The following is a 57,123-nucleotide window of genomic DNA, read 5'->3' on the forward strand; positions in this document are numbered from 1 at the left end:
GTCCCCCCGACCGCGAGCATCGCAGGGTACCCCGCAGGGGCGCTACGCAGGGGCCTGCTTTCTTTTGCTGTTGGCATGGCTTGCCATGCCAACCCATTAACTGTTTCTTTGCACAAGCAAAGAAAAGTGAGTCGCCAATAGGCGAAAAAAAGCTCGCACCAACTGCACAGCCAGCAGAGCGCGAACGCGCGAACCACCAACACCGCACACCAGCAAACCAAGGCGAAGACCAAGCACTCCACCACAGCCTTACCCCTCCCAAGGGAGAGAAAAGCACCTTGGCTTGCGCCCTGGCCGCCATCCTCACCCTGCTCTCCCCCACTCTCAGCCTCGCCGCAACCAGCCCCCACCCCGAGCCCCGCAACTACGCCACCACCCCCGCCTCCCCCGGCAGCCAAAGCCCCGCCGAAGCCGAGGCCAAATCCGCCGGTTGCCGCAGCTGCCATAGCGACACCGACCGGCTGTCCATGCACGCCAACCCGGCGGTGGTGCTGGGTTGCACCGACTGCCACGGTGGCGACGCCAGCGTCCGGCTGCCCGACGGCAGCAGCCGTGCGGAACTGGCCTATGCCGACGCGCTGAATGCCGCGCACGTGCTGCCGCTGTGGCCGGCATCCTGGACCAGCAGCGGCAACCCGCCCTCCAGCTACACCCTACTGAATCGCGAATCGCCGGAGTTCATCCGCTTCATCAATCCCGGCGACTACCGGGTTGCCGACCTCGCCTGCGGCGCCTGCCACCAGCCGCTGATCGAGGCCAGCCGCCGCAGTCTGATGGCGACGGCGGCGATGTTCTGGGAGGGAGCGGCGTACAACAACGGCATCCTGCCGTTCAAGCGCTCGGTCACCGGCGAGAGCTATGCGCCAGCAACCGCGCCGCGTGCCTTCCCCGACGAGACGCCGCTGCCGCTGAAATCCGAGTTGCTGGAACGCGCCTTCAAGGCCGCCGGCGGACCGGCGCCCGATCCGTCGCTGAGCCACCTGCCCGCCGCCATCCACAACCCGGTGCCGGTCGACGAGAACATGCGCCGCAAAGGTGTGATCGAAACGCTCTATCCGCTGCCAGCCTGGGAGGTGACGCCGCCCGCCGACGTGTTCCGGGTGTTCGAGCGCGGCGGCCGCAATATCAATTCGATCTTTCCGGAAACCGGCCTGCCCAATGCCCTGGGTCTGATCCAGCGCCTGGAAGAGCCGGGCCGGCCCGACCTCAAGCAGTCCAATCGCGGCCCCGGCACCGGCAACCGCATCGCCGTGCCACTGCTCAATCTGCACAAGACCCGCCTCAACGATCCGCTGCTGTGGTTTCTGGGCACCAACGACCAGCCGGGCGACTACCGCAGCTCCGGCTGCACCGCCTGCCATGTGGTCTACGCCAACGACCGCGACCCGCGTCATTCCGGCCCCTACGCGAAATTCGGACACTCCGGCACCACGCAGAGCAAGGATCCGACGATTCCCCGCAACGAGCCCGGGCATCCGCTGCAGCACGCCTTCACCCGCGCCATCCCGACCGCGCAGTGCATGGTTTGCCACATGCACCAGCCGAACATGTTCATGAACTCCATGCTCGGCTACACCATGTGGGACTACGAGGCCGACGCGCCGCGCATGTGGCCGGAGCAGCAGCGCTACCCCAGCGACGCCGAGATCCGCGCCATCAACCAGCGCAACCCGGAGGAAGCCGCCACCCGCGGCCTATGGAGCGACCCGGACTTCCTCAAGGGCGTCTGGGACAAGAACCCGGAGATGAAGGACACCCAGTTTGCCGACTACCACGGCCACGGCTGGAACTTCCGCGCCGTCTACAAGCGCGACAAGAAGGGCAATCTTCTCGACGCCAAGGGCGATCAGGTGGCCGACGACGATCCGCAGAAGTTCAAGAAGGCGGTGCACCTGTCGAGCATCCATGTCGACAAGGGCATGCAGTGCGTGGACTGCCACTTTTCGCAGGACATGCACGGCAACGGTCACATCCAGGGCGAGGTGGCGCAGGCCATCGAGATCGAGTGCCAAGACTGCCATGGCACCGCCGACCGCTATCCGCCGCTGCGCACTTCCGGCCCGGCGGCACCGCCGGGTGGCACCGACCTGTCGCTGGCGCGGGTACAGGACGGGCGGCGGCGATTCCAATGGGTGCAGGAGTCGTGCGTTGCGAGCACGGCTCGCAAGGACTCCGAACGCCCGGCCAAGGATGGCCGGGCCGGGGCTCATCGCGGAGAAACGGGGGGCGCCAAGGACGGCTGCGAGAACGGCGAGCGCAAGCGCCTGATCCAGCGCAGCAGCGTCACGCCTGGACTGGAATGGGAAATCCATCTGGTGAAGGACACGGTCACACCCGGCCATCCGCGCTACAACGCCAAGGCGGCACGCGCCAAGCTGATGGCGCGGGACACCCAGAATTTCCGCTGGGGCGGCGAGGTCAAGGACGGCGAGCGCGCGCACCAGGACGATCAGCTGATGTGCATCAGCTGCCACAGTTCCTGGACCACCTCCTGCTTCGGCTGCCACCTGCCTATCCAGGCCAATTGGAAGAGCGAGCGCCAGCACTTCGAGGGCGGCGAGTCGCGCAATTACGCCACCTACAACCCGCAGGTGGCGCGCGATGATTTCTTCATGCTCGGCAAGCACGGCGAGGTAAAGGGCAATCGCATCGCGCCGATACGCTCCTCTTCGGCGCTAGTGCTGTCGTCCACCAACAGCAACCGCGAGCGCATCTACATCCAGCAGCCGCCAGTGTCGGCCGGCGGCTATTCCAGCCAGGCCTTCGCGCCGCACTACCCGCACACCGAGCGCACCACCGAAACCAAGACCTGCAGCGACTGCCATCTCGCGCAAACCAAGGACAACAACGCCTGGATGGCCTCGCTGCTGGGCCTGGGCACCAACTTCGTCAACTTCGTCGGCTTCAACGCCTGGGCCGGCGGCAGCGCCGGCATCGCTGCTGTGCAGGTCACCGAATGGGACGAACCGCAGGCGGTGATCGGCAGCTATCTGCACCGCTACGCCTACCCGGACTGGTACCGCGCCCACCAGCAGCGCGGCGGCAAGCTCGTCAACGCTCAGCGCAATGGCAGCGGCGAGCCGGTGCGCTGCCTGCAACTGCGCGGCGAGTACCTCTATGCCGCCGAGGGCCGCAAGGGCCTGCGCGTCTACGACGCGGCGAGCATCGCCAACAAGGGCTTTTCGCAGAAGCTGATCTCGGCGCCGTTCTCGCCGCTGGGCCAGGACATCCGCGTCGAAAGCGCCGACGCCCGCTGCCTGGCGCTGCCCACCAACCAGCCGATCGCGCCCTGGCGCAACGCCACCGCGCAAGCCCGCGAGGACAATCTCGAACAGCCCATGCACCCGATCTACCACTACGCGCTGGTGGTGGACGCGGTCGAGGGCCTGATCCTCATCGACGTCGATACCCTGCAGGACGGCGAGCCACGCAACAACTTCCTCAAGCGGGCGCTGACCTGGAACGCCAACGGCGTACTCAAGGGCGCGCGACACCTGGCCATCGCCGGCTCGCGCGTCTACGTGATCGCCGACGCCGGCCTGGTCACGCTCGATCTCGATCAGCCCTTGCAGCCGAAGCTGGAGAGCGTGCTGCCGCTGGAAGACGGCCGCAGCGTCGCCGTGCAGTTCCGCTACGCCTTCGTCACCAGCGCGCGCGGACTGGAAGTGTTCGAGCTCAGCCGGCCGGCGCAGCCGGTGCCGGTGGCGCTGCTGCCGCTCGCCGACGCCCGCCGTGTCTACCTCGCCCGCACCTATGCCTACATCGCCGCCGGCGCCGAGGGCCTGGTGATCGCCGACGTGCAGAACCCCGAGCAGCCGCGCATCGAACAACACAGCACCGCCGAAGGCCGCCTGCGTGGCGCCAACGACGTGGTGGTCGGCAGCACCAATGCCAGCCTGTTCGCCTATGTCGCCGACATCAGTGGCCTGCAAGTGCTGCAACTCACCGCGCCGGATACGCAGCCGAAGTTCTATGGCTTTTCGCCGGAACCAAAGCCGCAGTGGATCGCCGGCTGGCCCAGCGAGCGGCCGCTACTGGCGCTGAGCAAGGGCCTGGATCGCGACCGCGCCGTCGATGAAACCGGGAACCAGATCGCAGTTTTCGGCCGCATCGGCTCGCGACCCTTCAACCGCGCCGAGATGGAGCGCCTATTCTTGGACGACCAGGGAAAACCCTGGTTCGTCAGCGACGAAGCAGGGCACTAGAACGCGGCGGCGGCGCCGCAAAACGGGGGACAGCATGCGCAGTCAACGAGGTTTAAGAAGGAGCCTGGCGAGCGTGGCACTGGCGCTGATGCCAGCCCTGGGCTGGAGCGCGGATCACGCCGACGCACCCAGCTCCACGCTCGATCCCTCGGCGGACATCACCGATGTCTTCGTGTTCCGTGAGGGCGGCCGCCTGGTCGGCGCGATCTGCTTCGGCGGCGCGCCGGTACCGCGCGCGCGGGTGGATGGCCCCACCGGCCGCTACGACCCGAATGTGCTCTTCACCTACGAGATCGACCTCAACGGCGACGCCCAGCCCGAGCACGAAATCCTGATCCGCTACGGCCGCAACGCCAAGGGCGAGGCCGGCGTGCAGTTCGAGAACCTGCCGGGCGCCGGGGCGAAGTTCGTCTCCGGCCCGGTGGAGAAAGTCATCAGCGCGCCCAGCGGCCTGCGGGTCTACAGCGGCCTGCGCGACGACCCCTTCTTCTTCGACTTCGTCGGCTTTACCGCCACGCTCGCCAGCTTCAATTCCAGCGACAAACCCAAGGGCACGCTGAAGTTCGACAACGCCCGCGACTCCTTCGCCTTCCGCAACCTCACCGCCATCGTCTTCGAGATGGACCCGACCCTGGTGGTCCCGGAGCCGGGCAAGCTGATCCGGGTCTGGGCCACTGCCAACCGGCTGGTCGGGAGCGCGCCATGAGCGCCCGCCCGAAACTCGCGCCAGGCCTGCTCGCCATCCTCTGTCTGGCTGCCTGCGGCGGTGGTGGTGGCGATGGCGGTAGCGCCGGCAGCTCTGGCGGGGCTAGCAGCGGTGGCGGCAGCAGCGGCGACTTCAGCTTCTCGACCCAACCGCGCTCCGCCTACGCCCGCGTCGACCGCATGGGCCAGCCGGTGGTCGCCACGGTGCTGCTGCACACCGAGGACAAGGACCACTTCAATGGCACCGATCCGTCCGAGGACGGCGACTTCTCCTCGCTGATGCTGGAACGTCTGGAGGAGCTGCACACCGGCCTCGACGACGCGCTGATCGCCAAGGGCATCACCCCTTGCGCGCTGGATGTCTGTGCGCGCCAGGTGGTCAACAAGATCATCCCCGACACCTTGCAGCTCGATCTCTCGCAGCCGGACGGCTTCCCCAACGGCCGCCGCTTCGAGGACATCACCGTCGACCGCATCCTGTCGATGGCGCTGGCCGATACCACCACGCCCGGGGATTGCTACGGCCATCCCTGCGATGTCCACGCCTTCGAGAACCTGCCCAACAACCCGACTCGCAACGAGTCGCCGTTCCTGGCGCAGTTCCCGTATCTGGCGGCACCGCACCCGCCGCCGTGAGCGCTGTCCGGGCCACGGCCCTACTGGCTCTGCTGCTGACCCTGGCCGGCTGTCAGCCATCGGCGCCACCCGCGCCGGCCGCCGCTGCGCCAACGGCGTGGAGCTATGCCGACGAACACGCCAGCAACGAAGCGGCCGTGCGCGAAGCCGAGGCCGCGCTCGGCAGGGGCTCCGTGGTCTGGCCGCAGTGGGAGACCCTGGCGCGCGCGCAGCTGGCGCTGGCTCAGCTCAGCGGCGACTACCGCCTCTACACCGCCGCCGAGCAGTCACTGCAAAGGGCCTTCGATCTGGCGGGTGCCGGCAGCGGGCCGTTCCTGGCCCGCGCGCGCTACAACTACACCGTGCACCGTCTGCCGCTGGTGGCCGCCGATCTCGACGCCGCCGAGCGCGAGAGCAACCCCGACCGCGCCGCCATCCTCGGCCTGCGCGCCGACCTTGCCTTCCAGCGTGGCGACTATCCGGCAGCGCTGGAGGGCTATCGCGCCGCGCTGGAGCGTCGCGAAGACCTCCAGGGTCTGGTGCGGCTGGCGCTCTGGCAGGGGCACATGGGCCATCGCAGCGAGGCGCTGGCCCTGCTCGACCGCGCCGAGCGCATCTATCACGGCGACTCGCCGTTGCCGCGCGCCTGGCTGGCACTGCAACGCGGCCTGCTGGCGCTGGATCGCGGCGAATGGGATCTGGCGCTGGCGCACTACCAGCACGCGCTGCGCCTACTGCCCGGCTGGTGGCTGGCACGCGAGCACATCGCCGAAATCCATGTCTTTCAGGGCAAGATCGACCTGGCGCTGGAGGAGTACGCCACGGTGATCCGCGACAGCGGCCAGCCGGAATTCATGGACGCCAGCGCCCATCTGCTGCGCGAGCGCGGCGACGAGGCCGGCGCCGCGTCCTGGATCGCCCGCGCCCGGGCGCTCTACGAACAAAGGCTGGCGCAGCTGCCGGAAGCCAGCTATGGCCATGGCCTGGATCACTACCTGCTGTTCGGGACACCGGCCGAGGCCCTGACCCTGGCGCGCCGCAACCACGCTCTGCGACCGAACGGCGAAGCGCAGATCAAGCTGATCAACGCCCTGTTGCTCGCTGGCGAGCCGCGCGAGGCGCTGACCCTGGCGCGCCGGGCGCTGGCCAGCGGCTGGCGTAGCGCCGAACTGCACGCGGCGGCGGCCCGCACCTGCGCCGCCAACGGCCTGCTGGATGAGGCCCGGCAGCAGTCGCAGGACGCTCGGGCGCTGAATCCACATGTGGCACGCCAGTACGGGCTGCCGGCGGATACGCGCTGAACCTCAGCGCGGCCGCTGGCGCCGCTGCAGGGCCAGCAGCAGCGGCATCAGCGCCGCCGCGCCGCAGCAGGCCAGCAGCAGGGCCGGCGACAGCGCCTCGAAGCGGAACAAGCGCTGCGCCGGCGGCAGGTAGAGCACCACCGCCAGCGCCAGCAGCGCGCCCAGGCTAACGCTCAGCAGCGGCCAGTTGGGCCGGCGCAGCCGCTGCCGGAAGCCCAGACCGGAGGCCGCCCGGTTGCCGCGCAACAGCGCCAGGTTGCCAAGAACCAGCACGGTGAAGGCGGCACTGCGCACCAGCTCGGTGGAAGCGTCCAGCGCGCGCAGCGCCAGTACGGTGGCGAGGCAGAGCAGCAGCGCCACCAGGCCCTGGGTCAGGCTGGCGAACAGCATGCCGGTATCGAACAGCCGCTCCTCGCGCCGGCGCGGCGGCCGGCGCATCGCCGCCGGGTCGCCGCGCTCGGCCTCGAAAGCCAGCGAGCAGGCCGGGTCGATGATCAGCTCCAGAAACGCGATGTGGGCCGGCAGCAACAGCAGGGGCCAGCCCAGCAGCGCCGGCAGCAGCGACAGGCCGGCGATGGGAATGTGCACGGCGATGATGTAGGCCATCGCCCGGCGCAGGTTGTCGAAGATGCGCCGGCCCAGGCGCACGGCGTGGACGATGGAGCTGAAGTCGTCGTCGGCGATCACCAGGTGCGCCGCTTCGCGGGCGACATCGGTGCCGCGCTCGCCCATGGCAATGCCGATGTCGGCGGCGCGCAGTGCCGGCGCGTCGTTGACGCCGTCGCCGGTCATCGCCACCACCTCGCCACGGCGCTGCAAGGCCTGCACGATGCGCAGCTTGTGCGCCGGGCGGGCGCGGGCGATGACGCTGCCGCGATCCAGCCGCCGCTCCAGCCCGGCCTCGTCCAGGGCCTCGATCTCGGCGCCGGTGAGCACCGCCTCCGGCTCGGCGAGCCCGGCCTCGCGGGCGATGTGGCTGGCGGTCTCGGGATAGTCACCGGTAATCATCAGCACCCGGATGCCGGCCGCCCGGCAGGCCGCCACCGACTCCGGCACGCCGGCGCGCAGCGGGTCGCTGAGCCCGAGCAGACCCAGGTACTCGAAGGCGAAGTCGTGCTGGCTGGGTGGCAGCGGGGTCTCCGCCCGCGAGATGTCCTGCTCGGCATGGGTGAGCCGGGCGCGCGCCACCGCCAGCACCCGCAGGCCGGAGGCGGCGAGCGAGCGCGCCTGCGCGTACACCGCCTCGGCCTGCGCGGCGTCGAGGTGGCAGAGCTCAACGATGGCCTCCGGCGCGCCCTTGGCCGCCACCGAGCGAGCACCGCCACGCCGCGCCTCCCAGACCTGCGACATCGCCGGCAGCGCCGGCGCCAGCGGGTACTCGCGCGCCAACCGCCAGTCGGCATGCAGGTGCTCGGCCTCCACCAGATTGCCCAGGCCCAGCGCATTGATGGCGCGCTCCATCGGGTCGAAGGGATCGCGGCGGGTGGCGAGGATGGCGAACTCCACCAGCGCGTGCGCGGACTCCGGCAGCGGCTCGCGGCCCACGGCCAGCGCTGAGCCGCCAGCGGGCACCAGGGCGCGCACGGTCATCCGGTTTTCGGTGAGCGTGCCGGTCTTGTCCACGCACAGCACGGTGGCCGCACCCAGCGCCTCGATGGCGGCGGTGCGGCGGGTCAGCACCTGGCGCCGCGACATCCGCCAGGCACCCAGCGCCAGGAACACCGTCAGCACCACCGGGAATTCCTCCGGCAGCAGCGCCATCGCCAGCGCCAGACCTGCCAGCAGACCCTCCAGCCAACTGCCGCGCGCCAGGCCCAGCACCAGGGTGATGAGCAGGCTCAAGGCCAGCGCCAGCAGCGCCACCCGCCGCACCATGCGGCCGGTTTCCTGTTGCAGGCGGGTGGGCTGCTCGGTGATGGCGCCGAGCGCCTGGCCGATGCCGCCCATGGCGGTGCCGGCACCGGTGGCGACCACCCGCGCGACGCCGGTGCCACTGGCCACCAGGCTGCCGCTGAACACCGAGGCGCTGTCCTCGCCGCCCGGCGCCACCAGGCTGGCGCCGGGGTCGGCGCGCTTGACCACCGCCAGCGCCTCACCGGTGAGCAGGGACTCGTCGATACGCAGATTGCGGGCGTCCAGCAGCAGGCCGTCGGCCGCCACCCGGTCGCCCTCGGCGAGCACCAGCAGATCGCCGGGCACCACCTCGCGGCCGGGGATGCGCTGGCGCCGGCCGTCGCGGATCACCAGGGCGCGCGGACTGCTGAGTTCGCGCAAGGCCTCCAGCGCCCGCTGGGTGCGCCGCTTCTGGACGATGGTGATGCCGACGATGAAGGCCAGCGCCACCAGCAGCAGCGCCGCCTCCGAGGGCTCGCCCAGCAGCAGGTACACCGTGCCGCAGGCGGCGAGCAGCAGGAACATCGGCTCGCGCAGCACCTCGTAGACGATCCAGGCCAGGCTGCGCGGGCGGTCGCGCGCCAGCTCGTTGGGGCCCAGACGGGCCAGGCGCTCGGCGGCTTCGCCACTGCTGAGACCGCCGGATTGATCTGCGTCCACGCGCGAGGTCCGTGTTGGGGAGCCAGTGCCAGGCAGCATAGGCCGGGCGGTCGCTCTGGCCCTTGACCAGGGTCAACGCCCGTGCCGGGCGAGCCGGCAAGGTCGTACATACTGGCGAGGTCCGTTTCCGGAGCCTGCGAGATGAGCCCGCTTCGCGCCCGCGCCGCGCCAGCCAGACAGCCATGAACCTGAGCCTGCCCGAGGGCAGCCAGTGGCTGCTGGCGCTGGATCTGCTGCTGGTGCTGCCCACCGTCGGCCACATCCTGCTGCACAAGCGCGACCCGCGCTCGGCCTGGGGCTGGATCGCGGTCTGCGCGCTGTTCCCGCTGTTCGGCCCGCTGCTCTACTGGCTGTTCGGGGTCAACCGCATCCGCCAGCGGGCGCGGCAACTGCTGGGCGCCGAGGCGGCCGGCCATGCCCAGCACCAGGCGCAGACCCAGCTGTTCGGCGATCTGCCGGCCGCCGCCAGCCAGGAACTGCGCGAGCTGGTGCGGCTGGGCGGCGCGCTCACCGGCCGGGCGCTCACCGGCGGCAACCGCATCACGCCCTTGCGCGACGGCGACGAGGCCTATCCGGCGATGCTGCGCAGCATCGCCGAAGCCAGGCAGACGCTGCACCTGGCCAGCTACATCTACCTCGGGGATGCCTGCGGCGAGGAGTTCGCCCGCGCGCTGGCCGCCGCCCAGGCGCGCGGCGTGCGCCTGCGGGTGCTGCTCGATGGCGCCGCCGATGCCTTCTACCGGCCGCGCGCCAGCCGCCTGCTGGCGCGGCACGGCGTCACGGCGGCGCGCTTCCTGCCGCCGCGCTGGTTTCCGCCGCTGCTGCACCTGAACCTGCGCAACCACCGCAAGCTGCTGATCGCCGATGGCGAGATCGCCTACACCGGCGGCATGAACATCGCCGGCTACCACCGTGGCGTGGGCGGGCAGCCCGCCAAGGTGACCGATCTGCACTTCCGGGTCGAAGGCCCGCTGGTCGCGCAACTGGAGGAGGTGTTCCTCGCCGACTGGCAGTTCGCGACCGGCGAGACGGTGCCGGCGGCGCCGGCACCGGCACCGGTGGTCGAAGGCCAGGCGCTGGCGCGCACCGTCACCGACGGCCCCAACGAGGAACTCGACCGCCTGCTGATGCTGCTGCTCGGCGCGCTCGCCAATGCCCATCAGCGGGTGTGGATCATGACCCCTTACTTCCTGCCCACCGGGACGCTGATCGGCGCCTTGCAGTCGGCGGCGCTGCGTGGCGTCGATGTCTGCGTGCTGCTGCCGGAGAACAGCGACCAGCCGTGGATGAACTGGGCCACCCGCAACGTGCTCTGGCAACTGCTCGACCGCCAGGTGCGGGTGCTGGAGCGGCCCGGCCCGTTCGCGCACAGCAAGCTGCTGCTGGTGGACGACTACTACCTGCAATTCGGCTCGGCCAATCTCGACCAGCGCAGCCTGCGTCTCAACTTCGAGCTGGTGGTGGAAAGCTACGACCGCAGGCTGGCAGCCTGGGCGGCGGCGCACTTCGAGGAAGTGCAGGCGGTGTCGCGGCCGGTCAGCCGCGCCGCTCTCGACGCCCGCCCGCTGCCGCAGCGCCTGCGCGACGCGCTGTGCTGGCTGATGTCGCCGTATCTGTAGCTCTCTCGGGCTTGCGGGTCGCCGGGGCGACGGTCAATGTAGGCCCGGGCGTCCGCCCACCAACCCACGCCAGCGTCGCGGCCCCGGCCCGCGCGTCCGGCCCCAGGGAGAGGTCGATGTCCGCCCCCGAGCCACCGCTGCAACAGTTCGAGTTCGTACTCCGCCTTGCGGTGGCCCTGCTGCTGGCGGTGGGCTGCTGGCTGGTGCTGCGGCCGTTCTTCTCGGCGATCCTGTTCGCGGCGGTGATCGCAGTCTCCACCCGGCCGCAATACCACTGGCTGCGTCGGCGTCTGGGCGGGCGCGAACGCAGCAGTGCCCTGCTCGCCTGCGCCATCGTCAGCGCGCTGGTGATGCTGCCGGCGGCGCTGATTGCCGCCTCCATCGGCGACGCCCTCGCCTGGCTGCTCGGGCTCTACGACGACTGGAGCCGTGGCGGGCTGCCGGCGCTGCCGGACTGGCTGCTTGCAACGCCGCTGCTGGGGCCCTGGCTGCTCGACTACTGGCAGCAGCTGGCGCGCGGGGAACTGCTGGCCAGCGGCACCGCCGACTACCTCGCCGAAACCCTGCGCGGCCTGGCCCTGAACTCCGGCCGCGCCGCCGGCAACGGCCTGTTGCAGCTCGCTCTGGCGCTGCTGGTGCTGTACTACTTCTACGTCGAGGGCGACCGTCTGGCCGAGCGTCTGCACCGGCTCGCCGGCCGCATCGGCGGCGCGCTCGGGCCAGAGCTGCTGGGGACCGCCCGCAACACCGTGGTCAGCGTCATGGTCGCCATCGCCGGTACCGCGATGGCGCAGGCGATGGTGGCGGTGCTCGGCTTCAGCATCGCCGGCGTGCCGGCGCCGCTGCTGCTGGGTGCGGCCACCTTCCTGCTGTCGATGGTGCCGATCGGCCCGCCGCTGATCTGGGGCGGCGCGGCGCTCTGGCTGTTCCGCCAGGGCGACACCGGCTGGGCGGTGTTCATGGTGCTCTACGGCCTGCTCTGCATCAGCACCGTCGATAACGTCGTGAAGCCCTTCCTGATCAGCCGCGGCTCGCACCTGCCCTTCGTGCTCACCCTGCTGGGCGTGCTTGGCGGACTGGCCGCGTTCGGGCTGATCGGCCTGTTCCTGGGGCCGGCGATCCTGGCGCTGGCGATCAACCTGAGTTCGCATTGGCTGGCGCTGATCCGTCCTGCGGGAGCCGACCACGATGCCCCGCACACCTAGCCTGTCGACCCTGGCCGCCGCCATCGCCGAGGAGTTGCTGACGGCGATGCAGGCGACGCGCGCCAGCGGCGCCGACATCGACAGCCTGCATCGCCTGCGGGTCGCGGCACGGCGCCTGCGGGCCTTGCTCTCGCTCAGCTGCGAGCGCCTGCCGGAGACTGGGTGGCGCCCCCTGCACGCTGCCTTGCGCGCGCTGCTGCGCGCCACCGGGCCGACCCGTGACTGGCAGGTGCTGCGGACCGAAACCCTGCCGGCCCTGCTGCCTGCCGTCGAGGCCGAAGCCGGGGTCCGCTCCCGTCTGCTCGACGCGGCCGGGCGGCAGGAGAGCATCGCGCGCCGCCGGGTCGGCGTGGCCTTGCAAGGCCAACCGCTGCTGGCACTGCTGCTGGCGCTGGAAGGCTATCTGCTCGCCTGCGCGACCCTCGAAGCCGATGACGAGGCGTTTGGCCAGACCGCCACCCGCGTACTGGAGCGGCAGCACCGGCGGCTGCGACATCGCGCCCGGCATCTGCAGCGCGACGATCCCGAAGCCCTGCACCAGTTGCGGCTGCGGCTGAAGGCGCAGCGCTACCGGGTGGAGCTGCTGGCGCCCGGCTATCCGGGCAAGGCGGTGCGGCGCTACCTGGCGCGGCTCAAACGCCTGCAGGACCAGCTCGGGCAGTTGCAGGATCTGCAGGTGGCGCAACAGCACCTGCGCGGGCTCCGGCTGCCAAACGCACCGACGCGGGCGCTGCGCCGGCAACTGTGCCAACGCTGCGCCGAGACCGCAGCAACGCGGCTGGCGAACATCAAGGGCCTGCGCCTGCGCGACGACGGCTTCCGGCGGTTCTGGGACTAGCGGCGGCCCGGCGCCCGACACGGCGTGACTTGGCCTCGCCCTTGACCTCGCTCTTGACCGCCGCCGGCTTGCGCGATGGCCGCCCCAGCAGGGCCTGCAATTCCTCCTGGAACAGCGCCAGCCAGCGCGCCGGGTCGGCCAGCAGGGCTCGGTCGGCGGAGATGCCGACGCTGACCCGCCGCCGGTAGCTGAACAAGCTGACGCCGATGCCGACGCCGCCGGCCTGCGGCGGCCAGAACACCAGCTCGCGCAGGCACACGCCGGCGATGCGCAGCGGCCGCTCCGGCCCGCGCAGGTTCGACACCACCGCCACCGACTTGCCGGCGACGCCCGCGACCAGCCGCTTTTCCAGCGGCACCGGCAGATGGCCGGCGGCCGCCAGCGCCAGCAGCACGCTGCGCGCGGTCGGCGAATGCTTCAGCTCGGCCATGCGCTCGGCGACCAGCTTCAGGCGCTTGCGCCGGTCGCCCTGCCCGAGCGGCAGATCGACCAGCACCAGGCCGAAGCAGTTGCCGAGATCGTCGGTCGTCGGCGGCCGCAGGTTCACCGGCACCGACACCCGCAGGTTCTGGCGCGCCGACACCGGCACGCCCTGCTCGTCCAGATAGCGCGCGAAGGCGGCAGTCACCGCCGCCAGGAACAGGTCGTTGACCTTCACGCCCTCGACGCGCGCGCGGCGGCGCACCGGCGCCAGGGCAATGCCGCTGGTCCAGGCCAGCGCGCGCTGGCCGCTGAGCGGCTGGCGCAAGGCCGGCGGATTGTCCTGCGGCAGCCGCAGCACCTGCCCGGCGCTGGCGAGCAGGCCGCGCAGCTCGCGCAGTTGCGCGGGGATGCGGCCGGGGTGGCGCAGATCCTCGCGACCGAAGTCGATGAATCTTTCGGCGGCGCGGTTGAGCGCATCGAGGCGCGCGATCAGCCCGGCCAGCGGCCCGTGGCGACCCGGCTCCAGACGCACCGCCGGCTCCTTGCCGGCAGCCTGCTGGCCGGCATCGGTGAGCGCCATCAGCATCCGCACCAGCGCGATGCCGTCGGCGATGGCGTGATGCACGCGCACCAGCGCGGTGAGGCCACCGTCGGCACGCGGGTAGAGGAACAGCCGCCACAGCGGCAGCGCGCGGTCCAGTGGCTGGCAGACCTGGCGGGCCACGGCGGCGGCGAGATCGCAGTCCGGCCGCCAGCGCTCGGGCGGTTCGACGTGGGCGTGGTAGTCAGCGAGCAGTTCGCCGTCCTCGACCCAGCGCGGTGGCGTGTGCGCGTCGTCGGCGCGTTGCCGGAAGCGCGGATACCGCTGCAAGCGCGCCAGCAATTCGGCGCGGAGGGCCTCGGCGTCCAGCGGCGGCGCGAAGTCGATCAGGGCATTGACCACCATGGGGTTGCCGGGACTGTCCATCTCCAGCCAGGCGCGGTCCACCGCGCTCATCGACTCGATCCTTTGCTGATCCATGCTGCCCGCTCTCCTCCGGTGCCCGGTACTCGCGCTCAGTAGGGCATGCGCGGCGCGGTCGCCGCTTGATCCAGGTCAATGACCACCCCGGTAGCGACCCGCAGTCTGCCCAGCCAGATAGTGCGGGCACCCGGCCCCGCCGAGCGGAGAGCGACGATGGACAGACTGCGGAACAAGGTGGCGATGGTGACCGGCGGGGCTGTTGGCCTCGGCCGCGCCACTGCGCTGCGCCTGTGCGAGGAAGGCGCCTCGGTGGCGGTGCTCGACGTGCTCGACAAGCCCGGAAGGCAGTTCGTCGCCGAACTGGTGGCGCGCGGCCTGCGCGCCCGCTACTGGCATTGCGACGTCGCCAGCGAGGCCGAGGTGCAGAAGGTCATACACCAGGCGACCAAGCATTTCGGCCGGCTGGACGTGCTGGTCAACAACGCCGGCATCGCCGGCATCAACAAGCCCACCCACGAGATCAGCGAAGCCGAGTGGGACCGGGTGATGGCGATCAACGTCAAGGGCGTGTTCTTCTGCACCAAGCACGCCATCCCGCATCTGCGGAACGCAGGCGGCGGCAGCATCATCAACCTGTCGTCGATCTACGGCCTGGTCAGCGCGCCCGACGTGCCGCCCTACCACGCCTCCAAGGGCGCGGTGCGGATGATGAGCAAGACCGACGCCCTGCTCTACGCGCCCGACCGCATCCGGGTGAACTCCATCCATCCCGGCTTCATCTGGACGCCGATGGTCGAGGGCTTCCTGAAAGACGCCGAAGACGCCGAAACCGCGCGCCAGGCCACCGCCGCCCTGCACCCGCTGGGCCACATGGGCGAGCCCGACGACATCGCCTGGGGCGTGGTGTACCTCGCCAGCGAGGAGGCGAAGTTCGTGACCGGCACCGAGTTGGTGATCGATGGTGGTTATACGGCGCGCTGAACTGCTCGACGGTATCCACATCACATACGGATCGAAAATTGATCGCACAAAACCTCACGGGGCGTAAAGCTCACTACAGCGATGTTTTCGAAGCAATGGACTTGGACACCCCCTGAGAGCAATCTAGCCCAGCTGTAGGGACAGCACACATCGGGCATATGCCAACGCAAAAGTCAGGGGGAGTGACCGATACCGAGCGGATGCTCGCAGACTACTGCGAGCGCTCATTCCTGAAACTCTGGAGCTATCCAAACCCGTACAAAGACGACGGACACGAGTTATGTGATCTCCTCGCCGTGTTTGGAAACCACGTCTTCATTCTGTTTGATCGCCACAAGCGTCTCGCCGCACAGGACGGCAAGGACCCTCAGCTTCTGTGGGAACGCTGGCGACGAGAAGTAGTCGATAAGCAGATCGCGACGGCTCATGGCGCGGAGCGCTACATCCGCAGTGGGCGGGCGATCTTCGTTGACGGAAAGAGAACCTCACCGTTTCCAGTTCAGTTCGACCCAGCAACCATGATCGTTCACAAGATTGTGGTCGCACACGGAGCTGCTGAGGCCTGCCAATCGGCATCGGATCAGAACATTTTCGGGAGCCTCGCGATTACCTATGAGGACGACCCGGAGCCCTCGGACAATGCGTTCCATGTTCGCCTAGACCGACAGAAGCCCGTACACGTCTTCGACAGTCACAACTTACCCATCATTTTCGGCGAACTCGACACAGTCGCTGACTTGTCCAGCTACCTCGACGCCAAGCTGGAAGCGATCAAAAAGTATCAGGCTCTCGTGTACTGCGGCGAAGAAGACCTTCTCGCGCACTACCTTTTGAACTTCGACGCCAAGACGAACAGGCACATCATCGGCACATCGGGCGGCGACTTTGATAGCGTAATGATTGGCGAAGGCGAGTGGCGTGACTTCGCCAGTTCGGAGACGTATCGACGCACAAAGCTGGCAAACAATGCGTCCTATCTTTGGGATGAGCTGATACAGAGAACCTGTCAGAACTCAATCGACGGCACGCTCGAGGGAAACGCCGACCTACTGGGACAGCGCAACGCGATTGTTGAGATGGCCAAAGAGCCACGATACATGCGACGCGCACTCGCTGAGGACATAGTCCGCTCGATGCGAAATTTCCCCGAACATCAAGAAGGGCTGGTGCGAAACCTGAGTTTGATGCCAGCATCCAACAAAGGGCAGGCGTATCTGTTCCTGCAAATAAAAGTTCCCGAAGACATCCGAGCTGAACCCCAGTACAGACAGGGGCGACAGCACATGCTTGAAGTTGCTTGCGCTGGTGCCAAGCTCAAGTTCTATGACCTCAAGCAGGTCGTCGGAATAGCGATAGACGCGCCCAAGTACACGCAGCAGAACTCCGAAGATTTCCTGCTTATGGATTTCGCGACGTGGACCGATGAGACCCGGCAGCAGTACGAACCCCTTGTCGCAGAATTCGGCTTCTTTCGCTCAACTTCGCTGCAAGAATCAAGACGGACTGTCTCTGAGTTCGTTAACGCACCCAAGAAAAGCCCAGTAGGCGCGGGGCGGAAACAGGGTCGGAACGAGCCCTGCGCATGTGGATCCGGCATCAAGTACAAGCGCTGCTGCATGCCATGAATAGGATGGGAAACCCACAATCTGGTTCTAGCCAATATGAGTCGCTGGAAGAAGTCCTGCAGGAATCCGTAAGCCAGGCTGCGACTATCGAGCGTTTGCTGGCGTTTGTTTACCTGAAGCGCTTAAAGAAGCTTGGATTCAAGTCGGATGCAGGCGACTTTTCTCGATTCCAGACCCGCATCAAAGCCACCGTGGCAACTGGACGGGTCGAGATACCCGTGTCGAGCCGTCGATTTCGCGCTGCCGGAATCACCAAGGTAGCGCTCACGAAGCACTTAGAGCGAAAGGTGACAAAGGCGGAGATGGCTGCGTTCGAGCGAATCATCGCAAAGGCGACCGAAGGCACTGTCCATGCCGCAATGCAGTCCATGTCGGAGGCATATACCCGAACGATCAAGTCATCGAGCGTTGAATACCTCAGACAACGGCGGCAGGAGCAGGATCGCTTCAAGCGCGATGTCGAGCGCGAGTGGCGAAAACCGTTGGCGCATTTGCAGTTACAGCTTGATGTTGCGCGAGACCTTGGGAATGCAGTCATCGAAAAACTGGAGACTTCAGGCGACAAGAGCCGGGAGCCCAGCAAATTCGATGCTGTCCTGACCTCATTCGCGAGGGCGTGCCAGATCGTCGACGAAATCATCACCCTACTCGCGAGCGGTTTTGCAGATGGAGCAGAGGCCCGCTGGCGGTCGTTGTACGAAATTCAGGTCGTTTTGACTCTCTTAGCTCAGGGAGATGAACTTCTTTCGGAAAGATTCCTTCATCACCACGACATTGATCTGCTCAACGAAGCAAAGAGCATGTTAGCCGTCGCGGGCAAGAATGCCTCGAAGACGATCACTCGTAGGCACAAGGAGCTGGTTGAAGTCCGAAACGAACTGACTTCAAGGTTTGGCACTGCATTCGATGCGCCATACGGTTGGGCATCAGAACTTCTAGGTCACAGGGCATCTCGCTTCAGTGACCTGGAGATTCGAGCTGGTTCTGCCAGCTTCAATCCACACTACAAAGCTGCCAGCGCCAACATCCATGCGGCAGCTAGAGGCTCGCTTACTAGAATCGGGTCTCCGCCCGGCTTTGATGGAAGGTTAGCGGGAGCAAGCAATTACGGTTTGGCAGGGCCAGCGAACAAAACAGCGGCAGTGTTGGTGCTCGCTTCGATCTCCTTGGCGCAATACAGCGGATCGACGGAGATCATGTCGCAGGCGATGACCATGCAGAGCCTTGCAAGAAAAGTGGCGATACTTGCCGACGCTGTCGCTGACAGACTTGATGGGCGTCCTCGAAGGAAGCGAAAGCTGCGGGTGAGGAAATCCCAGCCAATCCGCTAACCATCTAAACGTCCGACACCTCTTGAATGGCGGTTCTTTATATCTGCTCGATCAGCAACACGGGAGCGGCGCCCAAAGACTCTGCCAGCCGATCAAGCACATTGAGGTTGGCAGCCAGCACGCCATGCTCGATTCCGCTGATCGAGACCTGAGTGAGTTGAGCCGCTTCCGCAAACTGCTCCTGTGACCAGCCATTCTCCTTCTGCAGGCGTCGGACGTTATGTCCTTTGGGTTCGGAGTCATCGGCGCGGAGTTCGTCGTCGAGCGCAGCCAAGCGGAGAGCAAGACGCAATGACTTTTCTTACCGCGGAGCGGTCACAACCACGTCGTACCGCAAACCACACCCGTTGGAAACTATTCCACCGTCACCGACTTGGCGAGATTGCGCGGCTGATCGACATCGGTGCCCTTGAGCACGGCGACGTGATAGGCCAGGAGCTGTAGCGGCACGGTGTAGACGATGGGATCGGTCAGTTCGTCGGCATGCGGCATGCCGATGACGGTGACGCCCGGCTCGCTCTTGAAGCCAGCCTCGCGGTCGGCGAACACATACAGCTCGCCGCCGCGCGCCTTCACTTCCTGCAAGTTGCTCTTCACCTTTTCCAGCAGGTGGCCATCGGGCGCGACCGCGATCACCGGCATGTGCTCATCGACCAACGCCAGCGGACCGTGCTTGAGCTCGCCGGCGGCGTAGGCCTCGGCGTGGATGTAGGAGATTTCCTTGAGCTTGAGCGCGCCTTCCATCGCCACCGGCCACATCGGGCCACGGCCGAGGAACAGCGCGTGCTCCTTGGCGATCAGGCGCTCGGCCAGCCTTTGCAGCACGGCGTCTTCCTTGAGCACCTCGTCCACCTGGCGGGCGGCGGCTTCCAGGCTCTTCACGTAGCGGCGTTCCTGGTCTTCGCTCAGGCCGTTGCGGCGCGCCAGCAGCAGCATCACCAGCGCCAGCGCCATCAACTGGGTGGTGAAGGCCTTGGTGCTGGCGACGCTGCGCTCGGGGCCGGCATGGGTCATCAGTGCGATGTCGCTCTCGCGCACCAGGCTGGACTCCGGCGCGTTGCAGATCACCAGGCTGGCGGCGAGCTGCTTGGTCTTGGCGTGGCGCAGGGCTTCGAGCGTGTCGGCGGTCTCGCCGGACTGGCTGATGCTGATGAACAGGGTGTCCGGCTCGATCACCGGATCGCGGTAGCGGAACTCGCTGGCCAGCTCGATGCGGCAGGGCAGCTTGGCGATCTGCTCGATCCAGTATTGCGCCACCAGGCCGGCGTGCGCGGAAGTGCCGCAGGCCACCAGGCGCACGCGCTTGACTCGCGCCAGCAACTCGGCCGCACGCGGGCCCAGGCAGGCTTCGAGCACGCGGCCACCGTTGATGCGGCCTTCCAGGGTGTTGGCGAGCGCGGTGGGCTGATCGAAGATTTCCTTGATCATGAAGTGCCGGTACTCACCCTTGTCGACGGCGCCGGCACTCAGGTTGGAGAGATGCTCCTTGCGGATCACCGCGCGGCCCTCGCGGTCGAACACCGCGTAGCCGTCGGTAGTGATCTCGCCGAGATCGCCTTCGTCGAGGTAGACGATGCGGCTGGTCACCGAGACCAGGGCGGTGGCGTCGGAGGCGGCAAAGTTTTCGCCGACACCAATGCCGATGCACAGCGGGCTGCCGCGCCGCGCCAGCAGCATGCGCCCCGGCTCCTTGGCCGAGATCACCACCAGCGCGTAGGCGCCGGTGATGCGCTTGACGGTGGCGAGCATGGCCTCGCGCAGATCCTTGCCGCCGTCGATGTAGTGCTGCACCAGGTGCGCGACCACTTCGGTGTCGGTTTCCGACTGAAACTGGTAGCCGAGCGCGACCAGCTCCTCGCGCAGCTCCTCGTGGTTCTCGATGATGCCGTTGTGCACCACCGCGACATCGGTGGAGACATGCGGGTGCGAATTGCGCTCGGCCGGCACGCCGTGGGTGGCCCAGCGGGTGTGGCAGATGCCGGTGGTGCCGGGCCTGGGCGTGGCCACCAGCAGGGCTTCGAGTTCCGCCACCTTGCCCACCGCGCGCGCCAGCTGCAGACGACCGTCGGCGATCACCGCCACGCCGGCGGAATCGTAACCACGGTATTCGAGGCGCTTGAGGCCCTCGATGAGGATGGGAGTGACATTGCGCTGCGCAACCGCGCCGACGATGCCGCACATGGGTAATCCTTAGGGACGCCTGCCTGCAGGCTCAAGGCGCTATTTTATAGGCAGCCAAACCGGGCTCTGCGGGGTCACACATGTCGCTTTGGGTAGGGATCGTCCTTTCCGCCGCCTTGCTGATGGCGGCACTGCTGCTATTCGCCCTGGTGCGCCTCAACCGCCAGCTACTGGCGCTGCGGGCGGAACTCGACGAAGCGCCTTCGATGGCCGTGGAGCCGGCCTCGGGCGCGCGCATCGCCATCGAGATTCTCAACACCTACGAACTGGCGGCGCGGGAGTCACCCTGGGCCGGCGCGGTGGCAAAGCTGGCGCCGAAGATGATCGAGCGCATCGTCTACGCCAAGGCCGCCGAGGAAGTCGCGCGGCAACTGGAAGAACAGGGCGTGCGCGCGCAGGTGACCCACTATGTCGATTGAAGGCCTGCTGTCCCTGCTGGCGATACTGGCCCTGCTACTGGCGGCCACCGCCTACTACGCCTGGCAGTTGCGCAAGACCCTGCGTAGCCTCACCGACGCACTGCACCGCGCCGAGGCCGCCGGCCAGGAGCAGGCGGCGCGCATCGCCGCGCTGGAGCAGTTGCGCGACAGCCAGCAGTTGGCCGAGCACGCGGTGGCCACCGGCACCGCCCTGGTCCGCGAGGTGCACAAGGGCATCGCCGACATCCCCTTCAGCGTGCTGGAGGCGATCCCCGGCGCGCGCCAGCCGGCGAAGGCGGTGCGCGGCTTGCACGACGCGATCAGCGAGGGCATCTACGGCGCCATCGCCGGCCTCACCAAGGCGGTCGGCCGCGAGTTGCGCAAGGGCCTGCAAGCGCCCACCGATGGCAGTCCGGCCGCGTCGCCGCCGGCCCCGTCAAAGAGCGAAACGGCCGCCAGGCCAGCTCCCGAACCGGACTCCCCCGCCACACCGGAGCCGGACCCCGATCCCGAAACCAAACCGCTACCGGACAAGCCTTGGAAGAACTGGGGGTGAGGCCGCCGATAGCGGCGAACTCAGTGTGCGCGCCGCGCAGCAGCGCCCCGCCGCGGCCCCTCGGAATCAACGGCGCAGCCGATCAAGCACTCTGACTTCCGGCCGCCTGTAGAAGCACGCAGTGCGGCCCGTCCGAATCCACTACGCTCCCTGGCGCGGTTTTGCCGGTCTCCTTCCCCTGCTTGCGGGGGAAGGCCGGGATGGGGGCGTTGGTCTTGCACGCTCGCCCTCACCCTACCCCGCCCCTGCAAGCGGGGTGAGGGAACTGGTTCGTGCCGTGAAGACCAAGGCCCCTGCTCGAATCCAAGAAAACTACCGCCAGGCCAACAAACCAAGCCCTCTACTTCCCGCTCTTCACCGGCTTCTTCCACCCGGCAATGCTCTTCTGCTCGCGCGCGCGGCAGATGGTGAGGCTGTCGGCCGGCACGGTCCTGGTGATGGTGGAGCCGGCAGCGACATAGGCGCCGCGTTCGATGGTGACCGGCGCCACCAGCTGGCTGTCGGTGCCGATGAAGGCATCGGCGCCGATCACCGTGGTGTGCTTGTTGGCGCCGTCGTAGTTGCAGGTGATGACGCCTGCGGAGATGTTGACCCGCGCACCGACCATGGCGTCGCCGATGTAGGCGAGATGCCCGGCCTTGGTGCCGGAGCCCAGCTCGCCCTTCTTCACCTCGACGAAATTGCCGATGTGCACCTCGTCGGCAAAGCGCGTCTCCGGTCGCACCCGCGAAAACGGACCGATGCGGCAGTGCTGGCCGGCGTCGAGGCCTTCCAGCACCGAGTGCGCGAGCACCTGGGTGCCGGCACCCAGGCGCACATTCTTGAGCACGCAGTAGGGGCCGATGCGGACACCGTCGGCGAACTCGCAAGCACCTTCGATCACCACGCCAACGTCGATGCTCACATCGCGGCCGGCGCGCAGCGAGCCGCGCAGGTCGAAGCGCGCGGGATCGGCGAAGGCCACGCCCTCGCGCATCAGCGCCTCGGCCTGGCGACGCTGGTAGACGCGCTCCTGACGGGCCAGTTGCAGGCGGTCGTTGACGCCTTCCACCTCCTCGGCATCGGTGACCCGCACCGCCCGCACCGGCAGGCCGGCGGCGACCGCAAAGCCGACCACGTCGGTGAGGTAGTACTCCCCCTTGGCGTTGTCGTTACGCAGCGCCGCCAGCCAGGGCTTGAGCAGCCGCGCCGGCGCCGCCATCAGGCCAGTGTTGACCTCGCGGATGGCGCGCTGCGCCTCGCTGGCGTCGTTCTCCTCGACGATGCCGCTCACCTGCCCCTGCGAATCGCGCAGGATGCGGCCATAGCCCTTGGGCTGGGCCAGTTCGACGGTGGCGATGGCGAGGCCCTCGACCCCGGCGGCGGCCAGCGTCGCCAGCGTCTCGCTGCGGATCAGCGGCACGTCGCCGTAGGCGATCAGCACGGTGGCGGCATCCGGCACCTGCGGGATCGCCTGCGCAACCGCGTGGCCGGTGCCCAACTGCTCTGCCTGCAAGGCCCAGCGCAGCTGGCGCTCCTGAGGATAGGCGTCGGCACACCAGGCCTGAACCTGCTCGCCGCCATGGCCGTAGACCACGTGGCAGGCTGCGGCGCCGGCGCCGTGCACCGCGTCCAGCACATGGCCGAGCATGGGCCTGCCGCCGACCGGATGCAGCACCTTGGGCAACGCACTTTTCATCCGTGTGCCCTGCCCTGCGGCGAGGACGATGCAATGCAGAGGCATGGTCTTGTTCATGTTTGAGGGTTTCCTAATGCCGCCGAGCGGCGGGCCAGTTCTTCAGTGACCCGGATCAGCGCCGCGAGCAGCGCTTCGTCGATGTCCAGCTCACTTTCGTATTCAGCGAGATTGCGTTTGCGGTGCGCTTGGTCAAGCACCCGCCACTGCTCTGCGGGCAGTCCCACGGTGTGCTGCAAGCACTGGAATACCAGATAGCGGTTGTCCGACCGGTAGCCATGCCAGCGCAAAGCCGCCAGCGCCCAGGCGTGGGCCGCGTTGTAAGCCAGATCGAAGCGACTCTCGAAGCTGAGGCTGGCATTGCGTGCATCGACCAGCCGCACCTGCCCGGAACGACGCAAGCCGAGGATTTCGGAGGCTGCCGCAGGCTCCAGCTTGAGCTGTCGGACGCGCACCAGATTGTCCAGCTCAGCCTGCGGCATCGCGGCTGCCCGACAAGGTCATCAGCTCTCCGGCCAATACCTTGGTCAAAAACGAATTGCCGGCCTGCAGACGCCGGCCGAACTCGGCACGGGTGTAGAGCGTGGGATGGATGGCGCGGCCGATCTCCTGCTCTGGCAACGCAAGCTGTTGGAAGAGGTCTTCCAGTCGAAGCTGGTCAGAAACCACCAGCAGATCCAGATCGCTGGCCGCGCTCATCTGTCCCCTGGCGGCGGAGCCGTAGAGTGCCGCCCAGGCGATCTGCGCTTGCAGCGGGATCAATGCGACCCGCAGGCGCTCGGCGTAGCCGGCGGTCTTGACCACGATGCCGCGCAGTTCCCGGAAGATGGGCGAATCTGGATTGGCCTGGTAGTGCTTCTGGTTGCCCTGCCGGCTCACCCGCACCAAGCCACTTCTTGCGAGCGACTCCAGTTCTCGCTGTACCGCGCCGCTGCCAGACTCGGCCAGGCGAACCAGTTCGTTGACGTAGAAGCTGCGTTCCGGCTGGGTGAATAGCGGCGCCAGCACGCGACGACGCACTGCGGAAAACAGGGCGTCGGCAGGATCGGCGGAAGTCGCGGGATTCATACCCATAATGGGATCAATCATACCCAGAATGGGAATGAATCCCCAGCTTCGCTATTTACAGCACGGGGCCGGCGCTTAGCTCAGGAAGCCGAGATCGGGCGTGCCGAAGCGGCCGATGTTGGGGAACACCGCCGCCATCTCGCTGGCCGGGATGCCGAACCAGCGCAGCAGCGTGGAGCCGTACTCGTCCACCGAGGTGCTGGGCGCGAAGCGGCCGCCGGTGTAGTCGCGGCTACCGCCCGGCACCAGGTCGGGCATCTGGCCGTGGAAGCGCCCACCGCGCACCGCGCCGCCGACGATCAGTTGATGGCTGCCCCAGCCGTGATCGGTGCCGTCGCCGTTGACGCTCAGGCTGCGGCCGAAGTCGGAGGCGGTGAACGTGGTGACATTGCCGGCCAGGCCCAGGGCCTCGGTGGCGCGGTAGAAGGCGTCCAGGTTCTGGCTCAGCGAGCGCAGCAGCTTCTCGTGCCGGGCCAGTTGATCGGAATGGGTGTCGAAGCCGCCCAGGCTGACGAAGAAAATCTGCCGCTGCACGCCCAGCCTGGCACGCACCGAGATCAGCTTGGCAACCGCCGCCAGTTGCTGGCCCAGACGGTCGCCGGGAAAGCTCACCATCGAGGCCGGCGCAGCGGCCAGCGCGCTGGCGATCAGGGCGTTGTAGCTGAGTCCGCGCTGCTGCCCGCTGGCGTACTCCCGGGCGAACAGATGTTCTTGCCCCGCCGCCAGCATCTCGGCATAGAGCGGGCGCAGGGCCGGATTCTGGCGCAGGAAATTGGCCTCGACGGCGCCGCCGGTGCCCAGCGCGAAACCCACCTGCGAACGGCCCACCTGCAAGAGGTTGGCGCCGGAATAGCTGATGCCGATGGGCAACTCCTGCCTGGACAGGGTCGGTGCCAGCAGGTCGGCGGCACGGCCGGCCCAGCCCACCGACTCCAGGCCGGCGGCAGAAGCCTTCTGCCACTGGTCGGACTGGTCGTTGTGCGAGAAAAGGCGCGGCGGCCGCAGGCTGCTGGCGCTGCGCACCTGACCGTCGGCGATCGGCGCCACCAGCGGCCCGACATTGGCCAGCACGGTCGCACGGCCGCGCGCGTACAGACTCTGGAACTCGCTCATCGCCGGATGTGCCGCGAACGGCACGCCGTTGTCGGCGGCGCCGAGCGCGAGCAAGCGCGACTGCGGCAGGGCCAGGTCGAGTCGGGCCTTGGCGTAGTCGCTGTAGGCGCTGCCGGAGGCCGGCAGGATCATGTTGTAGGCGTCGTTGCCGCCGAACAGGAAGATCGCCACCAGCGCCTTGTAACCCTCGGGCGTGGGCGGCACCGGATCAGTCGGCGTCGGCGGCGTCGGATCCGAGGCGGCACCGCCAGCGCCGCCCCCGCAGGCGATCAGCCCGGCGCCGGCGGCGAAGGTCGGGAGTGTGTGGAGCAGGAAATCGCGACGGGTCTGCTGGCTCATACGGATTCCTAGCGCTGCACGGCGTATTCGGGAGAAACCGCGATCACCGTCACCGCGATCTGCGCGCGCTTCATTCGCGAGGCCTCGTCCCCGGCGTCGGGCATCAGCGCGATGGCGCGGCTGGCGATGTCACGCAGCGAGGCGCTCATGCTGCCGCCCAGCATCAGCACATTGAGATCGTCGAGCAGGGCAGCGCTGTCCGCCGCCTCGGCGACGAGGCTGCCGAGATCCAGCACCGGGTCGTTGTCGCCGGCCGTCGCGGTGGTGAGGGCGATGCGCTTGCCGAGGTTGTCGACGATCAGCACGCCCTGCGTCTCGGTCTGCAACTGGAACTCCGGCGAGTAGTAGCCGGCATTCTTGATCGGTCCTGGCTGCTGGAACTGCGGGCTGAAGAAGTTGAAGACGCTGTTGGCGCCCAGTGGCGCCTGTGCATAGGCCGCCTGGGTGCGGCCGACGCCGTAGACGCCGCTGCGGCTGCGGGCCTCGAACGCGCGCAGCAACTGGCTCAGCCGCAGCAGGGGTTCCTTGAGCTTGCCGTACACGGTCTGGTCGGACAGGAAACCCAGACGTGCCTCGGGGTCGAGAAAGATCGCGGTCACCACCGCGCCCAGATCGCCGCGCACCCCCAGGCCGTTGTTCTCGAACACCCGTGCGATGCGCTCGATGAAGGCCGGCGAGGGATTGCTGGTGATCAGCTTGATGATCAACTGGCGTGCGATGAAGGGCGGCACGTTGGCGTGCTTGAACAGGCTGTCCAGCGCCGCCTTCAGATCCTGCTCCGGAGTCTGCCCGGCCGGCAGCACGCTGCCGTCGATCAGTACCTTGCTGTCGCTGTCGTGGTGATCCGGAAACGCCTTCATCGGCGCCTCTGTCTCATCAGCCTGGTTCGAGCCCCGGCCCCAGCTCGTGCGATGCGCCCAGGTCCAGCCGGTGTAGATGCGCGCGTAGTTCTCGATCACCGCCAGGTCATAGGTCGGGATCTGCTCGCCCTTGGCATCCAGAATCGGACTGCCGTCGCGGTTGAGCTGCCAGAGACCGATGCTGAACAACTGCATGGCCTCGCGGGCGAAGTTCTCGTCCGGCCGGCGGCCGCTGACCGGGTCCGGCTTGTCGTTGCCGAGATGGCTCAGGAACAACCCCATCGCTGGCGACAGCGCGATCTGCTCCAGCAGCGTCCGGAAGTTGCCGAAGGCATTGCGGACCAGCAGGTCGTAGTAGGCGGTCAACTGCATCGGCCGGTCGTTCAGCGCGGTATCGGCATCGGAGACGACGAAGATCTCCGACAGCGCGAAGGCCACGCGCTGGCGCAACTGGTCGGGCGCGGTGAGCGCGATCTCCCACCAGGCGGCATAGCGGGCGTCGGTGGCGCTGGCGCTCTGCGCCAGCAGCGCCTGGTAGCGCGGCAGATGCAGGGTGGCTGTCTTGCCGAGCTGCTCCAGCAGCCAGAGATCGCGACCGATCAGCGCGACGCGGTCGATCTCGGCGCGCGTCGGGCCGAACGTGGTCTGGGTCAGGAAGCGCGCGGAGGCGCCGCGATCCAGCAGGGTGCCGCCCAGCAGTTTGCTGTTGTCGGTCGCGGCGGAAGCACTCGCCACCGCCGTCGAGAGAGTTGTCGCCGCTACCGTCCGCCGCATCGCCGGCTCCCCGGAATCATCCTTCACCTTGAAGGCGACCTTACGTGGCGACGGGCGACTCGCCGTGTCCGGCACGATGGGCGGCGCCGGCCAAGGGATTCAGTGGGACGCACAATAAAAAAGCCGCGCGACGCGCGGCTTTCTGAAGCTCTCCCGCCGATCAGCGCGAGGTCTTCTTGAGATCCTGCACGAACTTCAGGCGGGCCGCCGCCTCGACCAACTCCGCCTGCACGCGGGCGATGTCGATGTCGGTCTTGGCACCGGCCAGACGCTCCTCGGCGGAGGTCTTGGCGGCCTGCGCGGCGGCTTCGTCGGCATCCTTGGCGCGCAGCGCGGTGTCGGCCATCACCGTCACCAGATGCGGCTGCACTTCCAGAATGCCGCCGCCGACGAAGAACGGCAGTTCCTCGGTGGCGGTCTTCACCCGCACGGTGCCGGGCTTGATGCGGGTGATCAGCGGAGCGTGGCGGGGGGCGATGCCCACCTCGCCCATCTCCGCCGGCGCGAACACCATGGTCGCTTCGCCGGAGTAGATGTTGCCTTCGGCGGAGACGATGTCGACGTGGATGTTGGACATGGCGGGAATGCGGCTGAGACCTCAGATCTTCTTGGCTTTTTCGACGGCTTCGTCGATGGAGCCGACCATGTAGAAGGCCTGCTCGGGCAGGTGGTCGTACTCGCCGGCGACGATGCCACGGAAGCCACGGATGGTTTCCTTGAGCGAAACGTACTTGCCGGGCGAGCCGGTGAACACTTCGGCAACGTGGAAGGGCTGCGACAGGAAGCGCTGGATCTTACGGGCGCGGTAGACGACCTTCTTGTCCTCTTCCGACAGCTCGTCCATACCGAGGATGGCGATGATGTCCTTCAGCTCCTTGTAGCGCTGCAGCACGCCCTGCACGTCACGGGCGGTCTGGTAGTGCTCGCTGCCGATCACGTTGGGATCGAGCTGGCGGCTGGTGGAATCCAGCGGGTCCACGGCCGGGTAGATACCCAGCGAGGCGATGTCGCGCGAGAGCACGACGGTGGCGTCCAAGTGCGCGAAGGTGGTGGCCGGCGAGGGGTCGGTGAGGTCGTCGGCAGGCACGTAGACGGCCTGCACGGAGGTGATCGAGCCCTTCTTGGTGGAGGTGATGCGCTCCTGCAGCACGCCCATTTCCTCGGCCAGGGTCGGCTGGTAGCCCACCGCCGACGGCATACGGCCGAGCAGCGCGGACACCTCGGTGCCGGCGAGGGTGTAGCGGTAGATGTTATCGACGAAGAACAGCACGTCGCGGCCTTCGTCACGGAAGTACTCGGCCATGGTCAGGCCGGTCAGCGCGACGCGCAGACGGTTGCCCGGCGGCTCGTTCATCTGGCCGTACACCAGAGCCACCTTCGACTCCGGCAGGTTCTCCAGGTCGATGACCTTGGAATCGGCCATTTCGTGGTAGAAGTCGTTGCCTTCGCGGGTACGCTCACCGACGCCGGCGAACACCGACAGACCGGAGTGCTCCTTGGCGATGTTGTTGATCAGTTCGAGCATGTTGACGGTCTTGCCGACGCCGGCACCACCGAACAGGCCGACCTTGCCGCCCTTGGCGAACGGGCAGAGCAGGTCGATAACCTTGATGCCGGTTTCCAAGAGCTCGGTGGAGCCGGACTGATCTTCGTAGCTCGGGGCCTCGCGGTGGATCGGCCACTGCACTTCGGACTTCACCGGGCCGGCCTCGTCGATCGGCTCGCCGAGCACGTTCATGATGCGACCCAGGGTGCCCTTGCCGACCGGCACCGACAGCGGCGCGCCGGTGTTCTTGACGGCGGTGCCGCGCTTCAGGCCTTCGGAGGCGCCCATGGCGATGGTGCGGACCACACCGTCGCCCAGCTGCTGCTGCACTTCCAGCACCAGCGCGACACCGTCGATGGTGAGCGCGTCATAGATTTTCGGAATCGATTCGCGCGGGAACTCCACGTCGACGACCGAGCCGATGATTTGGACGATTTTGCCGGTGCTCATGTCTTTCTCACTTTCAATCGGGGCCTTTGGCCCCGTATGTAAAAATTGTTAAACCGCCGCCGCGCCGCCGACGATCTCCGAGATTTCCTTGGTGATCGCGGCCTGCCGCGCCTTGTTGTAGGCCAACTGCAGGCTGTTGATGATCTTGCCAGCGTTGTCGGTGGCCGCCTTCATGGCCACCATGCGCGAGGCCTGTTCGGAAGCGCAGTTCTCGATCACGCCCTGGTACACCTGCGACTCGACGTAACGGGTCAGCACGTATTCCATCAGGCCTTCGGCGCTGGGCTCGTAGATGTAGTCCCAGCTATCCAGCAGACCGTCGCTCTTGTTCGCTTCCAGCGGCAGCAACTGGGTCAGCGTCGGCTTCTGGCTCATCGTGTTGACGAACAGGTTGGTGGCGAGGATCACGCGATCCACCTCACCGGCCTGATAGGCGTCGAGCAGCACCTTGATGGTGCCGACCAGCTGCGCGAGGTGCGGCGTCTCGCCGAGCTTGCTGGTTTCCGCCAGCACTTCGCCACCGACACGCTTGAAGAAAGCAATGCCCTTGGCGCCGACCACCGCGTAGCTGACCGCCGCGCCCTTGTCCTTCCACTCCTTGGTGGCGCGGACGACCGAGCGGAACAGGTTGATGTTGAGACCACCGCAAAGGCCACGGTCGGTGGACACCACCAGGATCGCGACCTTCTTCACCGGGCGCTCGACCATGAACGGATGCTTGTAGTCCGTGTTGGCGAGAGCCAGGTGACCGATGGTGCGACGCAGCTTTTCGGCGTAGGGGCGAGCGGCGTCCATGCGGTTCTGCGCCTTGCGCATCTTGCTGGTCGCCACCTTCTCCATCGCCCGCGTGATCTTCTGCGTGCTCTTGACGCTTTTGATCTTGGTGCGGATTTCTTTTAAGCCGGCCACGGGGTCTTAGTCCTGGTAGGCCTTAGGCGAAGGTCTTCTTGAAGGCGGTGATCGCGGCCTTGACGCCGGCTTCGATCTCGTCGTTGAAGTCGCCCTTCTCGTTGATCTTGTCGAGCAGCGCCTTGTGGTTGGCGGCGACGTACTGATGCAGGCCGGACTCGAAGGCACCGATCTTGGCGACCGGAACGTCGTCGAGGAAACCCTTTTCGGCCGCGTACAGCGAGAAGCCCATTTCCGCCACCGACAGCGGCGAGTACTGCTTCTGCTTCATCAGCTCCATCACGCGGGTGCCGCGCTCGAGCTGCTTGCGGGTGGCTTCGTCGAGGTCGGAGGCGAACTGGGCGAAGGCCGCGAGCTCGCGGTACTGCGCCAGCGCCAGACGGACACCACCACCGAGCTTCTTGATGATCTTGGTCTGGGCGGCACCGCCGACGCGCGACACCGAGATACCGGCGTTGATCGCGGGACGCATACCGGCGTTGAACAGGTCGGTTTCCAGGAAGATCTGGCCGTCGGTGATCGAGATCACGTTGGTCGGCACGAAGGCAGAAACGTCACCGCCCTGGGTTTCGATGATCGGCAGCGCGGTGAGCGAGCCGGTCTTCCCCTTGACCGCGCCGTTGGTGTACTTCTCGACGTACTCGGCGTTGACGCGCGCGGCGCGCTCCAGCAGACGGCTGTGGAGATAGAACACGTCGCCGGGATAGGCTTCGCGGCCCGGAGGACGCTTCAGCAGCAGCGACACCTGGCGGTAGGCCACAGCCTGCTTGGACAGATCGTCATAGACGATCAGCGCGTCCATGCCGTTGTCGCGGAAGTACTCGCCCATCGAGCAGCCGGAGTACGGCGCGATGAACTGCAGCGCGGCGGCTTCCGAAGCCGAGGCGGCGACCACGATGGTGTGCTCCATGGCGCCGTACTCTTCGAGCTTGCGCACGACGTTGGCGATGGAGCTGGCCTTCTGGCCGATGGCGACGTAGACGCAGTAAACGCCAGTGCCCTTCTGGTTGATGATCGCGTCGATGGCGACGGCGGTCTTGCCGGTCTGGCGGTCACCGATGATCAGCTCGCGCTGGCCACGGCCGACCGGGATCATCGAGTCCACCGACTTCAGGCCGGTCTGCACCGGCTGATCCACCGACTTGCGCCAGATCACGCCCGGCGCGACCTTCTCGATCGGCGAGGTTTCGGTGGCGTTGATCGGACCCTTGCCGTCGATGGGACGGCCGAGCGCGTCGACGACGCGGCCGACCAGCGCCTTGCCGACCGGCACTTCGAGAATGCGGCCGGTGGTCTTGACGGTATCGCCTTCGGCGAGGTGCTTGTAGTCACCCAGGATCACCGCGCCCACCGAGTCACGCTCGAGGTTCAGCGCGAGGCCGAAGGTGTTGCCGGGGAACTCCAGCATTTCGCCCTGCATGGCGTCGGACAGGCCGTGCACGCGCACGATGCCGTCCTGCAGCGAGACGATCGTGCCGGTGTTGCGGGCCTCGGCATTCGCATCGTAATTCTGGATGCGGGCCTTGATGAGGTCGCTGATTTCGGAGGGGTTCAGTTGCATGGGATTCTTCTCGTCAACAAGACAACACGACGGATCAGACAGGAATTAGTCAGGGGCGCGACAACTGGGTGGACAGACGCTCAAGCTCGCCGCGGGCGGAACCGTCGATGACCAGATCGCCAGCGCGGATCAAGGCGCCAGCGATCAGCGACTCATCGGTGTCCCAGGTGATCTCGACCGCACGCTGCAGGCGCTTGGCAACCGCCTGCGCCAGCACCTGCTGCTGGGCCTCGGCCACTGGCACCGCCGTGGTGATGGCCACCGCAGCACGGCTTTCGCACTCGGCACGCAGTTGCTCGAACTGCAAGCGCAGTTCCGGCAACGCCGCCAACTTGCCGTTGTCGGCGAGCAAGCGGACCAGGGCAACGCCCTGGGCGTCGAGCGCGCTGCCGGCGACAGCGGACACCAGATCGGCCAGCGCGGCGCGGGTCAGCGCCGGGTGCCCGAGCACCGCCGCGACCTGCGGCTGGGCGACCGCCTCGGCCAGGGCCGAAAGCTGCCGGGACCAGGCGGCGAAGGCATTGCCGTCGCGCGCCATCTCGAACACGGCCTTGGCGTAGGGGCGGGCCAGCGTGCTGAGTTCAGCCATGGCTCTAGCCTGTCCTTAAACGCGGGCGGCGAGGTCGCCGAGCACTTCGGCGTGAGCCTTGGTGTCGATCTCGCGCTTGAGGATCTTGGCGGCACCGAGCACGGCCAGTTCGCCGACCTGCTTGCGCAGCGCTTCCTTGGCCTGACTCACCTGACGCTCGACATCGGCGGCGGCGTTGGCCTTGATGCGGTCCGCTTCGGCGGTGGCCGCAGCCTTGGCCTGCTCGATCAGCTGCGTGGCCTGCTTGTTCGCCGTGCTCAGGATGTCCTGAGCCTGGGTCCGCGCGGCCTTCAGCTCGTCGTCAGCCTTGGAAGACGCGGCCTTGAGGGCCTGCGCGCCCTTCTCGGCGGCGGCAAGGCCGTCGGCGATCTTGGCGCGGCGTTCTTCCATCGCCTTGGTGATCGGCGGCCAAACGAACTTCATCGTGAACCAGACGAAGATCGCGAACACGATCATCTGGCCGACAATGGACGGAATGCTCGCCTGCATGGCGTGGGCTCCGGGAGGCTAAGAGGCTTACTTGACGACCGACAGCAGCGGGTTCGCGAACATCATCAGCAGACCCATGGCCACGCCGATGATGGACACGGCGTCCAGCAGGCCGGCGATGATGAACATCTTGGTCTGCAACTGGTTGGCGAGTTCCGGCTGGCGGGCGGCGCCTTCCAGGAACTTGCCGCCGAGCAGGCCGAAGCCGATGGCGGTACCGAGGGCGGCGAGGCCGAAGATGATGCCGATGGTCAGCGCGGTGTTGGCCTGGATGGCGGCGACGAATTCCATTTGTAGCTCCGGTGCGTCTTGGGTTGGGGTTGAAAACAGCTAGTGACGAATGGGGTGTAGCAAGGACAGCGGTACGGCTAAATCAGTGATGCTCTTCGTGGGCGTGGGCCATGCTCAGATAGACGATGGTCAACGTCATCATGATGAAGGCCTGCAGGGTCACGACCAGGATGTGGAAGATCGCCCAGCCCAGGCCGGGGATGATCTGCGCCCACCAGGGCAGCAGTGCGATCAGGATGAAGATCAGCTCGCCGGCGTAGAGGTTGCCGAACAGTCGCAGCGCCAGCGACAGCGGCTTGGCCAGGTACTCGACGGTGTTGAGGATGATGTTGAACGGCAGCAGCTTGGGGCCGAAGGGGTGGAACAGGAATTCCTTGGTGAAGCCACCAACGCCCTTGCCCTTGAAGCTGTAGACGAAGATCAGGATGAACACCGACAGCGACAACGCGAAGGTGGCGCTCATGTCGGCGGAAGGCACCACGCGGATGTAGGCGTGGGCGGGATCATGGCCGAGGGCACCGTAGATCTGCGCCCAGATGTGCGGGATCAGGTCCACCGGCAGCAGGTCCATGCAGTTCCAGAGGAACACCCAGCAGAAGATGGTGAGCGCCAGCGGGCCGATGAAGGTGCGGGCGCCGTCGAAACTGTCTTTCACCGAGTTGTCGACGAAGTCGACCATGATCTCGACGAAGTTTTGCAGTTTGCCCGGCACGCCGGAGGTGGCGCGCACCGCCGCGATACGGAACAGGGTCAGGAAGATCAGACCCAGCACGGTGGAAAAGATCAACGTATCGATGTGCCAGGCATCCATCGTGATGAAGCCGGCATCCTCGGACGAGGCCCAGTGCTTCAAATGGTGCGTGACGTATTCCGCCGGAGAGCTACCTGCCATCGTCTTTCCAGAGCAATGCGAACCAGTAAACCGTCAAAGTCGCCGAAAACGTAACGATCAACGGCGCGAAATTTTCTGCCATGAACTTCGCCGAGAATCCGAACAACACCACCGCAAGTGCCCACTTGCGGGCTTCGGCCCGATAGAAGTTCATCACCCGCTGTTTCGGATCGTCCGAGACGCGTCCGAAATTGACGATGCCCGCGTAGAACGTCAGTAGCGCACTGATGCCGCCACCCGCCAAGGCCGCGAGGCCCGACTCGACATTCTTGCCGACGCCCCAAACCAGGGCGAAGAGCAGAGCGATTGCCAGCTGATACAGAGCGATGTGCGTAGCCGTTTTCATTTCAGCGTCCTGCGCGGCACATCTTGGTGCACTGCATAAAGCCGAAAAAGTATAGCGGGTTCGCCCGCCTGCCAGCAACGTAAACTTTCGGTGAAGACTGAAATTTTGTCGGCAAGCCGCTGTTGACAAAGGCTTTCGGCCCGATACCTCAGGGAATCAGCGATTCATCACCAGGCCCGAAGCCAGGGCCACCCAGCGGCGCGGCAACAGGCGCGGAACCGCGCTGAGCAGCTTGTTGGCCCCTCCAGGCACCACCACGGGGCGCCCGGCAGCCAGCGCCGCCAGAGCCTGGGCGGCGACGGTTTCCGCCGCCATCATCAAGCCCTTGGGCACCGCCTTGCGCAACTGCGGCGAACCGGTGGCCTCGAAGAACGGAGTATCGACCGGGCCCGGGCAGAGCGCGGTCACCTGCACGCCGCGACCGCGCGTTTCCACCCACAGCGCCTCGCTGAACGACAGCACGAAGGCCTTGGTGGCGGCATAGATCGCCATCTGCGGCATCGGCTGGAAGCCGGCCACCGAGGCGACGTTGACAATGCCACCGTGCCCGCGCTCCAGCATCCCGGGCAGAAAGGCGTGGGCAAGATCGACCACCGCCGCGACGTTGAGCTGGATCATCTCGGCGTCACGCACCGGGTCCTGCGTGGCGAAGGCGCCAGCCGCTCCGAAGCCGGCATTGTTGATGAGCAGATCCACGCTCAGGCCCTGCCCCGCCACTTCGGCGGCCAGACGCCGACCGCATTCCGGCAGACCAAGATCGGCCGGGATCACGCTCACCGTCGCCCCCTGCTCGGCACGCAGGCTGGCGGCCAGGGCCTCCAGCTTGTCCTTGGAGCGGGCAACCAGGATGAGATGGTCGCCACGGCGCGCCAGGGCACGGGCGAAAGCGGCACCGATGCCGGACGAGGCACCGGTGATGAGCGCGGTCTGAGTCATGGCGACTTCCAGTGAATGCAGTTAGCGCAGGACAGCGAGCAGACGTTCCAGCTCGGCCGCCGTCTTGAAGGCGATGGTGAGTTTGCCGCGCCCCTTCGCGCTCTGCTGCAACTTCACGCCCGAGCCCCATTTCCGGGCCAGCTCGGCCTCCAGCGGCAGGGCGGCCGGCGTCGCCTTGCGGGCGGCGGCAGGCCTGGGCTCTTCGTGCACCAGCGCCTCGGTCTGGCGCACCGACAACTGCTTCTCCACCACCTGCTTGGCGAGCTGCGCCTGGCGGCTGCCGGACAAGGCCAGCAGCACCTTGGCGTGCCCGAAACTGAGATTGCCGGCCCGCAGCAGCGCCTGCACCTCCGGCTCCAGCTCCATCAGCCGCAGCAGATTGCTGACTGCGGTGCGCGACTTGCCCACCGCCTCGGCGCAGGCCTCGTGGGTCAGGCCGCATTCCTGGATCAGCCGGTGCAGAGCCTCGGCCTCTTCCAGAGCGTTGAGGTCGGCACGCTGGATGTTCTCGACCAGGGCGATGGCCATCGCCGCGCGCTCGTCCAATGCCCGCACCACCACCGGGATCAGGCTCAGGCCGGCGCGCTGCGCCGCCCGCCAGCGACGTTCACCGGCGACGATCTCGTAGCGATCAGCCCCCAAGGGACGCACCACGATGGGCTGTACCACGCCCTGGGCGCGGATCGACTCGGTGAGTTCGGACAAGGCCGCCTCGTCGAAGTACCGGCGCGGCTGGTGCTTGCCGGGCGTGAGCTGGTGCAGCGGCAGTTCGCGCAGGGCCTCGCCCTCGAGCTGCTCCGGCGCGACCGCCACCCCGGCGGTGTTCATGGTGCCCAGCAGGGCATCGAGACCGCGACCCAATCCGCGTTTCTTGACCGACATCGGTTGCAATTTCCCGGTTGCGAAGGCCGCCAGTATGCCGCGCGGCCGCTTTGAAGACTTTTCTAGGCCGGCAGCCGTAGCTGGCCGCCGTCGTGGCGGCGCAGCACTTCGCCCGCCAAGGCCAGATACGCCTTGGCGCCGGCCGACTGCGGGTCGTAGGCGATGATCGGCAGTCCATGGCTGGGCGCTTCCGCCAGCCGCACATTGCGCGGGATCACCGTCCGGTAGACCTTGTCGCCGTAGTGCTGGGTGAGCTGCGCCGAAACGTCGTTGGCGAGGTTGTTGCGCGGGTCGAACATGGTGCGCAGCAGGCCGTCGATATCGAGCTTGGGATTGATCACCTTGCGGATCTTGCCCACCGTATCGGTCAGCGCCGCCAGGCCCTCCAGCGCGTAGTACTCGCACTGCATGGGAATCAGCACGCCGTCGGCCGCCACCAGGGCATTGACGGTGAGCTTGGACAGGGCCGGCGGGCAGTCGAGCAGGATGTAGTCGTACTGGTCGGCGATCTCGGCAAGCGCGCCCTTGAGCGCGAAATCGCCCACCGGCTGCTCGCGCAGCTTGATCTCCGCCTCGGTCATGTCGAGATTGGCCGGCAGCACCCAGAGATTGAGCGCCGGCAGATGCTGGATCGCCTCGGCCGGCTTCGCCGCGTCGAGCAGCACGTCACGGGCGGTCAGCTCGATATTGTTCTTGTCGATGCCGACGCCCATCGTGGCATTGCCCTGGGAGTCGAGATCGACCAGCAGCACCCGCCGCTTGGCGGCCGCCAGGCTGGCGGCGAGATTGACCGAGGTGGTGGTCTTGCCCACCCCGCCCTTCTGATTAGCAACCGCAATAATTCGAGTCATTTCTTCTTCGGTTTCGCGATCACCGCGTGTCGCTCTTCGTGGAGGCCGGGCACGCGCAAGGGGCGTGTTTCAAGAATGGCGACGCCAGCCGGCACCGCTGCCAGTTCGCCGGCTTCTAGTTTGCCTTTCATCGCAAGCCAGATGCCATCGTCGGCCAGCAGGCCGGCGGTCAGCTGGAAGAAGTCCTCCAGGCTGGCGAACGCGCGGCTGGTGATGAAGTCGTAGCCCTCGCCCGTCGGCACCGCCTCGACGCGCCCCTCGATCACCGAGAAGTTGTCCAGCCCCAGGCTGCGCTGGACATGGCGCATGAAGCGCGCCTTCTTGCCATTGCTGTCCAGGCCGGTCAGCGCCCAGTCCGGGCGGGCGATGGCCAGCGGGATGCAGGGCAGGCCGGCACCGGCGCCGACATCGAGGATGCGCGGAGCCCCGTCCGGGCGCGCGGCGCACAGCGCATCCAGCAATGGCAGCAGCGACAGCGAATCCAGCAGATGCCGGACCAGCATCTCCTCCGGGTCACGCACCGCCGTGAGGTTGTAGGCCAGGTTCCACTTCTGCAGCTCGGCCTGGTAGGCCAGCAGGCGCGCGGGGGCATCCGGCGGCAGGCTCAGGCCGAGCCGGGCGATCCCGTCGGTGAGGCGCTGCAGCGGCGGGGGCTGGATGTGGGGCTGGGCCATGGGAGCGGGATTATAGGGGCCGGGCGCCGCCAAGCCGGGACGGCGGCTCGCGAGCAAGAAAAAGCCCCGCCGGGGGCGGGGCTTCTTGCCACGAACACCCGCCGACTCAGTCGTCGTTGCTGGCAAAGCCCAGCAGGTGCAACAGGCTGGTGAAGATGTTGTAGATGTCCAGATAGAGAGCGACGGTGGCCATGATGTAGTTGGTCTCACCGCCGTTGATGATGCGGCTGGTGTCGTACAGCAGCAGACCCGAGAACAAGAGCATCGACACCGCCGACAGCGCCAGGAACACGCCGCTGACGGCAACCCCGAAGAAGCTGGCCACCAGCGCGCCCAGGCTGCACAGCAGCAGCACCATCACGCCGGTCATCAGGAAACCGCCCATGAAGGAGAAATCCTTCTTGGTGGTCAGCACGTAGCCGGACAGCGCAGCGAAGATCAGGCCGGTGCCGCCGAGCGCGGTCATGATCAGCTGGCCGCCGTTGGGCAGGGCCTTGAGGTACATGTTGAGCACCGGGCCCAGGCCGAAACCGAGCAGGCCGGTGACCGCGAACACCACGTAGATGCCCTTTTCGGTGTTGGCGGTGCGCGGCAGCACGAACCAGATCAGGCCCATCGACAACAGCGAGGCGACCAGGCTGAGTCCGTAGGGCGCCTGCACGGCCATCGACACGCCGGCCATGGCGGCGCTGAACAGCAGCGTCATCGACAGCAGCAGGTAGGTGTTGCGCAGGACCTTGTGGGTGGCCAGCAGCGAGCCCTGATTGGCGGCGTAACCGCCGACGCGGACCGGGGAGGGTTCAAAAGCCATGTCGAATTTCCGTCAATGGATTGGTGAGAGGCACCTTAACGACCACGGCGGACTTGCTCAAGTTCCGCCGCCGTCGGATCACCAGCGATACCCCAGCATCAGGCTCAGGCTGTACTGCTGATCGGAGCGGCTCAGCGGGCTGTCGGCGGCGCTCCCGAGCAGGGTTTGCAGACCGCCGGTGCCATTCAGGAACCAGTTCTCACGGAAGAACCAGGTGGCGCTGACCCCGAGGCCGGCACTGCGCAGGCCACCCGCCGCCTCGAAGGCCGGCAGCGCCGAACGCGCCGCCTGCTGCGGACTGATCCCGAAGCTGCGCGCCATGGCCGCGCCGTCGGAGAAGCTCACCGATGGCCCCAGGAACACGAAGTAGCGCTCGCTGCCGACCACCGGCAGGTAGGCGGCCAGGTCAGCGCTCCAGCCGCCGCCGGAGCCGAGATTGCGGCGCAGGTCGGCACGCAGCACCACCGGGAACAGCACGTATTCGCCGAACAACTTCAGTTCGGCGGCGGGATCGAGATCGCCCAGGCCGCGTAAGCGGGGATCGTCGTCCTCGTCACGCCCCAGATCGAAGCCTGCCGCCAGACCCGCGCGATAGCGTCGGCCGCGCAGCAGATTCACACCCAGGCCCTCGGCGGTGGAGGCGAAGGCCAGGTCGCGGTAGCGCATTTCCAGGGTGAGGCCGGGCAGCGCGCGGTAGGCGCTGCTGCCCTCGTAGCTCGGCAGCAGCGCCGGGCCGGCGCTGACCAGGCCCTGCCATTCCGGCACCGGTTGCTGGAAATAGCCTTGCAGCACCTGCCCGGCCGAGTACTGCCACTCGGCGATCGGCAGGTCGGCCCGCACCGGCGCCGACAGCCCCAGGCCAAGCAGGATCAACAAGCGTGCTGGGCGCATCGGATTCTCCTGGCGGTCATCGCTGTGATTCTTGGTCACTCATCGGGGCTTCAGGCTGGGCGCCGCGCCTGAAGCCCCACTGAAGATGGCTACAGGCTCCTCAGACGCCGCAACTCCCGCACCGCCACCACCAGGCCCTCGAAGTCGTTGACGCCGGCGGCACGCAGTTCGGCGATCCGGGTTTCCGCGAAACCGATCCTCTCCCGGTGCCGCTCTACCCATTGCTCCAGACGCTCGTCGGCGCTCTTACCGGCCATCCGCAGCACCCGACCGGCCAGCAAGCGGTGGATGCGGTAGAGGTCGTCCCGCAGATTGCTGCGCGCCAGCGCATGCCATTTGCCGCGCACCTGCAGGCCGTTGATGGCGGCGTAGAGACTGAGCAGGCGGAAGCGCTCGCCGACCGCGAAGTAGGCGGCGGCGGCTTCCCGCAGGGTGACATTGGCGTCCAGCGCCAGTTCGGTGATGTCCGGGGCATTGCCCAGCACCCGGGTGGCAGCCAGACGCAGCGCCAGCGCTTCCGGCACACCCTCCGCCTGCAACTGGCTCAGGGTGCGCTGCCAGTCTTCGCGATACGCCGGTGGCAGCGCTTCCGGCAGCAGGCTTTCGATCTCGCCGATGGCGGCGCTGAACCGGTCCACCGCCTGCAGCACCGGTCGCCGCGCATAGCCGGCCATCACCAGCCAGGCGGTGGCGTGCTTGAGCAGACCGCTGGTCAGGCCCATCAGGCGGGTCTGCAAAGCCGCTGGCACCCGGTTGTCGAGCGCCTCGATGGCGTTCCAGTACCCATCCGCCTCGTAGATCTCGTGGGCGATGGCATAGGCCTTGAGCACCTCGCCACGGGCGTGGCCGTGATCGTCGGCCAGCCGGTGCGCGAAGCTCACCCCCATGCGGTTGGCCACCGCATTGCTGAGGATGGTGGCGATGATCTCGCGGCGCAGCTGGTGCTTGCGCAGCGCCTCGCCGTGGCGCTCGACCAGGGCCGGCGGGAAGTAGGCCAGAAGGTCGCGGACGAAGAAGGGATCGTCCGGCATCTCGCTGGCCAGCGTCGCGGTGTACAGCGACATCTTGGCGTAGGCGAGCAGCACCGACAGCTCCGGCCGGGTCAGGCCCAGGCCCTGGCGCTGGCGCTCCTTGAGCGCCTCGTCGTCGGGCAGGAACTCCACCGCCCGGTTGAGCAGGCCCTCGCGTTCCAGCGTGCGGATCAGCTCGCGATGCTCGTCCAGGCGCGCCGCCGACTGTGCCTCCAGCAGCGAGACCGCGCCCGATTGCACGGTGTTGTCGCGCAGCACCGCCCGGGCCAGATCCTCGGTCATCGACATCAGCAAGGGATCGCGGCTGGCGCGGTCGAGCTTGCCCTCGGCCATCAGCTGGTTGAGCGGGATCTTGATGTTGACCTCGCGGTCGGAGCTGTGCACGCCGCCGGCGTTGTCGATGGCGTCGGTGTTGAGCCTGACCCCGTTCAGCGCTGCCTCGATGCGACCCGGCTGGGTGAAGCCGAGATTGCCGCCCTCGCCCACCACCTTGCAGCGCAGCTCGCGGCCGTTGACGCGCAGGCCGTCGTTGGCACGGTCGCCCACCTCCGGGTGCGCCTGCATCGAGGCCTTCACATAGGTGCCGATACCGCCGTTCCAGAGCAGGTCAACCGGCGCCTTGAGGACGGCGTTCATCAGCTCATTCGGCGTCAGCCGCCGCGCCTCGATGGCCAGCACCCGGCGCACTTCCTCCGACAGCTCGATGGACTTGGCACTGCGCGGATACACGCCGCCGCCCTTGGAGATCAGCGTCTTGTCGTAATCGTCCCAGGACGAACGCGGCAGCGCGAACAGCCGTGCGCGCTCGGCAAAGCTGGCGCTGGCGTCCGGCTGCGGGTCCAGAAAGATATGGCGGTGGTCGAACGCGGCGAGCAGATGAATGTGCGGCGACAGCAGCATGCCGTTGCCGAACACGTCGCCGGACATGTCGCCGATGCCGACCACCGTGAAGGCTTCGCTCTGGATGTCCTTGCCCGCGCGGACCACGCCGGTGTCGTCCGTCCATTGGATTTCGCGGAAGTGGCGCTTGACGCTCTCCCAGGCGCCCTTGGCGGTGATGCCCATCTTCTTGTGGTCGTAGCCCACCGAGCCGCCGGAGGCAAAGGCATCACCCAGCCAGTGGCCGTAGTCGGCGGAGATGCCGTTGGCGATGTCGCTGAAGGTGGCCGTGCCCTTGTCGGCGGCGACCACCAGGTAGGGATCGTCCTCGTCGTAGCGCACCACATCCTTGGGCGCAATCACCTTGGCACCCTGGCGGTTGTCGGTGATGTCGAGCAGGCCGCGCAGGAAGGTCCTGTAGCCCTCCACACCCAGCTTCGCCCAGCTCTCCCGGTCTGCGGGATTGCCGGTTTTCAGCACGAAGCCGCCCTTGGCGCCGACCGGGACGATCACCGTGTTCTTCACCATCTGCGCCTTCATCAGGCCCAGCACCTCAGTGCGGAAATCCTGGCGGCGGTCGGACCAGCGCAGGCCGCCACGCGCCACCTTGCCGCCGCGCAGGTGCACACCCTCGACCTCCGGCGCGTAGACCCAGATCTCGAACATCGGCCTGGGTAGCGGCAGGTCCGGCACCTTGGCCGGGTCGAGCTTGAGGCTGACGTAATGCTTGTGGCCGCCGTCCGGCAGGGTCTGGAAGTAGTTGCTGCGCAGGCCAGCGCGCACCACATTGACCGCCGCACGCAGGATGCGGTCGGCATCGAGGCTGGCGACCTTGTCGAGCGCATCGTCGAGCGACTGGCCGATCTCCAGCTGCCGGTCGCGGCGCTGGCTCTCGCTCAGTTGCGGATCGAAGCGCGCCTCGAACAGGCGCACGATCTGCGCGCAGATCACCGGATGCGCCGCCAGCGTGCTCTGGATGTAGACCGGGCCATAGGGCAGCGCGGTCTGCACCAGATAGGTGGCGAGCGTGCGCAGTGCGGTGACCTGCCGCGCCGACAGGCCGGCGGCCAGCACCAGCCGGTTGAGGCCGTCGTTCTCGGCCTCGCCGCGCCAGGTGGCGAGAAAGGCCTGCTCGAACAGGCGGCGCAAAGCCTCCGGAGTGAGGTCGCCACTGACCTGCGCCTGCAATATGAAGCTCTGCACCCAGAGGCTGTCGCCGGTCGCCGGCCGCAGCTCCAGGGGGTCCTGGTTGACCACCCGCAGACCGAAGTTCTCCAGCACCGGCAGCGCGTCCGACAGCGCTACCGGGCCACCCTCGCGGTAGAGCTTCAGGCCCGCCACCTGCTGGTGCGCATCGAGCAGCAAGCGCACTGCCAGCGGCTGCTCGGCGCTCAGTGCGGCCAGCTGAGCGATGTCGGCGGCGGCCTCCTGCGGAGTGGTCGCCTCCTGCGCGGACAGCGGCCAGGCATCGAGGAAGCGGGCGCCGAGTCGGCCATCGGCATCGCCAGCCAGCAGCAGGGCTTCGCGCAACTGGTCGCGCCAGGAGCGGGTCACCGCCACCAGCCGTGCCTCGATCTCGTCGGCGCTGTAGCCGCTGCGGGTGCCTGGCGGGGTGCGGACGATGAAGTGCAGGCGGGTGAAGCCGCCACGCAGGAAGTCGACATTGCGCTCCACCGCGTAGCCACCGAACAGGCCCAGCAGCTCGCGCGCCAGCTGCTCGCGCAACTCGCGCGCATAGCGTTCACGCGGCACGAACACCAGGCAGGAATAGAAGCGGCCGTAGCGGTCTCGGCGCATCAGGAAGCGCAGCTGATGACGGTCGCGCAGCGCCCGCACGCTCATCGCCGCCGCGAACAGCTCGTCCTCGCCGCTCTGGAACAGCTCGTCGCGCGGCCAGGCCTGGAGGATCTCGCGCAGGTTCTTGGCCGAGTGCGAGTCGGGCGGCAGCTGCGCGCGCGCCATCACCTCGGCCACCTTGTGGCGCACCACCGGAATCTCGCTGGGCCGGGCGGCATAGGCATCGCTGGTGAACAGGCCGATCAGGCGCACGGTGCCGGCAACGCTGCCGTCGGCGGCGAAGCGCTTCACCGAGATCACGTCGAGATATTCGGCGTGGTGCACGCTGGAGCGGACATTGGCCTTGGTGATCACCAGCAGGCGCGCCGAACCGGCGTATTTGTCGAGTTCTTCCTGCGGCGCGATCAGCTCGTCGGAGGTCGCCAGCCGGGCGCCTGCGCGCAGCAGGCCGAGGCCGGCCTCGTGCAGGGTGCGCAGACTGGGGCGGCCGTCGGGCCCGGCCTCGCTGCGGCTCTCGGCAACGCCCAGGAAGGTGAAATGGCGCTCGTCCAGCCAGTCGAGAAAGGCACGCGCCTCCTCGAACTCGGCAGCGCTGGCGGCCGCCGGCGGCTGGCTCAGCTCGGTCTGCAAGCGCGCCAGCCGCTCGCGCATCGCCGGGTAGTCGGCGACCGCCGTGCGAACCTCGGCCAGGGTGGTGCGCAGGCGGTCTTCGAGCTGGGCATAGGCGGCCGCGTCGGCCAGCGGCTCGAACTCGATGTGTATCAAGGATTCCGCCGGGCCCTGGTGCGCCGCCAGCGAAGCGGGAACGTCCAGCCGCCCATCGGCGTCGCGCACCAGATACAGGATGGGATGCACCGCCCAGTCGATGACGCCGCCGGCCTCGCGCACGCAGAGCATCACGCTGTCGACCAGAAACGGCATGTCCTCGATCACCGTCTGCACCCAGGCCAGGCCGCGACCCTCGCCGGGCGGCTGTACCCGGACGTCGATCTCGCCCGGCGCGCGCTGCGCGGCCAGCCGCCAGTGGCTGCTGGCGAGCGCGTACAAGGCCTCGGGCGTGCGGGCGCGCAGGGCGTCGCCGGAGGCGGTGTCGAAGTAGCGGCGCAGGAAGCTCAGCGGTGGCGCGGCGGCGCCATCGGTGGCGGCCAGGGACTCCAGTGCCTCGGTCCAGGCAGGGCCGGCCTGCGGCCTGGGCTCGGAGGTCGGGGTCCGACCGTCGGTGTTGCTGGTCATGTCTCACTCCAGGTGCCCGTGGTGGGCATTCTTGTCGATAGGGCCAGTATGCCAGCGCCTCCGGGCGCGCCATTCCCGCTGGCTATAATCGCCATAACCTCCTCGGCAACCCCCACGCTCATGACCGAACGCCGCAGCACACCGCCGAGCCGCCTGAGTCCCCGGCGCATCTACTGGCTGTGCGTACTGGTTTGGGGTTTCGCCTCGCTGGTACTGGGCGACCGGCTGTCGGAGAGCATGAAATTCCGCATCAACGACCTGTCGCGCATCCCCGGCGCGGGCATGGTGATGCGCGATACCGAGGGCGTCTTCTACCACGTCAATGCCGATGGCCGGGCACGGGCCATCTACCCGGAACTGGCACCGCCGGAGTACCGCGACAGCTGCCTGGATTGCGTGCTGGTCACCGGCGAGCAGCTGTCGCAGACCAACGACTTCTGCGCCGCCGGCGTCAGCAGCCAGCTACCGAAGCTGGACTTCGAACTGCCCTGCCGCTCCTGGGCGGTGCTGGGCGACGGCCCCAAGGTGGTATCGGTGACGCTGTTCCTGATCCCGGTGCTGCTCTGGCCGATGCTGCGCGCCATCGGCCGTGCGCTGTCCGGCGCCAAACCGCGCATCAACTGAGCTCAAGGCCGCGCGGGCCCACCTGCCGGTCTAAAGGCGTTCCAGCAGTCCGACCAAGGCTGCCTCGGCGGCCTGTTCGCGCACCGCCTCGCGGTCGCCAGGGAAGTTGAATTCGCGGGCTTCGGCGCCACTGGCGCTGGCCCAGGCGATCCAGACCAGGCCCACCGGCTTGCCGACACTGCCGCCGCCCGGCCCGGCGATGCCGGACACCGCGATGGCCCGCTGCACCGGCGCCTTGCTCAGCAAGCCGCTGGCCATCGCCAGCACCGTCTCGCGGCTGACCGCCCCATGGGCGTCGAGCACCGACAACGGCACGCCCAGCAGCTCCTGCTTGGCACGGTTGCTGTAGCTCACCAGACCGCGCTCGAACCAGGCCGAGCTACCGGCGAGATCGGTGCAGCGCTTGGCGATCAGCCCGCCGGTGCAGGACTCGGCGGTCGCCAGCCATTCACCACGCACCAGCAGACGCGCGGCGATCTGTTCAACCAGACCGGTGCCGCTCACTGGCGGAAAATCTCCTCGGCCATGCGGTCGGCGATGGCGCCGGTGGGCCGATGCTCGTCGCGCGCGCGCTGGAAGATCGCGGTGAGCGTGTCGCCGATACGATCCAGGTGCGCCTTGGCCTGAGCCTCGTCGTAGCCGTGGGTCTCGTGGAAGATTTCGATGATGCCGCCGGCGTTGATCGCATAGTCCGGCGCGTAGAGGATGCCGCGTTGCATCAGTTCCTCACCGTGACCGGCGCGCAGCAGCTGGTTGTTGGCCGCCCCGGCGACCACCGTCGCCTTCAGCTCGGGGATGGTCAGGTCGTTGAGGATGGCGCCGAGCGCGCAGGGCGCGAAGACATCCACCTCGAGTCCGAAGATGCGCTCCATGCTCACCGCCGTGGCGCCGAACTCCTGCACGCAGCGCTGCACCGCCGGGTGATGGATGTCGGTCACCCAGAGCTGCGCACCGGCTTCGTGCAGGTACTTGGCCAGCCGGTAGCCGACATTGCCGACGCCCTGGATGGCGACCTTGAGTCCCTTGAGGTCCGTGCGACCGAGCTGGAACTTCACCGCCGCCTTCAGGCCCACGAAAGTGCCGTAGGCGGTCGCCGGCGAGGGATCGCCGCTGCGGCCGGCGGCCTGCGCCTGCGCATCGGCGAGGCCACCGACATGGGCGGTCTCCTCGGCCATCAGCCGGACATCGGCGACGCTGGTACCGGAATCCTCGGCGGCGATGTAGGCGCCGCCGAGCTTGTTGACGAAGCGGCCCATCGCACGCATCAGCTCCGGCGTCTTGTGCTTGCGCGGGTCCCCGAGGATCACGCTCTTGCCGCCGCCCTGCGGCAGTCCGGCGAGCGCCGCCTTGTAGGTCATGCCGCGCGACAGCCGCAGCACGTCGGTGAGCGCCTCGGCGTCGCTGGCGTAGGGCCACATGCGGCAGCCACCGAGGCCGGGACCCAGCCGGGTGGAATGCACCGCGATGATGGCCTTCAGGCCGGTGGCCGGGTCCTGATGGAAGGCGACGTGTTCGTGATCGTCGTACTCGGGGTGGGAAAAAACGGACATGGGGAGCCTGGGAAATCGGGATTGCCGGCCATTTTACGCGCCTGCGCCCGACGACTCCCGGCTCTCTGCATGGACCGGTTGCCCGCCCCTGCCGCCACGCCGAAAGGCGTGGCGGCCGCTGACGCTCAGCCTTTGGGAACCGCCACGGTGCGCAGGTAGGGCTTGATGGTCTTGTAGCCCTGCGGGAACAGCTTCTTGGCGTCTTCGTCCTTGACGCTGGGGACGATGATCGCGTCGTCGCCCGGCTTCCAGTTCACCGGCGTCGCCAGCTTGTGCTGATCGGTGAGTTGCAGGCTGTCGATCACCCGCAGGATCTCCTCGAAGTTGCGGCCGGTGGAGGCGGGATAGGTGAGCGTCAGGCGGATCTTCTTGTTGGGGTCGATCACGAACACGCTGCGCACCGTGAAGGTGTCGGAGGCGTTCGGGTGGATCAGGTCGTAGAGCGTCGAGATGCTGCGATCCGGGTCGGCGATGATCGGGAAGTTCACCGCCGTGCCCTGGGTCTCCTCGATGTCCTTGCTCCAGCCGTGGTGGTCGGCGAGCGGGTCCACCGACAGGGCGATGGCCTTGACGTTGCGCTTGGCGAATTCGCCCTTGAGCTTGGCGGTGTAGCCGAGTTCGGTGGTGCACACCGGCGTGTAGTCGCGCGGGTGGCTGAAGAACACCACCCAGCTTCCCTGGGCCCAGTCGTGGAACTGGATGGTGCCCTCGGTGGTTTCGGCAGTGAAGTCGGGGGCGAGATCGCCCAGTCGCAGTGTCATGGCTTGCTCCTTGTGTGCAGCTTCAGGGGCAGGCAGGTTGCGCCCGCGCCCCCGCCGAAACAAGGGATTAGCTCAGAGTTTTTCGACCATAACGGAACCCGCCCGCGAGCAGCATCGGCAGCAGCAGCAGCGCCCCCGGCGCCCCGCCGCCGCCCTGACCGCTGCCCGGCGCATCGGCGACCGTGGAGCCACCGGAACCGCCGCTGGCGCTACCGCCGGTGCCGCTCTTGGCGGGGATCTGGCGCCCGAGGTTGGCAGGGTCCAGCCAGGGACGCAGCGAGCCACCGTTGCTGCCGTCGCCGGTCCAGGCCGGAGCTAGGCGCGAGTAGTAGAGGCTGGGCAGCGGATAGGCGTCGCAGTTGCTGGAGGCGCTGAGCACGCCCACCACCTTGCCGTCGCCCACGAACAGCGCCGAGCCGGAGGAGCCGGCCGCCGCCGCGCCGAGTTCCGAGAGCATCTTCCACACCGGCAGATCGCCGATCGACAGGCCGAGGATGGTGAGCGTTGGCGGACTGGAGCCCCAGACGATCTGCCGCGCCAGCCGGCCGCCGTGGTGGATGCCGGTCAGCTCGCCGCTGGCCGGCTGGTCGCTGGCGTCAATGCCGGCCCAGTAGGGCTTGGCGCCGGCAGGCGGCGGGTTCTTGAGTTCCAGCAGCCAGACATCGCTGGACTCGGCGCGGTGGTAGGCGCCGCTGCTGGTCTCCTGCGCCGCGCTGCTGGCCGCCGCCAGATCGCTGCCGCAGGGGCTGACCGCGTTCCAGTACACCTGCACCGAGGCCGCCGCCGCCTGCGGATCGCCGCGCACGCCGTTGAGCTGCCGGCAGTGGCTGGCGGTGAGCAGATAGGGACGGCCGTCCTGCTGGCTGTTGTTGACCAGGGTGGCGGTGCAGCCGATGGCGTTGAGCACCGTGATCGCCACCACCGACTGCCCCCAATCCAGCGCCTGGTTGCGCGCCGAACAGCTGAAATTGATGGCGCAGACGCTGCCCGCCTTGGCGCTGAGCGCCGCCGGTGCGGGCGCCTGGGGATCGCGGAAGCCGGCCTGCAACTGGTCGATGCGCAGGGTGTAGCCGGCGGCGGCCAGCAGCGGCATGCGCGCCTCCAAGCGCAGCTGGTCGCCGGTTTGCGGCCGGCTCCAGTAGTCGCCGTCGCCAGCCTCGGCGGCGGTCAGCCGCTGCGCACCGACGCTCAGGCTGGCCTGGGCCGGCAGTTGCAGCTGGCTGGCGTGGAAGGCGAGGCTCAGGGCCCCGGGCACCGACAGTTCCATGGTCCAGACCGCCTGCTCGCCGTCGCGGCTCCAGCGGCCGTCGCGGGCGGCGTCGATGCTCACCGGCCGGGCGATGGCATAGCGCTCCGGCTCGGCGGCGGCCTTGGCCAGCGCCTGATCCCAGTCCAGGGCATAGGTCTCGGCGCGCGCGCTCAGTGCCAGCGTCGCCAGCAGCAGACCCAGGGCCCAGTGGCTGCGGTGGTTGCGGATGTTCATGTCGGCCTCCCCGGCCGTCGATCACGGCTTTATGGAGTGCAGACTGAAGGACTGAACCAGCCCGCAGCGGCGGCGGCCGATCAGCGTCGGGCTACTGCGGAAGAACGGCCGTCGGCGCGCGACTGTGGCGGCGGAAGCGCAGGCTCAGTCCCAACGCCGCCGCGCCCAGGCCGGCGGTCAGCCCCCACCAGAGGCCGTCGGCACCCAGGCCGAGCCCGAAGGCTAGGCCCCAGGCCACCGGCAGCCCCAGCAGCCAGTAGGCGGCGAGCGTGATCAGCATGGGGATACGGGTGTCCTTGAGGCCGCGCAGGGCGCCGTTGGCGGTGACCTGCAGGCCGTCGAAGAACTGGAAGGCGCCGGCCAGGGCCAGGAAGCCGGCGGCCTGGGCGGCAATCGCCGGATCGCGGCTGTAGGCGGCGGCGATCAGGCCGCCGGCCAGCCACATCAGGCTGGCATTGAAGGCGGCATTGCCCACGCCCAGCACCATGCCGGTGTAGCCGGCCAGGCGCGCCGCGACGGCATCGCCAGCGCCCTGGAAATAGCCGACCCGCACGGTGGTGGCAAAGCCGATGCCCATCGGGATCATGAAGGTCACCGAGGCGAAGTTGATCGCCACCTGGTAGGCGGCGATGGTCTGCTCGCCGATGCGCGCCATCAGCACCGACACCGCCACGAACAGCCCGGCCTCGGCAAGCAGGATGGCGCCAATCGGCAGCCCCAGCCGCAGCAGCTCGCGGCGGGCGCCGGGCTCGCCGCCCCGGCCGGCGAACAGCCGCAAGGGCCGCAGCCGGGCATCGCGGCCGTAGAGCCAGGCCAGGGTCGCGGCCATCACCAGACAGGCCAGGGTGGTGGCGATGCCGGAACCGACCACGCCCAGCGCCGGGATCGGCCCGGCGCCGTAGATCAGCAGCCAGTTCAGCAGCGCATTGGCGATCAGGCCCGCCAGACCGGCCAGCATCACCGGCCGCGAGGCCTCCTGGCCCTCGGCCAGGAAGCGCAGCGCGAAGAACAGGCAGAGCCCGAACGCCGAGCCGGCATAGGTGCGCAGATAGGCGATGGCCAGCGCGGTGGTCTGCGGATCCAGGCCCAGCCGCTGTAGCAATGGCGCCGCCAGCAACTGCACCAGGCCGAACCAGAACAGCGCCACCAGCAGTGCCAGCCGCAGCAGGCTGCGGCCGAAGCGGCCCAGCGATTCCGGGTCGCCGCCGGCGCCGCGACGCTGCGAGGCAATCGCCGAGGCGGCCATGAACAGGCCCATGAACAGCACGAAGGGCACGACGTTGAGATTGGTGCTCACCGCCACCGCCGCCAGCTCGCGGGCGCCGAGGCGGCCGGCCATCACCGTGTCGGTGGCGCCCATGCCCACGCCGGCCAGCTGCGCGGCGATCAGCGGCAGGGCGAGCTTGAGATTGGCGCGCATTTCGGCGCGGACGGCGGGGGACGGCAGCACGGCTGGGCTCCGGCAAAGGGCGCGCATTCTATCGGCCGCCGCCGGGGCTATAGTCTTGATCCGTCCCGCTTCCGTCGCCGCCCGGCATGCACTCCGCCCTCGCCGTCGCCAACCACCTGTTCGAACGCGCCCAGCAGGCGCGGTTGTCGCTCACCGGCGGGCAATTGCAGTGCCTGTGCTATTTCGCCCACGGTCTGCGTCTGGCCCTGGTCAACCTGCCGCTGCTCGACGAGACCGTGCATGCCGACCGCGACGGCATCAGCATCGCCAGCATCACCCGCCTGGGCCTGCACGGCAGCCGACCGGTGCCGCAGTTGCTGACCGAAGTCCGGCCTACCGCCGCCGGTCTGCTCGACGAGCTGGCGCCGGTGCTCGACCCGCAGGAGCCGGCGCTGAGCACCGTGGATCTGGTCTGGAGCCGTTTCGGCCGCTTCAGCGCCTACGACCTCGGCGTGTTCGTGCGCAGCGCCGGCGGCCCCTGGGACGAAACCTGGAACCACCCCGACCGCGTCGATGGCCAGCTGCACAGCGTCGCCAGCCAGCCGCTGGCCGCCGACGGTCGGGCGCTGCCGATCGCCAATTCGCTGATCCGCCGCTGGTTCCGCGAGCTGACCATCCAGGAGAACCGCGACCAGGCCAGCGCCGACGGTCTGGCGCCAACGGTGATGGCCCGCCATGCGCGGCCCGAGGAGACCCTCAGCCTGGCGGCGGTGAAGAAGCTGCGCGCGCCCTGAAACCGCTGCGCGGCTCGGGCCCTAGCCGCGCCGCCAGTCGTGGTAGCGCGCCACCAGCTTGAGCAGACCTTCGGGCTTGTGCGCCTGCTTCCAGACGCCGGCGCTGTACTTCGCCGCCTCCGACCAGGTCGGGTAAACGTGGATGGTGCCGAGCAGCTTGTTCATGCCCAGGCCGTGGCGCATCGCCAGGGTGAACTCGGCGAGCAGTTCGCCGGCGTGGGCGCCGACCACGGTGGCGCCGAGGATGCGGTCCTTGCCGGGCACGGTCAGCACCTTCACCCAGCCCTCGGCCTCGCCGTCGGCGATGGCGCGGTCGAGATCGTCGAGGCCGTAGCGCGCGACCTCGTAGGCGATGCCCTGCTCGCGCGCCTCGGTTTCGTTGAGGCCGACCCGCGCCACTTCCGGCGCGGTGAAAGTCACCCAGGGCAGCACCGAGTAGTCGATGCGGAAGCGCCCGCCGCGCAACCACAGCAGCGGCCCGAACAGTGCATTGACCGCCGCGTACCAGGCGGTGTGGGCGGCGGTGTGGGTGAACTGGTAAGGCCCGCTGGCGTCGCCGCAGGCGTAGATGTTGGGGAAGCTGGTGCGGCCGTAGTCGTCGACCTCGATGGTCTTGCCCAGGCGCAGGCCCAGCTCGCGCAGGCCGGTGCCGTCCAGGCGCGCGGCGCGGCCGACCGCGACCAGAATCTGGTCGAAGCCGATGCGCTCTTCACGGCCTTCGCGCTCGCAGATCAGCAGCTTCTCGCCGTCCTCGACGACCACTTCCTTGGCGCGGGTAGCCAGCCGCAGGTCGATGCCTTCGGCGGCGAAGCGCGCCTGCACCAGCGCCGAGACTTCCGGGTCTTCGCGGATCAGCAGGCGCGGCAGCATTTCCACCTGGGTCACCTGTGAGCCGAGACGGGCAAAGGCCTGCGCCAGCTCGCAGCCGATTGGTCCGCCGCCCAGTACCAGCAAGCGAGCTGGCAGCGCCTGAATATTCCAGAGCGTGTCGGAGCTGAGATAGCCGGCCTCGGCCAGGCCAGGGATGGGCGGCACGAACGGCGCGGCGCCGGTGGCGAGCACGATGTTGGGCGCGGTGAGGCGCTCGCCGCTATCGAGCTCCACCGTCCAGGGATCGACCAGCCGGGCGCTGGCCTGCCGGCAGTCGACGCCCAGGCCCTGGTAGCGCGCCACCGAATCGTGCGGCGCGATCTCCGCCACGGTCCGGCGCACGCGTGCCATCAGCGCCGGAAAATCCACCGTCGGCGCCGCGAGCTGCACACCGAAATCGGCCGCGCGACGGGCCTCGCTGGCGCTCCTGGCGGCGCGGATCAGGGCCTTGCTGGGCACGCAGCCGGTGTTCAGGCAATCGCCGCCCATCTCGCCTTTTTCGATCAGCGTCACCTTGGCGCGCACGGCGGCGGCGATGTAGCTGCTGACCAGGCCGGCGGCACCGGCGCCGATCACGATCAGATTGCGGTCGTAGCGCCGTGGCCGCCGGTAGCCGCGATAGGCCTGGCGCGCCTTCAGCGCCTCGATCAGCCGGCGCGCCAGCAGCGGCAGCAGGCCGAGCAGCGCGAAGGCGCCGATCAGGCCGGGCGAGAGGATGCCGCGCAGGCTGCTGAGCTGCGACAGCTCGGTGCCGGCGTTCACATAGGCGGCGGTGCCCAGCAGCATGCCGAGCTGGCTGACCCAGACATAGGTCCAGGTGCGGATCGGCGTCAGCCCCATCACCAGATTGACCAGGAAGAACGGGAACACCGGAACCAGCCGCAGGGTGAACAGATAAAACGCCCCTTCGCGGGCCACGCCGGCATTAATCGCCTTCAGCCGCTCGCCGTAGCGCGTCTGCAGGCTGTCGCGCAGCAGGTAGCGGGCGGCGAGAAAGGCCAGGGTCGCGCCGGCGGTGCTGGCGAAACTCACCAGCAGGCTGCCCCAGCCCAGGCCGAACAGCGCACCGGCCGCCAGGGTCAGCACCGCCGCGCCGGGGAAGCTCAGCGCGGTGACCAGAACATAGACCGCGAAGAAGCCGAGGGTGAACGCCAGTGGCCGCGCCTGTTGCAGGGCTTCCAGGGCGCCGCGCTGGGCTTTCAACGCGTCGAGGCTCAGATACCGGCCGAGGTCGAAGTGCAGCGCCAGGCTGAGAACGGCGGCGACTAGGAGCAGCAAGAGCAGCTTGCGCATGGCGCGATCTCAAGGGCTGGGAGGGAGGCCGGCTGCCAGCTTACGGCCTGTTGCTCCACCCGGATGCGCCGCGAACGCCGGCGATCATGCTCCGGCGTCCAGACGTTCTACTCCTCGTGCGGCCGCTTGCCCTCGTGCGGACGCGGCCCCGGCATGGGTGGCTCCGGAAGCTGGCCTTGCAGGCTGAGCGTCGCGCCCTGGCGGACGACCACCAGGCTGAGCTGGGCCTTGGGCTCCAGGTTGAAGAACTGGTCCAGGAGATCCACCGGACTACGCACCGGCTGGCCGTTGATGCTCTGGATCACGTCGCCGCTCTTGAGCGCGGGCGCTCCCTCGATGACCGGTGGCGCCTTCACCACCAGCACGCCCTCGCGGGTCTTGAAGTAGCCGGCGAGATCCTCGTCAAGGCGCGCCAATTGGAAGCCAGGACCGCCGAGCGGGCCGGCCATCAGGCGTCCGAACCGAGGCCCTGGCGGCGGCGGCAACGCGCCCGGTTCGCCCGGCATTCTCGGGAGCAGCAGGTCACCGCGAGGGCCGAAGCGCTCGATGTCGAAGTCCGGGGCGGAGGGCGCATCCTGACGCTGGGCCATCACCGAAACCGTCTTGCGCTTGCCACCCCGCTCCACCGCCAGCGACACCGTGGCCCCCGGCTCCAGTTCGCGCAGCGTCTGGCGCAGGGTGAGCCCGGGGCCGGGACGGGCGTCCTCGGCGAGTTCCAGCGATTGACCGTTGGCGCTCAGGATCAGGTCGCCGCTCTGGATGCCGGCTTTCTCGGCGCCGGAACCGGGAGTGACTGCGGTGACCAGCACACCCCGCTGCCGCCCTTTTTCCAGCGGACCGGGAGCGATGCTGACACCCAGCGTGGCACGCCTGGGGTCCGCCAGCAGGCCCATGGCCTGGGAAAACGGCGTGTCCTGACCGAACTGGCCCTGGAGCCGCGCCAGCTCGCGCGCCGATTTCAGCAACTGCTCACGGGCGGCGCGCAGGTTCTGTTCGGCCTGCTGCAGTTGCGCCCGCTGTTCGGGCGAAACGCCGGCTTCCGGCTCGGGCTTCTTGGCCTGCGCCGGCACGGCCAGGCTCAAGGCCAGCAACAGCGGGGGCAGCAAACGGACGATTCTCATGATTCAAAGCTCCAGAACTTCGGCCTCGCTGGCATCGCTGCCCAGGCCGGCGGTGGTGGTGGTCAGTGTCGGCGCCGCGTGCGCCGACACCAGTTGCTCGAGCAGGCGCACCCGGTGCCGCCAGAGCGTCTGGGCAGCGGCCTGGTCGGCCTGCGGCTCGAAAGCGAGATCGCTGAGCTGGAGGTCGAGCAGGGCGACATCACGCTGCAGGCTGGCGGCATTGCTGGCCAGGGCGCCGTTCCAGACGCCAGTTTCCGATTTCAGCGTGGCCAGCTCTTGCTCCAGCGCCTGCGATTGCTGCATCAGACTCGCCACCACCGCGCTGCGCGCGGGGGCGCGGCTCGGCGCCGGGTCGCTGGCGGAGGGACGCAGCAGCGGCAGTTGCGGCAGCGCCAGCAGCAGCGAGGCCGCCAGTGCCAGGCCGCCGGCCCAGCGCGCCCGACGGCGGCGGCCCTGGCGGGCGTCCAGGCGCTGACTCAGCCGCGCCCAACCGCCGGCCGGCGGGCTCAGCTCGGGCAGTTCGCGCAGGGAGCGGGACAGATCGTTCATCTCAATACTCGGTGGCGACCGCCATGGCGGCCGGCGGCGGGGAAGCCGGGGTGTGCGGCGTGGCACGGGTCGCCGGGGACGGCTCGCCGACGCCCAGCAGTTCGCGCAGTTTCTGATGCGCGCGGGCCAGTTGCGACTTCGAGAAGCTCTCGGTCTTGCCGTTCATGGCAGCGATCTCGGCATGGGTATAGCCCTCGACGTGGTAGAGCCAGAGCACCGCGCGCGGCAGCGGCGGCAGCACCGCCAGCGCCCGTTCGAGGTCGAGCTGGTGCACGTCGAAGCTGGGCACCCGCTCGACCTCCGCCTCCGGCGCGAACAGCTCCAGAAAGCGACGCTGGCCGCGCAGGTGCATCAGCGCCCGGCTCGCCGCCACCGCCCGCAGCCAGTAGCCGAACGGCGACTCGCCACGAAACTGGTGGATGCGCGCATAGGCGTCGAGAAAGCTGTCCTGCAACAGGTCGGCGGCGGTGTCGGCACAGTCCACCATGCGCCGCAGCAGGGTGTAGACCGCGCGCTCGTAGCGGCGGTAGATCAGGGCCTGGGCGGCGCGGTCACCGGCCCTGGCGCGGTCCAGCCACTCGGCCTCCAGGGGCTGGGCGAAACCGGTGGCGGCTTTGGAATCCTTGTCCATATCGGGTAGATGCGCGGCGGCTGAGAAGGGTCGCGCCCCTTGTAAGTCCGGCCGCCGCCGGCACCGCCGACATTTACCGGCCCTTTATATTTGGCCGGCGATGCCCATCCTTGAGCACCACGCCCGGTGCGCGCAGCGGAGTTGCCGAATGAACCTTGATCTGGACCGCGTCAACGCCGAGCTCGGCAAGGACACCGACGGCCTGCTCGACTGGGCCCTGGGCCTGGGCAAGCGGGTGGTCACCACCAGCAATTTCGCGCCCTATGCGGCGGTGCTGCTGCACATGGTCAGCCAGCGCCGGCCCGAGACTCCGGTGCTGTGGATCGACGCCGGCTATGCCACGCCCGCGACCTACCGGGTCGCCGACGAGATCGTCGAGCGCCTGAAGCTGAATCTGGTGGTCTACCAGCCGCGCCGTTCCAGAGCCCACCGCGAGGCGGTGGAGGGCGCGCCGCCCGGTCTCGACGAGCCCGAGCGCCTGGCGCGCTTCACCCAGGAGGTGAAGCTGGAGCCGTTCGAGCGTGCGGTACGCGAACTCCAGCCCGAGGTCTGGCTCACCGCCCTGCGCGCCGAGAGCACCGCCGAGCGTGCCGCCATGCAGCCGGTGTCGCTCGGGCGCAACGGTCTGCTGAAGGTGACGCCGCTGCTGCACTGGTCCAGCAAGCAGATGTACGAGTACCTGCAGCAGCACGGCCTGCCCAACAACTTCGACTACTACGATCCGACCAAGATCGAGGGCCACCGGGAGTGCGGTCTGCACACCGCAGTCTGAGTCCGGCGTTCAGCCGCCCAGCCGGGTCCAGCGGCGCAGCCAGAACAGCTGCACGGCGATCATCAGCAGGGTCACCGCGAACATCGCCAGGGCGAGCGCGGCGGCGTAGCCGAAGCGCAGATACTCGAAGCCGTTCTGGTAGACGTAGAGCGGCAGCAGCAGGGTGCCGAACTGCGGCCCGCCCTTGGTGATGATCAGCGCCGGGGTGAAGCTGGTCTGGAACGACAGCGCGGCGTCACGGCAGGCCAGCAGCAGCAGCACCGGCAGCAGCATCGGCAGGGTCAGCCGCCGGAACACGGTGAAGGCGCTGGCGCCCTCCACGGCGCTCAGGTCGTACAGCTCGGCGGGGATCTCCTTGCGGGCGGCGATCAGCACCACCACCAGTTCGCCGAGCAGCCAGAGCCCGATCAGCGCCAGCACCCGGCGGGCGGCGACGGCATCGGTGAGCCAGATGTCCGGGGCGATGCCGAAGGCGCCCAGCAGCCAGGCGAAGGGGCCGTAGAGCGGGTTGAGGATCCACAGCCAGAGCAGCGCCCAGGCGATGTCCGGGGTCAGGCTGGGCGCCAGTGCGGCGGCGCGCAGCAGACCGACGCCGCGTCGCGGCCGGTGCAGCAGCAACGCCAGGCCCAGCGCCAGCAGCAGCCGCAGCGGCACCGACCAGGCCGCCACCGTCAGCGAGTTGCCGAGCGCGGTCCAGAACAGCGGATCGTTCCAGGCCTTGGCCAGATTGCCCAGGCCGACCGCGCGCGGCGGGTGCAGGCCGTCGAAGTCGCTGAACGCCAGCGGCAGCGCCATCAGCGCCGGCAGGCCCAGCAGCAGCGCCAGCAGTAGCAGGCCCGGCAGCGTCCAGTGCCAGTGGTGCAGGAAGGCGCGCAGG

The 57,123-nt window shown here is 68.1% G+C and carries 50 protein-coding genes (1 of these 50 cut by a window edge); 15 read left to right on the forward strand and 35 right to left on the reverse strand.

Annotation, left to right across the window (positions count from 1 at the left end; genetic code table 11):
- Positions 1–278: 278 nt before the first annotated feature.
- The 4 genes from ED208_RS13030 to ED208_RS13045 all read left to right on the forward strand — a co-directional run bounded on the left by ED208_RS13030 (position 279) and on the right by ED208_RS13045 (position 6,826).
- Entirely contained in the window at positions 279–4,205 is a 3,927-nt protein-coding gene (locus ED208_RS13030; protein WP_199720616.1) for an LVIVD repeat-containing protein, read from the forward strand.
- Positions 4,206–4,278: 73 nt separating this feature from the next.
- Positions 4,279–4,911, forward strand: a complete 633-nt coding sequence (locus tag ED208_RS13035) for a DUF4331 family protein (RefSeq protein ID WP_158608549.1) — start codon at positions 4,279–4,281, stop codon at positions 4,909–4,911.
- Positions 4,908–5,546 (forward strand): DUF4331 family protein, encoded by a 639-nt coding sequence (locus ED208_RS13040; RefSeq protein ID WP_199720617.1) that lies wholly within the window; start codon positions 4,908–4,910, stop codon positions 5,544–5,546. The genes ED208_RS13035 and ED208_RS13040 overlap by 4 nt, the downstream gene beginning before the upstream one ends.
- The gene (locus ED208_RS13045) at positions 5,543–6,826 is read left to right on the forward strand and encodes a tetratricopeptide repeat protein (RefSeq protein ID WP_123212357.1); all 1,284 of its coding nucleotides are present in this window, start codon (positions 5,543–5,545) and stop codon (positions 6,824–6,826) included. The genes ED208_RS13040 and ED208_RS13045 overlap by 4 nt, the downstream gene beginning before the upstream one ends.
- A gap of 3 nt (positions 6,827–6,829) precedes the next feature.
- Here the strand turns inward: ED208_RS13045 and ED208_RS17690 are convergent, their stop codons facing one another.
- A complete protein-coding gene (locus tag ED208_RS17690; RefSeq protein WP_301331335.1) occupies positions 6,830–9,379 on the reverse strand; it encodes a cation-translocating P-type ATPase in 2,550 nt (849 codons plus the stop codon).
- A 182-nt stretch (positions 9,380–9,561) separates the two neighbouring features.
- On the opposite strand from ED208_RS17690, the gene ED208_RS13055 reads away from it, so the two are divergent.
- The 3 genes from ED208_RS13055 (at position 9,562) to ED208_RS13065 (ending at position 13,041) form a co-directional block, all read left to right on the forward strand.
- The gene (locus ED208_RS13055) at positions 9,562–10,998 is read left to right on the forward strand and encodes a phospholipase D-like domain-containing protein (RefSeq protein WP_123212359.1); all 1,437 of its coding nucleotides are present in this window, start codon (positions 9,562–9,564) and stop codon (positions 10,996–10,998) included.
- Positions 10,999–11,114: 116 nt separating this feature from the next.
- Complete coding sequence (locus tag ED208_RS13060) at positions 11,115–12,203, forward strand: AI-2E family transporter (RefSeq protein WP_123212360.1); 1,089 nt, start codon at positions 11,115–11,117, stop codon at positions 12,201–12,203.
- Entirely contained in the window at positions 12,187–13,041 is an 855-nt protein-coding gene (locus ED208_RS13065; RefSeq protein ID WP_123212361.1) for a CHAD domain-containing protein, read from the forward strand. The genes ED208_RS13060 and ED208_RS13065 overlap by 17 nt, the downstream gene beginning before the upstream one ends.
- Here the strand turns inward: ED208_RS13065 and ED208_RS13070 are convergent.
- Complete coding sequence (locus ED208_RS13070; protein WP_123212362.1) at positions 12,992–14,485, reverse strand: WS/DGAT domain-containing protein; 1,494 nt, start codon at positions 14,483–14,485, stop codon at positions 12,992–12,994. The two genes, ED208_RS13065 and ED208_RS13070, sit on opposite strands and share 50 nt — an antisense overlap.
- Before the next feature lie 156 nt (positions 14,486–14,641).
- Here ED208_RS13070 and ED208_RS13075 point away from each other — a divergent pair, with 156 nt between their 5' ends.
- The 3 genes from ED208_RS13075 (at position 14,642) to ED208_RS17150 (ending at position 18,365) form a co-directional block, all read left to right on the forward strand.
- The gene (locus ED208_RS13075; RefSeq protein WP_123212363.1) at positions 14,642–15,409 is read left to right on the forward strand and encodes an SDR family NAD(P)-dependent oxidoreductase; all 768 of its coding nucleotides are present in this window, start codon (positions 14,642–14,644) and stop codon (positions 15,407–15,409) included.
- A gap of 182 nt (positions 15,410–15,591) precedes the next feature.
- A complete protein-coding gene (locus ED208_RS13080) occupies positions 15,592–17,034 on the forward strand; it encodes an SEC-C metal-binding domain-containing protein (protein ID WP_199720618.1) in 1,443 nt (480 codons plus the stop codon).
- Positions 16,992–18,365 (forward strand): DUF5677 domain-containing protein, encoded by a 1,374-nt coding sequence (locus ED208_RS17150; RefSeq protein ID WP_148044759.1) that lies wholly within the window; start codon positions 16,992–16,994, stop codon positions 18,363–18,365. Before ED208_RS13080 ends, ED208_RS17150 begins: the two co-directional genes overlap by 43 nt.
- A 37-nt stretch (positions 18,366–18,402) precedes the next feature.
- Here the strand turns inward: ED208_RS17150 and ED208_RS13085 are convergent, their stop codons facing one another.
- Both ED208_RS13085 and glmS read right to left on the reverse strand, forming a co-directional pair.
- On the reverse strand, positions 18,403–18,639 hold the full coding sequence (locus tag ED208_RS13085) for a helix-turn-helix domain-containing protein (RefSeq protein ID WP_158608550.1): 237 nt from the start codon (positions 18,637–18,639) through the stop codon (positions 18,403–18,405).
- An 80-nt stretch (positions 18,640–18,719) separates the two neighbouring features.
- Positions 18,720–20,546 carry a glutamine--fructose-6-phosphate transaminase (isomerizing) gene (gene glmS / locus ED208_RS13090; protein WP_123212366.1) on the reverse strand — a complete coding sequence of 609 codons (1,827 nt, stop codon included), beginning with the start codon at positions 20,544–20,546 and terminating at the stop codon, positions 18,720–18,722.
- 80 nt (positions 20,547–20,626) lie between these two features.
- Here glmS and ED208_RS13095 point away from each other — a divergent pair, with 80 nt between their 5' ends.
- On the forward strand, positions 20,627–20,965 hold the full coding sequence (locus ED208_RS13095) for a hypothetical protein (RefSeq protein WP_148044760.1): 339 nt from the start codon (positions 20,627–20,629) through the stop codon (positions 20,963–20,965).
- On the forward strand, positions 20,955–21,521 hold the full coding sequence (locus tag ED208_RS13100; RefSeq protein WP_123212368.1) for a hypothetical protein: 567 nt from the start codon (positions 20,955–20,957) through the stop codon (positions 21,519–21,521). The genes ED208_RS13095 and ED208_RS13100 overlap by 11 nt, the downstream gene beginning before the upstream one ends.
- Positions 21,522–21,861: 340 nt before the next feature.
- Here ED208_RS13100 and glmU read toward each other — a convergent pair whose 3' ends face one another.
- The 21 genes from glmU to ED208_RS13205 form a co-directional block, all read right to left on the reverse strand.
- Positions 21,862–23,244 (reverse strand): bifunctional UDP-N-acetylglucosamine diphosphorylase/glucosamine-1-phosphate N-acetyltransferase GlmU, encoded by a 1,383-nt coding sequence (glmU, locus tag ED208_RS13105; protein ID WP_123212465.1) that lies wholly within the window; start codon positions 23,242–23,244, stop codon positions 21,862–21,864.
- 8 nt (positions 23,245–23,252) lie between these two features.
- A complete protein-coding gene (locus ED208_RS13110; protein ID WP_123212369.1) occupies positions 23,253–23,678 on the reverse strand; it encodes a hypothetical protein in 426 nt (141 codons plus the stop codon).
- Complete coding sequence (locus ED208_RS13115; RefSeq protein WP_199720619.1) at positions 23,665–24,264, reverse strand: nucleotidyltransferase domain-containing protein; 600 nt, start codon at positions 24,262–24,264, stop codon at positions 23,665–23,667. Before ED208_RS13115 ends, ED208_RS13110 begins: the two co-directional genes overlap by 14 nt.
- A gap of 75 nt (positions 24,265–24,339) precedes the next feature.
- Positions 24,340–25,716 (reverse strand): DUF1501 domain-containing protein, encoded by a 1,377-nt coding sequence (locus ED208_RS13120; RefSeq protein ID WP_123212371.1) that lies wholly within the window; start codon positions 25,714–25,716, stop codon positions 24,340–24,342.
- Positions 25,717–25,724: 8 nt separating this feature from the next.
- Positions 25,725–27,350, reverse strand: coding sequence for a DUF1800 domain-containing protein (locus tag ED208_RS13125; RefSeq protein ID WP_123212372.1), 1,626 nt, complete (start codon positions 27,348–27,350; stop codon positions 25,725–25,727).
- Between the two features lie 160 nt (positions 27,351–27,510).
- Positions 27,511–27,927 (reverse strand): F0F1 ATP synthase subunit epsilon, encoded by a 417-nt coding sequence (locus ED208_RS13130; protein ID WP_123212373.1) that lies wholly within the window; start codon positions 27,925–27,927, stop codon positions 27,511–27,513.
- Positions 27,928–27,948: 21 nt separating this feature from the next.
- The gene (gene atpD / locus ED208_RS13135) at positions 27,949–29,346 is read right to left on the reverse strand and encodes a F0F1 ATP synthase subunit beta (protein WP_123212374.1); all 1,398 of its coding nucleotides are present in this window, start codon (positions 29,344–29,346) and stop codon (positions 27,949–27,951) included.
- 48 nt (positions 29,347–29,394) lie between these two features.
- On the reverse strand, positions 29,395–30,255 hold the full coding sequence (gene atpG / locus ED208_RS13140) for a F0F1 ATP synthase subunit gamma (RefSeq protein WP_123212375.1): 861 nt from the start codon (positions 30,253–30,255) through the stop codon (positions 29,395–29,397).
- Positions 30,256–30,277: 22 nt separating this feature from the next.
- Entirely contained in the window at positions 30,278–31,816 is a 1,539-nt protein-coding gene (atpA, locus tag ED208_RS13145; protein WP_123212376.1) for a F0F1 ATP synthase subunit alpha, read from the reverse strand.
- A gap of 49 nt (positions 31,817–31,865) precedes the next feature.
- Complete coding sequence (locus tag ED208_RS13150; protein ID WP_123212377.1) at positions 31,866–32,405, reverse strand: F0F1 ATP synthase subunit delta; 540 nt, start codon at positions 32,403–32,405, stop codon at positions 31,866–31,868.
- Between the two features lie 15 nt (positions 32,406–32,420).
- Complete coding sequence (locus ED208_RS13155; protein WP_123212378.1) at positions 32,421–32,894, reverse strand: F0F1 ATP synthase subunit B; 474 nt, start codon at positions 32,892–32,894, stop codon at positions 32,421–32,423.
- Positions 32,895–32,921: 27 nt separating this feature from the next.
- Positions 32,922–33,185, reverse strand: a complete 264-nt coding sequence (gene atpE, locus ED208_RS13160) for a F0F1 ATP synthase subunit C (RefSeq protein ID WP_123212379.1) — start codon at positions 33,183–33,185, stop codon at positions 32,922–32,924.
- 82 nt (positions 33,186–33,267) lie between these two features.
- On the reverse strand, positions 33,268–34,077 hold the full coding sequence (atpB, locus tag ED208_RS13165; protein WP_123212380.1) for a F0F1 ATP synthase subunit A: 810 nt from the start codon (positions 34,075–34,077) through the stop codon (positions 33,268–33,270).
- The gene (locus ED208_RS13170; RefSeq protein WP_123212381.1) at positions 34,067–34,423 is read right to left on the reverse strand and encodes an ATP synthase subunit I; all 357 of its coding nucleotides are present in this window, start codon (positions 34,421–34,423) and stop codon (positions 34,067–34,069) included. Before ED208_RS13170 ends, atpB begins: the two co-directional genes overlap by 11 nt.
- A gap of 156 nt (positions 34,424–34,579) precedes the next feature.
- Entirely contained in the window at positions 34,580–35,359 is a 780-nt protein-coding gene (locus ED208_RS13175) for an SDR family NAD(P)-dependent oxidoreductase (RefSeq protein WP_123212382.1), read from the reverse strand.
- Between the two features lie 21 nt (positions 35,360–35,380).
- A complete protein-coding gene (locus ED208_RS13180; protein WP_123212383.1) occupies positions 35,381–36,241 on the reverse strand; it encodes a ParB/RepB/Spo0J family partition protein in 861 nt (286 codons plus the stop codon).
- A 62-nt stretch (positions 36,242–36,303) separates the two neighbouring features.
- Entirely contained in the window at positions 36,304–37,092 is a 789-nt protein-coding gene (locus ED208_RS13185; protein ID WP_123212384.1) for a ParA family protein, read from the reverse strand.
- Positions 37,089–37,766: a 16S rRNA (guanine(527)-N(7))-methyltransferase RsmG gene (gene rsmG, locus ED208_RS13190; protein ID WP_123212385.1), complete on the reverse strand. Its 678-nt coding sequence runs from the start codon at positions 37,764–37,766 to the stop codon at positions 37,089–37,091. Before rsmG ends, ED208_RS13185 begins: the two co-directional genes overlap by 4 nt.
- Before the next feature lie 106 nt (positions 37,767–37,872).
- Positions 37,873–38,577, reverse strand: coding sequence for a Bax inhibitor-1/YccA family protein (locus tag ED208_RS13195; protein WP_123212386.1), 705 nt, complete (start codon positions 38,575–38,577; stop codon positions 37,873–37,875).
- Between the two features lie 78 nt (positions 38,578–38,655).
- Entirely contained in the window at positions 38,656–39,468 is an 813-nt protein-coding gene (locus ED208_RS13200) for a MipA/OmpV family protein (RefSeq protein ID WP_123212466.1), read from the reverse strand.
- A gap of 89 nt (positions 39,469–39,557) precedes the next feature.
- Positions 39,558–44,408: an NAD-glutamate dehydrogenase gene (locus ED208_RS13205; protein ID WP_123212387.1), complete on the reverse strand. Its 4,851-nt coding sequence runs from the start codon at positions 44,406–44,408 to the stop codon at positions 39,558–39,560.
- Positions 44,409–44,528: 120 nt separating this feature from the next.
- Here ED208_RS13205 and ED208_RS13210 point away from each other — a divergent pair, with 120 nt between their 5' ends.
- Positions 44,529–45,032: a hypothetical protein gene (locus ED208_RS13210; RefSeq protein WP_123212388.1), complete on the forward strand. Its 504-nt coding sequence runs from the start codon at positions 44,529–44,531 to the stop codon at positions 45,030–45,032.
- 30 nt (positions 45,033–45,062) lie between these two features.
- Here the strand turns inward: ED208_RS13210 and ED208_RS13215 are convergent, their stop codons facing one another.
- From ED208_RS13215 to ED208_RS13235, 5 genes are all read right to left on the reverse strand, one after another.
- Positions 45,063–45,536, reverse strand: coding sequence for a CinA family protein (locus tag ED208_RS13215; protein ID WP_123212389.1), 474 nt, complete (start codon positions 45,534–45,536; stop codon positions 45,063–45,065).
- Entirely contained in the window at positions 45,533–46,582 is a 1,050-nt protein-coding gene (locus ED208_RS13220; RefSeq protein ID WP_123212390.1) for a Glu/Leu/Phe/Val dehydrogenase dimerization domain-containing protein, read from the reverse strand. The genes ED208_RS13215 and ED208_RS13220 overlap by 4 nt, the downstream gene beginning before the upstream one ends.
- Before the next feature lie 125 nt (positions 46,583–46,707).
- The gene (locus tag ED208_RS13225; protein WP_123212391.1) at positions 46,708–47,343 is read right to left on the reverse strand and encodes a peroxiredoxin; all 636 of its coding nucleotides are present in this window, start codon (positions 47,341–47,343) and stop codon (positions 46,708–46,710) included.
- Between the two features lie 67 nt (positions 47,344–47,410).
- Entirely contained in the window at positions 47,411–48,826 is a 1,416-nt protein-coding gene (locus tag ED208_RS13230) for a hypothetical protein (RefSeq protein WP_123212392.1), read from the reverse strand.
- Between the two features lie 91 nt (positions 48,827–48,917).
- Positions 48,918–50,276: an MATE family efflux transporter gene (locus ED208_RS13235; RefSeq protein WP_158608551.1), complete on the reverse strand. Its 1,359-nt coding sequence runs from the start codon at positions 50,274–50,276 to the stop codon at positions 48,918–48,920.
- Between the two features lie 86 nt (positions 50,277–50,362).
- Between ED208_RS13235 and ED208_RS13240 the strand changes: the two genes are divergently transcribed.
- Entirely contained in the window at positions 50,363–51,010 is a 648-nt protein-coding gene (locus ED208_RS13240) for a Panacea domain-containing protein (RefSeq protein WP_123212394.1), read from the forward strand.
- Between the two features lie 21 nt (positions 51,011–51,031).
- On the opposite strand, the gene ED208_RS13245 is transcribed toward ED208_RS13240, so the two are convergent.
- The 4 genes from ED208_RS13245 to ED208_RS13260 form a co-directional block, all read right to left on the reverse strand.
- Entirely contained in the window at positions 51,032–53,173 is a 2,142-nt protein-coding gene (locus ED208_RS13245; RefSeq protein WP_123212395.1) for a dihydrolipoyl dehydrogenase family protein, read from the reverse strand.
- A gap of 107 nt (positions 53,174–53,280) precedes the next feature.
- Positions 53,281–54,294 (reverse strand): PDZ domain-containing protein, encoded by a 1,014-nt coding sequence (locus tag ED208_RS13250; protein ID WP_123212396.1) that lies wholly within the window; start codon positions 54,292–54,294, stop codon positions 53,281–53,283.
- A 3-nt stretch (positions 54,295–54,297) separates the two neighbouring features.
- Complete coding sequence (locus ED208_RS13255) at positions 54,298–54,843, reverse strand: hypothetical protein (protein ID WP_123212397.1); 546 nt, start codon at positions 54,841–54,843, stop codon at positions 54,298–54,300.
- A 1-nt stretch (position 54,844) separates the two neighbouring features.
- Positions 54,845–55,474: an RNA polymerase sigma factor gene (locus tag ED208_RS13260; RefSeq protein ID WP_123212398.1), complete on the reverse strand. Its 630-nt coding sequence runs from the start codon at positions 55,472–55,474 to the stop codon at positions 54,845–54,847.
- 148 nt (positions 55,475–55,622) lie between these two features.
- Between ED208_RS13260 and ED208_RS13265 the strand changes: the two genes are divergently transcribed.
- On the forward strand, positions 55,623–56,246 hold the full coding sequence (locus ED208_RS13265; RefSeq protein ID WP_123212399.1) for a phosphoadenosine phosphosulfate reductase domain-containing protein: 624 nt from the start codon (positions 55,623–55,625) through the stop codon (positions 56,244–56,246).
- Between the two features lie 9 nt (positions 56,247–56,255).
- Here ED208_RS13265 and ED208_RS13270 read toward each other — a convergent pair whose 3' ends face one another.
- On the reverse strand, positions 56,256–57,123 hold the 3' portion of the coding sequence (locus tag ED208_RS13270) for a carbohydrate ABC transporter permease (protein WP_123212400.1). The gene runs 8 nt beyond the window's last position; 868 of the gene's 876 nt are visible here — the last part of the coding sequence; its start codon lies beyond the right edge, outside the window; it ends in the stop codon at positions 56,256–56,258.

The organism is Stagnimonas aquatica, assembly GCF_003730135.1.
Taxonomy (GTDB): domain Bacteria; phylum Pseudomonadota; class Gammaproteobacteria; order Nevskiales; family Nevskiaceae; genus Stagnimonas; species Stagnimonas aquatica.

Coding starts and splice junctions, on each gene's coding strand:
- ED208_RS13205 (WP_123212387.1), bottom strand. CDS start 44,408: ATGACCAGCAACACCGACGGTCGGACCCCGACCTCCGAGCCCAGGCCG.
- ED208_RS13150 (WP_123212377.1), bottom strand. CDS start 32,405: ATGGCTGAACTCAGCACGCTGGCCCGCCCCTACGCCAAGGCCGTGTTC.
- ED208_RS13265 (WP_123212399.1), top strand. CDS start 55,623: ATGAACCTTGATCTGGACCGCGTCAACGCCGAGCTCGGCAAGGACACC.
- ED208_RS13185 (WP_123212384.1), bottom strand. CDS start 37,092: ATGACTCGAATTATTGCGGTTGCTAATCAGAAGGGCGGGGTGGGCAAG.
- glmU (WP_123212465.1), bottom strand. CDS start 23,244: ATGCCTCTGCATTGCATCGTCCTCGCCGCAGGGCAGGGCACACGGATG.
- ED208_RS13130 (WP_123212373.1), bottom strand. CDS start 27,927: ATGTCCAACATCCACGTCGACATCGTCTCCGCCGAAGGCAACATCTAC.
- ED208_RS13120 (WP_123212371.1), bottom strand. CDS start 25,716: ATGAGCCAGCAGACCCGTCGCGATTTCCTGCTCCACACACTCCCGACC.
- ED208_RS13175 (WP_123212382.1), bottom strand. CDS start 35,359: ATGACTCAGACCGCGCTCATCACCGGTGCCTCGTCCGGCATCGGTGCC.
- ED208_RS13195 (WP_123212386.1), bottom strand. CDS start 38,577: ATGGCTTTTGAACCCTCCCCGGTCCGCGTCGGCGGTTACGCCGCCAAT.
- ED208_RS13255 (WP_123212397.1), bottom strand. CDS start 54,843: ATGAACGATCTGTCCCGCTCCCTGCGCGAACTGCCCGAGCTGAGCCCG.
- ED208_RS13115 (WP_199720619.1), bottom strand. CDS start 24,264: ATGAATCCCGCGACTTCCGCCGATCCTGCCGACGCCCTGTTTTCCGCA.
- ED208_RS13260 (WP_123212398.1), bottom strand. CDS start 55,474: ATGGACAAGGATTCCAAAGCCGCCACCGGTTTCGCCCAGCCCCTGGAG.
- atpB (WP_123212380.1), bottom strand. CDS start 34,077: ATGGCAGGTAGCTCTCCGGCGGAATACGTCACGCACCATTTGAAGCAC.
- ED208_RS13075 (WP_123212363.1), top strand. CDS start 14,642: ATGGACAGACTGCGGAACAAGGTGGCGATGGTGACCGGCGGGGCTGTT.
- ED208_RS13180 (WP_123212383.1), bottom strand. CDS start 36,241: ATGTCGGTCAAGAAACGCGGATTGGGTCGCGGTCTCGATGCCCTGCTG.
- ED208_RS13170 (WP_123212381.1), bottom strand. CDS start 34,423: ATGAAAACGGCTACGCACATCGCTCTGTATCAGCTGGCAATCGCTCTG.
- ED208_RS13155 (WP_123212378.1), bottom strand. CDS start 32,894: ATGCAGGCGAGCATTCCGTCCATTGTCGGCCAGATGATCGTGTTCGCG.
- ED208_RS13060 (WP_123212360.1), top strand. CDS start 11,115: ATGTCCGCCCCCGAGCCACCGCTGCAACAGTTCGAGTTCGTACTCCGC.
- ED208_RS13240 (WP_123212394.1), top strand. CDS start 50,363: ATGCACTCCGCCCTCGCCGTCGCCAACCACCTGTTCGAACGCGCCCAG.
- rsmG (WP_123212385.1), bottom strand. CDS start 37,766: ATGGCCCAGCCCCACATCCAGCCCCCGCCGCTGCAGCGCCTCACCGAC.
- ED208_RS13225 (WP_123212391.1), bottom strand. CDS start 47,343: ATGACACTGCGACTGGGCGATCTCGCCCCCGACTTCACTGCCGAAACC.
- ED208_RS13095 (WP_148044760.1), top strand. CDS start 20,627: ATGTCGCTTTGGGTAGGGATCGTCCTTTCCGCCGCCTTGCTGATGGCG.
- ED208_RS13220 (WP_123212390.1), bottom strand. CDS start 46,582: ATGTCCGTTTTTTCCCACCCCGAGTACGACGATCACGAACACGTCGCC.
- ED208_RS13110 (WP_123212369.1), bottom strand. CDS start 23,678: ATGCCGCAGGCTGAGCTGGACAATCTGGTGCGCGTCCGACAGCTCAAG.
- ED208_RS13070 (WP_123212362.1), bottom strand. CDS start 14,485: ATGGATCAGCAAAGGATCGAGTCGATGAGCGCGGTGGACCGCGCCTGG.
- ED208_RS17150 (WP_148044759.1), top strand. CDS start 16,992: ATGTGGATCCGGCATCAAGTACAAGCGCTGCTGCATGCCATGAATAGG.
- atpD (WP_123212374.1), bottom strand. CDS start 29,346: ATGAGCACCGGCAAAATCGTCCAAATCATCGGCTCGGTCGTCGACGTG.
- ED208_RS13100 (WP_123212368.1), top strand. CDS start 20,955: ATGTCGATTGAAGGCCTGCTGTCCCTGCTGGCGATACTGGCCCTGCTA.
- ED208_RS13250 (WP_123212396.1), bottom strand. CDS start 54,294: ATGAGAATCGTCCGTTTGCTGCCCCCGCTGTTGCTGGCCTTGAGCCTG.
- glmS (WP_123212366.1), bottom strand. CDS start 20,546: ATGTGCGGCATCGTCGGCGCGGTTGCGCAGCGCAATGTCACTCCCATC.
- ED208_RS13200 (WP_123212466.1), bottom strand. CDS start 39,468: ATGCGCCCAGCACGCTTGTTGATCCTGCTTGGCCTGGGGCTGTCGGCG.
- ED208_RS13245 (WP_123212395.1), bottom strand. CDS start 53,173: ATGCGCAAGCTGCTCTTGCTGCTCCTAGTCGCCGCCGTTCTCAGCCTG.
- atpE (WP_123212379.1), bottom strand. CDS start 33,185: ATGGAATTCGTCGCCGCCATCCAGGCCAACACCGCGCTGACCATCGGC.
- ED208_RS13065 (WP_123212361.1), top strand. CDS start 12,187: ATGCCCCGCACACCTAGCCTGTCGACCCTGGCCGCCGCCATCGCCGAG.
- ED208_RS13210 (WP_123212388.1), top strand. CDS start 44,529: ATGACCGAACGCCGCAGCACACCGCCGAGCCGCCTGAGTCCCCGGCGC.
- ED208_RS13055 (WP_123212359.1), top strand. CDS start 9,562: ATGAACCTGAGCCTGCCCGAGGGCAGCCAGTGGCTGCTGGCGCTGGAT.
- ED208_RS13125 (WP_123212372.1), bottom strand. CDS start 27,350: ATGCGGCGGACGGTAGCGGCGACAACTCTCTCGACGGCGGTGGCGAGT.
- atpA (WP_123212376.1), bottom strand. CDS start 31,816: ATGCAACTGAACCCCTCCGAAATCAGCGACCTCATCAAGGCCCGCATC.
- ED208_RS13040 (WP_199720617.1), top strand. CDS start 4,908: ATGAGCGCCCGCCCGAAACTCGCGCCAGGCCTGCTCGCCATCCTCTGT.
- ED208_RS13230 (WP_123212392.1), bottom strand. CDS start 48,826: ATGAACATCCGCAACCACCGCAGCCACTGGGCCCTGGGTCTGCTGCTG.